This window comes from Nonomuraea sp. NPDC001636, from assembly GCF_040298265.1.
Classification (GTDB): Bacteria; Actinomycetota; Actinomycetes; order Streptosporangiales; family Streptosporangiaceae; genus Nonomuraea.
Genome location: NZ_JBEOZT010000003.1, coordinates 1 through 57,671 on the forward strand (window position 1 = coordinate 1; position 57,671 = coordinate 57,671).

The following is a 57,671-nucleotide window of genomic DNA, read 5'->3' on the forward strand; positions in this document are numbered from 1 at the left end:
GGGGGGGGGGGGGGGGGGGGGGGGGGGGGGGGGGGGGGGGGGGGGGGGGGGGGGGCGGCGGGCCGCCCCCCCCCCCCCCCCCCCCGGGGGGGGGGGGGCCCCCCCCCCCCCCCCCACCGCCAGGACGCATATGGCCCTTGAGCCGACCGCGGAGCAGCAGGCCGCGACCGAGGTTTTCGTCGCGGGCCGTGATCTGGCCCTGGTCGCCGGCGCCGGATCTGGCAGGTCCTCCACCCTGATCCCCATGGGCGCCTCAACCCGCAAGCGGGGCCTGTACATGGCCCTCAACAAGAAGATCGCGACGGACGCCTCCTCGGCATCACCCGTGACCTGCCCATCGGCTCTCACCGCGTCACACTCGCCCACCAGGCTCGCCTCGTTGATCGAGGCGCGGCACAGCGGCCCGGCGGTGTAGCCGGCGGCCGCCGTGAGCAGCAGATCACGGTCAGGGCGCAGACGTGCCGCGCCCCCGGCAGAGGGCTGCCGGGGGCGCGGGGGATCAGGATGACGCGAGCTTCACATCGAGCCCGGTGATCCGGTCGGTGACGACGGCGGCGGTGGCGGTCGTGGCGGCGTAGCCGCTCTTGGTGACCGTGACCTCCCGATCGCCGGTCTGGGCGGAGAACAGCCAGTAAGCGCCGGAGGCGTCGGTGGTGGCCGTGCGCCCGCCGGAGGCGACCGCCGCCCCCTGCACGGGCTTGCCGGTGGCGGCATCGGTGACCGTGCCGGTCACCAGGCCGCCCTCGACCTTCTGGCAGGTGCGGTCACCGACGTAGACGTCGTCGATCGCCCACCAGCCCGAGCGGTTGCCCCGGTAGTGGAAGCGGACCTGGGCCTTGGTCTTGCCCGCCGCCTGCGGCATCGCCACCACCTGCGCGGCCGGGCCGGAAGCGCCGGGGAAGCCCTTACGGGTCCACACCGTCGTCCAGGTACGCCCGCCGTCCAGGCTGAGGTCGGCCCAGGCGATGGCGTTCACGCCGGGCTTGAGGTCGCCCGCGAACTCCAGCACAGGGCTGGTGTGCTTGGTCAGGTTCAGCACCGGGCTGGTCAGGTAGGTGTCCTGGACATGCCCCTTGCCGGAGTGGTCGGAGTCGACGATGGCGAACCTGCCGCTCCCGCCGGTCCGGTTCTCCCGGGCGCCGGGGTTGTCGAAGACCCAGCCCGGCTGGTAGTCGAACCCGGGGAATCCGGGATCGACATTGGTGACCTGCCACCCGACGGGCTTGCCCGAGCTGAACGGCTCGGGCGTGCCCGCCCTGCTCGCCAGGTAGCCGGGGGCCACGCACGCGAGGGCGGCGGGCAGGGCGGCGTCCACGGTCTGGTCCTCCGCCCCCAGACTGACCTTCCTGCTGACCGGGTCGTAGCCGGGTGCGCCCGGGGTGATGCGCAGCGTGTAGTCGGTCGCGGGCAGCAGGGACAGGGAGTAGTGGCCGGTGATCGCGTCGGCGGTGGCGTCCCACGTGTGGCCCTTGCCGTCGTCGGCGGTCACCTTGGCGCCCAGCGGCCAGCCGTGGCCGGAGCCGTCGGTGAGCGTGCCGGACAGGGTCTTGCGCTGGGTCGGGGTGAGCGGGACGTCCTGCTTGATCGAGCCGTCCTTGGTCACCTTGATCGCCAAGGTGGCGTCCTGGTAGCCGTAGGCGCTCACCTTGAGCTGGTAGTCACCGGCCAGCAGCTTGAAGGTGTACGCGCCGTCCTCGCCGGAGGCGGACTGGCGGTTGAGCTGCCCGCTCAGTGACACGGTGGCGTCCTTGAGCGGCTTACCGGTGGCGGCGTCGGTGACGGTGCCCGAAAGCGTGCCCAGGCCCTGGGCGCCCGCCCGCACCAGCGCCAGCGCGTCCAGGCGCCCCTCGCCGTAGACGTTGTTGTTGGCCGCGTCGCCGCCGCACTGCGGGTCGGCGGTGTCGATGGCGGTCAGGTCCAGCAGCGTGCGGGTGCCCTCGATGTCGCGGGCCAGCGACGGGTTGGCCGACCAGAGCAGGGCCACCGCGCCCGACGCGTGCGGCGTGGCCATCGAGGTGCCCGACATCAAGAGGTAGCCTCCGCCCTTGACGGAGGAGCGGATGTCCACGCCGGGAGCCGAGATGTCGGGCTTGATCTGCCCGTCCTGGCCGTCTCCCCGGCTGGAGAAGCTGGCGATCTGGTTGTTGCTGTCGTAGGCGCCCACGGAGTAGTTGAGCGTACGGCTGCCCGGGGTGCCCGAGGTCCGGCACTCGGGCCCTTCGTTGCCGTTGGCCCACATGCCGAAGATGCCGGACGCCGCCCAGGCCGCCTGGACCTCCTCGAACATCGGCTCGTTGGAGGGCAGGTCGCTGCCCCAGGAGTTGTTGACGATGTGCGGGCGTTTGGCCGGGTCGGGGTTCTGCCCGGCCGCGTCGGTGGGCGCCAGCATCCACTGGCTGGCCCGCATCAGGTCCAGGTCGCTGCAGCCGCCGGCCTGGCAGCCGCTGGCGGCGATCCACTTGGCCTTGGGCGCGACGCCGATCTGGTCGCCCTTGCCGTCGTCGCCCACCATGGTGCCCATGGTGTGCGAGCCGTGGTTGTGGCCGTCGCACGGGCCGGGCTCGTCGCAGTTCCCGGCCGCGTCGTACCAGTTGTAGTCGTGGGTGAAGGTGCCGTCGCCGTTGTTGCCCCGGTAGGAGCCGATCAGCGCCGGGTGGGTGTACTCCACGCCGGTGTCGACGTTGGCCACGACGATGTCCTCGCCGCGCACGCCGTACTGCTGCCACACCTGGTCGGCCTTGATGTTGGCGATGCCCCACTCCACGGCGGCGGCGGCCGTCGCGGCGGCGGCCTTGGTCTCCACCGGCAGGGCCACCGGGTAGGTTCTGGGCGCCCGGACCTCGCTCACCCCGTCCATCTTCGCCAGCTTTTCGGCCAGCTTCAGGGGAACGTCGCGGACGTACACGGCGTTGGCCGCCCAGAACGTCTCGCTCTTGCGGCTCTCGGCCTTCAGCAGCTTGCGCAGCGGGGCCTGCGAGCGGTCGGCCGTGTCGCGCAGGGCGCGCACGACCTGCTCGCCGCGCGCGGTGCGGGTCCTGGCCCGCTCGGCGCTCTTGGTGTCGGCCTTGTCGGACAGCAGCACCCACAGGTCGGTGCGGTCCTTGACGGCGTAGGCCGCGAGCACTTCCCCGTCCAGCGGACGCGGATCAGCCGGCGCGGCGGCCACCGCCGGGGCGGGGGCCAGGAGGGAGGCGGCCATGAGCGCGCCCACCGCTGAAGTGATGATTTTCATGTCAGCGTCCTTCGCAGCTCAGGTGCGCGACGAGTGGCTGTGAAGTGGTGTCCCAGCCGGTGCCGTTGAGAATCTGGCCGCTCGCCCAGACGTCCTTGGGCCCGGAGCCGGTCAGCGCGGTGTAGATGTACGCCGAGCCGGGCGCCTGGACGCCCTCGGGCCGCACGTCCGTCCAGGACTTGCCGTCCCAGTGCTGCAGCGGGGGCTGCGACGAGCCGTCGGCCGGCGACGTCGCGGTGATCCACACGTCGTTGGGGCCCGCGGCGTAGACGGAGAAGGGCGAGGTCCAGGCCGCCGACGGCGTGGGCGCGGCACTCCAGGACCTGCCATCCCAGTGCAGCGCCACGGGGGCGAAGGTGCCCGGCTTCCGCTCATAGCCGACCGCCCAGACGTCGTCGGAGGCACGAGCGCTGACGGAGACGAGCTCGGCGAGCAGCCCGGGCACGCCGGGCATTTCCCTCCATGCCTTCCCGTCGTAGTGCAGGATCAGCGACTCGATCCGCGCGGGGTCGGTGTACTGCCTGCCGACCGCCCAGACGTCGTCACGGGACCGCGCGTGCACAGCGCGCAGGGTGGCATTCGCCCGGGTCATCGCCGGATGGTCGACGTTCTTCCAGACCCTGCCGTTCCACTGCTGGATGGCGGCGCCGGCGGAGTCCGCGCTCTGTGTGGTGTACTCACCGACGGTCCAGGCGACCGAGGGTGAGACCGAGTCGATGGACTGAAGATTGGGCCTGGTCGCGGTGGGATCGGGGGAGATCGCGGTGGGCACGAAGGTCCACCGCCCGCCGTTCAGGCGCGCGAAGACCGGGACGCCGCTGCCGTAGGTCTCGCCGTAGCGGAACTGGTAGCGCGCCCACCCGCTGGACGTCGAGTCGAAGGTCGTCTCCCAGGCGCCGCCTGGGGCCATGGCCGCGTGCGGGATCTGCTTGGGCAGGAGCTTGACCGACCTGCCGTCCGAGGTCAGGGTGGCGGAGGTGCGGTCGCCCTCGGTGGTGAACACCGCCTGCTTGGATGAGACGGACGACGCGTGGGCCACCGAGACGCCGCCGTCGGGGATGGCGGGCATGTCGAGCAACTTCCAGGTGGGGGTGCAGGCGGCGGCCGAGGCCGCCGTCGCCGCGCCGGTCGTGAGCGCGGTGGTCAATGCCGTCGCCGCCAGGGCGACCGCGGTTCTGCGTATGCTGCGCACGAATGCTCCTCAGAAGGCGCCGATGCCGTTGGGTACGCCCATGCCGGTGGGCCCGTCGTATCCGCGCCTGGCGGTGCACAGCGGCGAGCCGCCGCAGGACCCGTTGGCGCCGGTGGTGATGTCGAACAGGTACTGGCCGGAGCCGTAGAGCTTCTGGCCGGGCACGATCTCCTGGCCGTTGTCGCCCAGCGCGTACACGCCGCCGATCAGCGCGACGCTGATCGGGGTGCCGCTGACGCCGATCCAGCCGCCCCAGGAGGTGCTCTCGTAGAGCTGCACGGGCGAGCGGGCATCGCCCACCGCGGCCACGTCGGCGACCGTGCGCTTGGCGCCGCACTGCCCCTTCGGCTGCCAGGCCGGGCGCGCCTCGTACACCGAGCAGCCCGAGCCGGACCCCGAGGAGGCCATCTCGCTCCAGCCGCGCGCGTTGCCCGGGTCACGCCACAGGGTGGTCGCGCCCACCGCGATCACCGATCCGTAGGCGGCCGGGACCATCTGCCTGCCAACGCCGTTGCCGAACCCGCTGCCGCCGCCCGCGACGATCGGGACACCGGGGTGGTCGTAGTGCGCCGCGTCGGCCCGCTGGCCGGCGTACTCGTAGAAGCCGGTCATCACCGAGACCGCGTCGGCGCCCTGGACGACCGCCTGGTCGACCGCGGCGCCTATGCTGGCCGGCGTCTCGTCGTCGGCCTCGACCAGCAGCAGCTTGCAGTTGGGGCAGGTGGCCGAGCCCAGGTCGAGCCCGGCCGCGGTGTGCAGCGCGTAGCCGTTGTGGGTCGGTGGTCTGGTGGTGCCGCCGCGCTGGTCCACGTGACGGAAGCAGGGGAACATCTCATCGCACAGCGGCAGGTCGTTGCCCTTGCGATATTCGTTCAGGTCGCGCTCGGCGCTGGGATGGCCGTACGGGACCACGACCGCGAGGGTCTGGCCGCCGCCCAGCCAGGACGAGGGCAGCTTGTAGGCATCCTGCAGGTCGGCCGCCTTGAGCCCGTCGCTGACGTTCGCGTCGGGCTTGGAGGTGACCTTCAGCAGGCAGTCGGGGGTGGAGCAGTCGCCGGCGGCCTGAGCCGACGCCGGCACCAGCAAGGTCAGGCCGAGCGCGATCGCGGGGAGCAGCCGGGAGATGATCACGGTCACTGGTCCTTCGGTGCGAGCCGGTAGGCGCGGAGGTTGGTCTGCTCGACGGCGTTGCCGTCGCGGTCCACGGCCTTGATCCGCAGGGCGGCGTACTCGCCGCTGCCGGGGCTGGTGAGGGTCGTGGTGAAGCGGCCGTCGCGTCCCCGGTTCGCGGTCTGGGGCTCCGACCACGTCGTGCCGCCGTCGTAGGAGACGGAGACGGTGGCGTTCACCCTGCTGGGGTCGTCCTGGTACTGCTGGTGCCGCACCGTGAAGGCCACCTCGAACGGCTCGCCGGCGGGGGTGGCGTTGTCGATGTCCAGCGGCAGGTCGGGCCGTACGAACAGCAGGGGCAGGAACGAGCAGCGGCGGGTGGGGTCGGGCGCGCACATCGCCTGGTCGGGCAGATCGGCCGGCCGGTCGCGGTTCGTGGTGCGGAAGGTCCAGTCGGTGGTGCTGGTGGCGTCCTCCACACCAGGGTTGTCGCCGGTCACCTTCAGCCGGTATTCGGCGGGCTGCGGCAGCAGCGGCAGGTCCAGCAGCTGCGTGAGACGTGTGCCGTCGCCCCGGGTCGCCGAGGTGAAGGCGAGCGCGCCGTCGCGGTAGAACTCCACCTTCGCGAGTCCGTCGAGGGCCGAGCGGTAGTGGCCGGCGGTGGAGTCGGCGTACGGGTTGAGGTACAGCAGGCCCAGATCGTCCTGCCGGCAGGCCACGCACACCTGCTGCAGCGCGCTGGTGACGTTCGTGTCAGGGGTGTTCTGGATCCCGATCAGGGCCTCCTGCACGTACGGTGCAGTGCTGGAGGGCACCTGCGGTCCCTTGTTCCAGGTCTCGGTGAGGTGCTGGCCCGGCCGGATCAGCCGGCGCTCCCCCATCAGGCGCAGCCCCAGGTCCGGCCGCAAGATGGGCTCCCAGGAGACCTTGCCGGGGGCGTTGCTGTACCAGTAGTCGGTGCGCTTGCCGCCGGACAGGGGGGCGGTGACGCCGAAGGTGGTCTGCGTCCACGGCAGGTAGACCGTGCTCAGGAGCTCCGGGTGCTGGGAGGTGGCTCCCAGAGTGTTGTGGATCGTGGAGTCCACGGTCGTCAGGTCCGAGCGCCTGACCGTGCGGGTGAGTGAGGCCGGCACGCCGCCGGGCTCGTGGAAGGCCACCTTGTACGTGGGATCGGCGCCGGTGGGACCGCCGATCGAGGTCATGGCCAGGAAGTCCAGGCTGCCCTTGGTCACGCGCCTGGTCGGCGTGGCGTACAGGGTGTGGACCCCGAAGTCCCCTCCGGAGACCAGGCGCATGAGGAACAGCGCCGTGACCGAGTTGCCGAAGGGCGGATTGCCGACCTGGTCGCCCTGGACGGTGGTGCGGTTGTAGGTGATGAGGTCGTACTGCGTGTCGGCGGTCTCGGGCACGCCCTCGATCGTCGTCTCGTACGGCACGGCCTTGCGTGCGTCCAGCGTGAGCGACATGTCCTCGGTGACGGAGAACTCCGGCTCGATCACCAGGGCGCCGGTGGAGCCCATGTCCAGGACCGGTCCGGTCAGGACGCTGGCCTCGATGCTGTAGTGACCCGCCGGCACGCTGAAGACGGCCTGGGAGGTGCCCTCCACGCCGTCGCCCACCTGGAACAGCGTGAACGTCGGGTCGTCCAGGCTGTGGATGGAGCCGAGCATGACGCCGGGCTTGCCGGTGCGGTCGATGGAGTCGACGGTGACCGTGTGGTACTCGGGATAGTCGGCCGGCGCCGCCATCGGATCGGCGGGCAGGGCCGGGGCGCCTTCGGGCCGGGCCAGCGTGATGCGGCCGGTGCCCGGCTTCTGCCCGGCCTTCCACTTGCCGGCCAGCTCCTGGCCGAAGCCTTCGGCGTCCTTCTTGGCCAGGGTCCTGGACTGCGGGCCGAGCGTGGCCACGCCGCCCGACTCGACCTTGACCGGCAGGGCGTCGGCGTGCGCGTCGTCCAGCCCGGCGCGCACCAGGTAACTGACGTTGAACAGGCGGACGTCCAGCGTGCTGCCCAGGAACGGGGCGGCCTCGGCGGGGATGACGTACTCGTCGCCGTTCAGGGTGAGCTGGGCGAACACGCCATTACCCGGGTCGATGACGGTGGCGCTGCCGGTGACGTCCACCTGCACCTTGTCACCGGTCACCAGCGTGACCGTGGCGCCGGGCCCGGTCGCGGCTTTCGGCGGGGGTTCTGTCGTGGCCTCGGCGGTGCCGAGCCCGGTGACCAGCGTGAGCGCGAGGCAAGCCGCGCCCAGCCGGGAGGTTAACTTGTTCATGCCTTGACCCAGCCGTCCTTGTCGTCTTCGCTTCCGCCTTCTTCAGGCGCGATCTCCACGCCTTCGTCCTCGGCGAGCTCATCCTCGACGGGCTCGTCCTCGGCCTCGTGTACGTCGGGCATGCGAAGATCGTGACGAATGGGGCATTCGGCTAGCTATGCGGGAGATCCCTCATTCCGCCGTGGCGGCGTCCCCCATGAGGGCCAGCTCGATCCGCGAGCGCAGGCTCAGCTTGCGCAGGACGGCGCTGAGATGCCGCTCCACCGTCTTGGCCGACAGGAACAGCTCCTGCGCGATCTCCTTGTTGGTCAGCCCCGAGGCCGCCAGCCGCGCGACGTCCCGCTCGCGGGGTGACAGGGCGTCGCCGTAGCCGCGGGTGCCCCCCCGGTGCCTGGCGGGCAGCGACAGGCCGCGCTCGCGCGCCAGGCGGGCCGCGCGGTCCAGGTCCCAGCGGGCGCCGAGCGCCTCGTAGGTCTCGATGGCCCGCCTGAGCTGCTCATCGGTCCCGGCCTGCTCTCTGGCCTGGGCCGCCTCGTACGGGCACTGGATGGCCTCGTAGAGTTCGGCCGCGGCGGTGAAGTGACCGCCGGAGGGGTCGAGGACGCCGCGGGCGTGGCGCAGCGCGGCGGGAGCAAGCGGCGCGTGCAGGCCCGCCATCGCCCGTTCGGAGCGGTTCACCAGGGCCGCGGCCTCCGCGGCGCGCCCGGCCGTCACCATCGCCTCGGCCAGCGCGGGCACGGTCCGCACCTCCGAGGGCCTCAGCCCGCGCTCGAACCACGACTCGATCACCGGCAGGACCTCCGCCACCGCCCGGTCCGGCTCGCCGCGCGCGACGGCCTGGCGCAGCAGCGCGGTGATCAGCAGCGCCGTCTCGTCCATGGTGCCCGGGACCTCGGTCATCACCTGGCGGATGCCGAACTCGGCGCCGGCCGCGTCGGTGCGGGCCAGCGCCAGGCAGGCGGTCACGGTCGCCGCCGCGTACCTGTCCTTGGGCCGCTCGCTGAGCCGCTCGGCCAGCATGGCCGTCTCGGTGGTCAGCCCGTCCCAGGAACCCGCGCAGTAGTCGGCCACCGCCAGCGCGGAACGGCACCGGTCGATCATGTCCCCGCCGCTCACCTCGACCAGGGGGGCCGCGCCCTCAAGGGCCACCCTTAATATCGTCTGCGCCTGGACGTGGTCACCGACGAAGGCCAGCGCCGAGCCGATCGAGTAGTAGGCGTTGACCTTCGCCCGGTGCCAGGACCGGTGCCCGATGCTCCCGCGCACCTCCTCGATCAGCTCGGCCCAGCGCGGGTCGCCCATCAGCACCATGCTGCTGGTGATCTTGCCGAGCACGAAGATCTGCAGGGGCGCGTTCCTGACCGCGGGCAGGACGGCCAGCGTCCTGTCCATCCAGTGCCGGTCGGCGGTTCTGGCGTCCTGCCCCATGCTCAGGACGGTCATCATCCGCACCGCCAGCTCGGGCTGGGCCTCGATGTCCAGGTCCGCCACGGCCGAGGTCAGCGCCTCGAACCAGGGGCCGGGCCCCTGTCCCGTCGCGTCCTTCAGATAGATCAACAGCAGGGTCAGCTCGGCGCGCAGCACCGGCGAGGGGCCCTGGTCCAATGCCAGGGCCAGCAGGTCGATGACGTCGGGAATGTGCAGCAGCCCCTCGGCCGCCCAGCCGAGCTTGACCGTCAGCCGCCCGCGGTGCTCCGCCTCCAGCGGAGCGTGCCGCAGGACCGCCTCAAGGATCCTGACCACCTCGGCGTCGTCGCCCAGCCGCAGCGCCTGGTCGGCGGCTCGTTCGGCGGCCTCCACCCAGGCCGCCACGTGCCCGGCGCGCCGGCGGTGGTGGGCCAGTTGCCCCAGCGGCACCGACGGCATCGCCTCCACCGCGGCGGCGGCCCTGGCATGCAGGTCGCGCCGCCTGGCCGCCGGAATGTCCTCGTACACCGCCTGCGCCGCCAGTACGTGCCGGAACGCCGCCGTATCACCGCGCGCGGTCAGCAGGCCGTGCTCCACCGCCTCGTCCAGCCCGTCCAGCGCGCTCTCATACGGCAGGCGGGCGGTGGCCGCCAGCACCTCGACCGGCATCGGCTCCTGCAGCACCGAGGCCGCCCTGACCACCGCCTCGGCCTGCGGCGACAGCCGGCCCACCCGCTCCAGCACCGGGTCACGCACGCCCGCCGGCACGTCCAGCCTGGCGATGGTCCTGCGCGCCCACTCCCCGCCCCGGTGCATGAGCGTCCCGCGCTGGCGCAGCAGCGCCACCAACTCCTGCACCGCCAGCGGGACGCCGGAGGCCCGTTCGCACAGGTGCTCGGCGAAGTCGAGCGAGATCTCCTCGGTGCCCAGGATCGCCGCCGCCAGCGCCCTGGTCTGCGCCACGTCCATGGGCGCCAGCCGTACGCGGGCGTGGGCGACGGCGCGCGGCAGGCGGGCCGTCACCGCACGCAGGTCGGCGGTGGCCTCGTCGGCGCGGTAGGTCAGCACCACGGCCAGGTTCCGGGGCGGGTCGGACAGCAGGTAGCCGAGGAACTCCACGGTCTGCTCGTCGGCCCAGTGCAAGTCCTCCACGACCAGCACGGCCTGGCCCAGCGCGCGCAGGAGCTCACTCAGGCCGCGGAACACCCGGTGGCGCTCGCCCGCGCGGTCGTCCAGGGGCTCGGGGGACTCCGGCAGGCGTTCGGCCAGCTCGGGCAGGAGCGGGCGCAGCGCGCCCGCGACCGCTGACAGGCCGGTCAGGTCATCGGGCACCTCGCGCAGCGCCTCGACGATCGGGCCGAGGGGGAACGGCTCCCTGATCCTGGCGCAGCCGCCGGTCAGGATGCGGAGACCGGTCCGGGACAGCTCGGCCACCAGGCGGGTCTTGCCGATGCCCGCCTCGCCCTCGACCACGGCGACCGCTGGGGTGTTGGAGACGGTCTCGGTCAACTGGGCCAGCTCACCGGCGCGGCCGACGAGTGTCGGCGAGATCATCAGCCGCCCATGAATCACGTCTGTTCCCTGCTCGACCCAGTGACTAGATCTCACAAATACCACAAAATGCCCTTTCCGGCCCGTCCCTTTCTCGGACTTCCACTCGACGACGGACGGCCTTCCGGCGGCCGAGGACGCAGCGGGTGGCTGACCGAAGCGGCGCGGGTGTTCGCGGCCGCGACGCTCAGATGTGCTGACGGTCAATGGGCGAGGCGTGGATCGACACGGGTTCCTGTTCATCCAGCCCGACGGCAACCGCCTGCACCCCAGCACGTCTCCGACCAGTTCCTGTGGCCGGCCTACCTGGCCGGCCTGCCACCGATCCGGCTCCACGACCTCCGCCATGGGGCCGCCTCGCTGATGCCGGCCGCCGTGGTGGACATGAAGGTGGCGCAGGAAACGCTGGGACACGCACCTCCAGCGCGTTCACCGCCGACACCTACACCTCCGTCTATCCCCAGGTGGCCACGGCTGCGGCGGAGAAGACCGCCGCCCTGCTGTTCGGCAAGGAAGAGCAGGGCGAGAGCGGGAGAGTGGTCTCGTTGAGGAGCTGACAGTCGGATTAAGCGTCCGGCCCCGCGTTCGCCGCCTGCTCGCGGCAAGGCGGGGCCGCTGCTCTCGCGCCGCGGGACAGGGAATGGCGGATGATCATGGTGTGTGCGGTGTTGGTGGTACCGAGCACGTACGAAGTACGCAACCACTAGACGAAAGTTCTACAACGAGTCCGATGCCACATATTCGCAGGTCAGAGCGCGATCAATGCGCGCCCTGCAGGATTCGAACCTGCGACTGTCGAATTAGAAGGCGGATTGTCGTTTGGCGGTGGTTCGTACCGACTGTGCGCACATTGCGGGTCAAGCAGTGCCCGGCCCTGACGGCGAGAGACGGGGCGTACGAGCACGCACCGAGCACGGTGGACACCCGATTTGATCACCGTGGGTCGCCCACATCATCGATCTTGCACCCACAGCCCGCCGTCACGCCACATAGATCCTGGTCCCTGTGCTCGGCACGTGCTCCCGCGAAGGCGGCCACGCTGCCTCGCCGCCTTCGGAGATGGCGTCGGCAAGCTGACGGCCCGGCGAACGGTACGCCGCTCCTACCCTGGGCCGTTCGAATGACCACCTGCGCTCCATCCACCTCCCCCGCCGTCAGCGGCGCGATCAACGAATAACACCGCGATGGGTGACCACAGCTCAGACCACGTAACTCGATATTCGAGCGGCACACCATCTACGCCATGCCCTGCGCGAGTGCCGTCGACCTGAACGTACGCCGACGCGACCGGCTCATAGGCATCCTCCACAAGGACTCAAATGCCACTTGAGATGCACGGACGCACTTTTCGGCAGGCGCAGGGCTGCGGTGTGGGCCACCGCCGTGACTTGGCGGACCAAGGCGGGCCGATCGAAGGTCTCCCCCGGCTGGGGGTTGATCGAGCGGAGCGCGCTGTCCGGCATCGGTCCGCCGGCTGCGGATTTCGTCCGGCGGGACCATGCGCCGCACCTCACCGAGGCCATGCAGATGCGCAAGCTCGGTGTCGCGGTGGGGGCGGCTACGCCGGCGAGCTGCTTACCGACGGCCCCGCCGAGGATGACCCGGTGGTTGTGGTACGACGCCCGGCGGCTCAGGATCAGCGCCCGCCGCCACCAGGTCGAGCGTCAAGCAGGTGTCGATGAGGAACGGCTTGGACACCTCGAGTCCGGCATCGACTCTCGGCTATGAGCGGCCATTACCCATCGTCATGGTCGGGACGGCATCGAGGAGCTGCTTCGTGTACGGGTGCGCGGAACGCTCGATGACGTCCTCCGTCGTACCGTGCTCGACGAGCCGGCCGGACTTCATGACCGCGATCGAGTCGGCCACGTAGCGGACCACGGCGAGGTTGTGCGAGATGAACAGGATCCCGACACCGGTCCGGGTCTGGATCTCCTTGAGCAGGTTGAGCACGGCACCCTGGACCGAGACGTCGAGCGCCGACGTGATCTCGTCGGCGATCAGGACCTCTGGCTCGGCGGCGAGGGCGCGGGCGATGGCGACGCGCTGCCGCTGTCCGCCGGAGAGCTGCCGGGGGCGCTTGTGGACGTCGCCAGGATCGAGCCGGACCATTTCGAGCAGCTCGGTGACCCGGGCCGACCGCTCCCGTCGCCCGCTCCCCCGGGGCAGGCCCTCGGCGATCGACGCGCCGACGCTCATCCGCGGGTTGAGCGACGCGTACGGGTCCTGGAACACGTACTGCAACGGCGGGCGGTCGCGCGGGTCGAGCGCCGCCCCCTTCCAGAGGATCGTGCCCGAGGTGAGCGGGGCGAGGCTGACCGCCGCCCGGGCGAGGGTCGACTTGCCGGACCCAGACTCGCCGACGAGCCCGACGACCGAGCCGGCCGCCACGGTCAGGCTGACCTCGTCGACGGCCGTCACGGCTCCCTGATTGTGGCCGTACCGGACAACTATGTCGCGGAGCTCGAGCATGTCACGCCTCGCTTTCCAGGACCGGCAGCAGCGGATGCCAGCAGGCGACGGCGCCACCGCCGCCCGAGTCGGCCAGTTCGGGACGCGCCTGCCGGCATCGGTCGTCCGCCCGGCCGCACCGGGGCGCGAACGCGCAGCCCGGCGGCAGGTCAGAGGCGTGCGGCGGGCGGCCGGGTATGTTCGCGAGCGGCCTCGACCGGTCCGTCGACATGTCCGGGATGCTCGCGATCAACGCCCGGGTGTACGGATGCGCGGCCTCGGCGAGCCCGCTGACCGGCAGTTCCTCGACCACCCGGCCGGCGTACATGACCAGGACCCGGGAGGCGTTCTCAGCCACCACCGCGATGTCGTGGCTGATCAGCAGGACGGCGGCGTCGCTCTCCCGGGAGATGCGCCGCAGCAGGCCGAGCACCTCCTTCTGGACGGTCACGTCGAGGGCGGTGGTCGGCTCGTCGGCGACGATCAGCGCCGGCTGGGCCATGAGACCCATCGCGATCGACGCGCGCTGGCGCATGCCGCCGGAGAACGCCATCGGGTACTGCTTCGCCCGCGCCTGCGGGTCGGTGATCAGCACTGCGCTGAGGCGGTCGACGGCTCGTCGCCACGCGTCCCGGCGGCCGAGGCGTTCGTGGGTTTCCGCGACCTCGGCGAGCTGGCGTCCGACCTTGAGCGTCGGGTTCAGCGACGACATCGGGTCCTGGAACACCATCGCGAGCGAGGTGCCGAGCAGCCGCTCGCGGTCGCGGGGGCGCATCCGCCGCAGCTCGTTGCCCTTGATCTGGTGCACGTCGGCCTCAGCGACGTTCGGGTACGAGGTGAGCTGTGCGGCCGCCATGGCGGTGAGGCTTTTGCCCGATCCCGACTCGCCGACCAGGCCGACGATCTCGCCGCGGCGCAGGCGCATGCTGACGTCGACGACCGGGGAGAAGGGCGCGGTCTCGCCGGGTACGGTGACGGTCAGGCGCTCGATCCGGAGCACCTCGTCGCCTGGTGGCGGCGTCTCGGCCGGGGCCGTCTCCCGGCGCTGGGGCCTGAGGGACGGGAGCCGGAGGTGACCGTGCTGGCTGCCGCCGAGGACCTGGGTCAGCAGCTCGCCGGCGAGGACGAATGCGAGACCCGCGACGACGATCATGATGGACGGCGCGAGCGCGGCCGCCGGGTTGGTGTAGATGGCAGGCAGCCCGTCGGCGAGCATGCGTCCCCAGTCGTACTGCGGCGGTTGCACGCCGAAGCCGATGTAGGACAGCGCCGATATGCTGAGCAGCGCCGCCCCGACCTGGCTGGTCGCGTTGATGACGAGGGGTTCGGAGATGTTCGGGATGACGTGGCGAATCAGGATCCGCCACCGCGGGACCCGGAGCAGTCGCGCGGCGGAGACGTAGTCGGCGTTCGCGACGCCGCTGGCGGTGGTGTGGGTCAGCCGCGCGAACGAGGGCGCGAAGGCGATCGCCATCGACAGCACGGCGCCGCGCGCCCCCACTCCGAAGATCATGGCGAGGAACAGGGCGAGCAGCAGCCCGGGAAAGGCGACCATCAGGTTCAGGACGGCGACCACCGCTCGGCCGGCGCGCCGGCCGAGCACGACGGGGACGGTGCCGATGATCAGCCCGCAGGCCACGCCGATGCCGACGACGAGCAGAGCGAGGACGAGGGACAGCCGGGTCGCCACCAGCGTCCGCGTGAGGACGTCGCGTCCGAGGGCGTCCGTGCCGAACGGGTGCGCCGCCGACGGTCCCGCCTGGAGCGCGCCGCCCGCGATCTCCGTGGCCCGGTCGCCGAGCAGCAGCGGCGCCACGACGGCGGTCGCGACCAGGAGCAGCAGCAGGGCGACCGTGACCACGCCGAGCGGCGACAACAGGTGATGGCGGGTACGTGACCAGGACACGTCAGCTCTCCTTGATCGTCGAGCGCGGGTCGATGACGGCGATCGCGATGTCGACCGCGAGGTTGATCAGCAGGATGCCGGCGCCGAAGAAGAGCGCGACCGCCTGCACGACCGGGTAGTCCTTGGCGAGCACCGAATGCACGAGCTCGGCGCCGACGCCGGGCCAGGCGAACACGTTCTCCACGAGCACGGTGCCGGCCACCATCGACGCGAGGATCATGCCGGAGACGGTCAGCGTCGGGGTCAGCGTGTTCGGCAGCGCGTGCCGCAGGTAGATCAGCCGCGCCGGGAGGCGCTTCGCGCGCGCCGCCCGGATGTAGTCCTCGCCGAGCACCCGCTGGGTCTCGGCCCGGACGATCCGCGCCAGGTAGGCGGCCGGCCCCACGACGAGGGCGGTCACCGGCAGCACGAACGACGCGGGACCGGACAAGCCCGCGACCGGCAGCGCATTGAGGGAGACGGCGAAGACGAACACGAGTCCGACCGACACCAGGTAGTCCGGCACGGAGAGCGCGAGCCCGGTCACGCCGCCGAAGCCGAAGTGCAGACCGCGGCCCCGGCCGTCCCGGGTGGCGATACCGAGGAGCAGGCCCACCGGTATCGCCACCGCGAGGCAGACCACGAACGCGGTCAGGCCGAGCTGGAGGGTCGCGGGCACCAACTGTGCCATCTTCTCCCGCACCGGCGTCTGGGTGTCCAGGGACGTACCGAGGTCGAGGTGGAGCAGGTTCCAGAGATAGTCCAGGTACTGCCGCCACAGCGGGTCGTTGAGCCCGAGACGCTCCCGGGTGGCCGCGATGGTCTCCGGCGGCGCCATCAGGCCCAGGGCTCCGCGTACCGGGTCGCCCGGCAGCGCGTGGACCATGGCGAACGATGCGGTGACGACGACCGCCAGCGAGACGGCGAACCTTCCCAGCCGCCGGATCAGGAAGACCGGCCACGGGTGCCTGGCGCGCAGCGACGACTTCACAGAACCTCCCATCCTCCCCGCCGTACCTAGCGCAGAACCCGGAGCGAGGTGGGCTCCAGCACGCGGGCGACGACGTCGAACTTGGCCCCGTTGCCCCAGTAGAGGTAGGGCGAGACGGCGATCGGGGTGATGTCCGCGTCCTTGATCAGGGCGCTCTCGCCCGCGTTCCAGTCGGCGCAGCCGCCGGTGCCGGACTTCGCCTGCGCCGCCTTGATCGAGCTGTCGAAGACGTCGTTGTGCATCGAGCCGTAGTTGATGCCGCCATTCGACGGGGTGGCACCGGAGAAGAACGGCACGAGCGTGGCCGGGTTGGACACGCCGAGGCCGATGAGGGTCGCGGTCCACGGGCCCTTGCCGCCGAAGACGACATCGGACCGCGCGGCGAACGACTGTCCCTTGAGGTCCACCTTGACGCCGAGCGCCGTCCACTTCTGGCCGATGTACTCGGCTGCCGCCGCGGTCGTGGTGTCCTCGTTGTCGTAGACGAACGCGACCTCGAGCGGCTTGCCGTCCTTGGCCCGGGCTCCGCCGCCGGCGGCCGTCCAGCCGGCCCGGTCGAGCAGCGCCGCCGCGGCGGCCGCGTCGTACGCCGGCTTGTTCGGGGTGACGGTGTCACCGCTGCAGATCTTCGGGTCGGTCAGCAGCCCGTTGGCCTCCTGTCCGAGGCCGCTGGTGGCGACCTGGGCCAGTTCCTTCATGTTGAGAGCGCCGACGAGCGCGCGCCGGACGTTGACGTCGGCGGTCGGCAGACCGGCGGCCTGGTTGAAGGTGAGCTCGTCGTCGATGATGCTGCCGCCGTCCGAGAACACCTTGGCGGCCTTGAGCCGCTGGGTGTCGGCACCGGAGAGGTGCGAGATGTTGACGCCCTTGCTCAGCAGGAGGTTGGCCGTCGTGGTCACGCTCGTCACGAGCTTGAAGGTCACCTTCGCCGGCATGCCCTTCTCGGCGGTCGAGGCGCCGTTCGGCCCCCAGGCGTACCCGTCGCGGCGGGTGTACGTGTACTGGTTGCCGGCCTGCACGCTGGAGAGGACGAACGGACCGGAGCCGGCGGAGGCGGCCTTCAGGGAGTCGCGGTTCTTGATGGCGCTCGAACAGACCAGCGGCAGCTCGGCCAGGTTCTGGAAGAAGAAGGGCGCGCCCTCCTTGAGCTTGACCGCGACGGTGCCGGCGGCCTTGTCGGCCGTTGCCGTGGCGCCGGCAGGAACGGCGGCGCCGCGCATGGGCGAGCCGTTGCCCTCGGCGGCCACGTAGTTGATGTTGTCGGCCACCGTCTGCGCGTCCATCGGCGAGCCGTCCGAGCAGGTGACGCCCTCGCGGACGGTCAGCGTGTAGGAGGTTCCCTCGCCGGTCCACGACTTGACGACGCTGGGCGCCACCTCGCCGGAGTCCAGCAGCTTGACGGGCGTGTCGTAGGCGAAGACGGCCATCATCTTGTTGACGCCGTTGACCGAGCGCTGTGGGTCGAGCGCACCGGGGTCGCTGTCGATCGCGATGGTGAGCGAGCCGCCGTCGGCATAGTCGTCTCCGGACGAGCTACCGGTGCTCCCACCGTTGGAGCAGGCAGCCAGCGCGACCGTCGAGCACAATACGGAAATCGAGACACGAAAAGGGCGATTTCGGACCATTGGCGCGTGACTTCCTCTGCGGCCGGCGGGACGAGCCAGCTCGGCGCTGGGTGATGTAACCCACGATTGAAGCCACAGCGCGGCAGCGATTCTTGTACCAGCCCACAAAGGTGCCCGTGCTCGATCGTGGCCAGACCCAAGCCCCACGGTCGCCCCTCACTTTAACGTCGTCGGTCAGACCGTACCCGACTAGGTGAAACGTGGATCAAATGACGGAGGGCTCCGGGTTGGTGGACGTCGAAAGCCTCGGCAAGCGGTACCAGGAGCTCCGGTACCGCACGGCGCCCACCTGGGCGCACCTGATCGGTGAGTACTCGGTGGCAGGCCACTTCGAGGACGTCAGCGCGACGGCCGAGGCGGCCGAGCTCCGCGAGCTGCGCGAGGTGGCACATGCCGCCGCCGCGCTCGCCCGTACGCCGGACGGCACACCCGTCTCGCTCGACGGCGCGGTCCTCGCCTGGCAGGCCACGACCAGAGCCGACGTGCTCGAACACCGGTTCGCCGAGCTCGACGTCGACCCGCTCTTCGGGCCGGTGACCCAGTTCCCGGGCCGGGTCGCCAAGCTGGCGCTCCCGTCCGCCGAGGTGGCCGGCGCCCTGCCGATGAAGTACCGCGGCTTCGCGCGCAATCTGCGCGACAGGCTGGAGCGTCTCGCTGCGGGCCGCGCGGCCGGCCGTACCCCGGTCGCCTTCGCCGTGGCGGACACCGTGGACAGGGTGCGGAAGTGGCTGGACGTCCCGCTCGAGGACGACCCGCTGCTGGCCGTCGACCGCGCCGCGCGCACGGACCACCTGCGCGCGGTGGTCGGCGAGGTGGTGCGCCCCGCGCTGGCCGACTATGCCGACGCGTTGACATGGGAGGTCGCGCCGTCCGCGCGGCCCGACGAGCGGTGCGGGCTGTGCTGGCTCGACGACGGCGATCGCGTCTACGCCGCCCTGGTCCGCTCGCACACCACCACCGACCTCCACCCTGACCGCGTCCACGAGATCGGGCTCGCCCAGGTCGCGGCCCTGGACGAGGAGTACGCCGCCCTCGGCCGGGAGGTCTTCGGCACCTCGGACGTGCCCGCCGTCATGGCCAGGATGCGCGACGACCCGGCCCTGCACTTCGACGACGCCGCCGACCTCGTACGCGCCGCGGAGGTCGCCCTGGCCCGGGCGACCGACCGCGCCCCGGACCGGTTCGGGCGGCTGCCGCGCGCCACGTGCGCGGTCGAGGCGGCGACGAGCGGATCGCTCGGCCAGTACATGCTTGCGCCGAAGGACGGCTCGCGGGGCGGGACGTTCGTCATCAACGTCTCCGATCCGCGTGCCTGGGCCCGGTACGAGGTTGAGGCCCTCGCCTTCCACGAGGGCGTTCCCGGGCACCACCTGCAGATGGGCCTCGCCGCCGAGCTCACCGAGCTGTCGGAGTTCCGCCGCACCACCACGGTCACCGGCTTCCTCGAAGGCTGGGGGCTGTACGCCGAACGGCTCGCCGACGAGATGGGCCTCTACAGCAGCCCGCTGGACCGGCTGGGCATGCTGTCGTTCGACTCGCTGCGGGCCTGCCGCCTGGTCATCGACACCGGCCTGCACGCCAAGGGCTGGAGCCGGCAGCGGGCCAAGCGCTACCTGGCCGAGCATTCCCCGCTGAGCCCGGGGCACATCGACGCGGAGGTCGACCGGTACATCGTGACGCCGGGCCAGGCCCTGGCCTACTTGGTCGGCCGGCTCGAGATCGTGCGGATCCGGCGGGAGGCGGAGCGCCGGCAGGGTGCCGGCTTCGACCTGGCCCGGTTCCACGACGTGGTGCTCGGCGCGGGGCAGCTGCCGCTGCCCTTGCTGGAGGCGCACGTCGCCGCGGCACTACCAGGCGTCGTCGGGTAGTGCTCCGGGCGGGCGGCGGCGATGCCAGTCGCTGACCGCCTGCACGGCTTCGCCCACCATGAGCAGGGCCCGGTCGGCGCCGCGCCGGCCGACCAGCTGTGCGCCGACCGGCAGCCCGGCCGGCGAGGGCGACACCGGCAGGCCGAGGACGGGCAGGCCGGTGATCGACCAGCAGCCGGTGAGCTGGTTGATCCGCCGGCTGGCCAGGGTGAGATCGCCGTCCCCGGCAACGGGCGCGACGAAGGGCGTGGCCGGCACGGCGATGACGTCGGCCTCGGCGAGCACCTCGTCGACCCGGGCCCGCCAGACGAAGGCCACCGCGAGCGCGCTCTCGATCTCCTCGGTGGTGACCCGGCGGCCCGCCTCGATCCGCCCCTTGATCCCGGCGCAGACGCGGGCGTCGTGCCAGTACGGCCGGAGGTGGCGGATCGCCTCGGAGTTCTGCAGTGCGGCCATCGCCTGGTGCACCCGATCGACGTCGCGCAGTGCCACCCGCCGGATCTTCGCGCCGTGCGCGCCCAGCAGGTCGAGCAGGTCGCGGAAGCCGGCGGCGACCGCGGGCTCCAGGTCGTCGAGGAAGTACTGCTCGGGTACGGCCACGGTCAGGCTGGACAGGTCCCGCGGCGGCAGGGGCCGCGAGCCCGTGCCGGCCATGACCTCCAGGGCGATGCGGGCCTCGGCCGCACTACGCGCGAGCGGCCCGACGACGTCCATGCTGGGGCTCAGCGGCGTCACTCCCAGCGTCGGCACCAGCCCGTGGCTCGGGCGCAGCGTGGTCACCCCGCAGAACGCGGCCGGGTTGCGCAGCGAGCCGCCGGTGTCCGTGCCGATCGCGAGCCGGACCAGGCCCGCGGCGACCGCGGCGGCCGACCCGCCGCTCGAGCCGCCGGGGATCCGGTCCTGGTCCCACGGGTTGCGGCAGGCACCCCACGTGTCGTTCTGCGTGGTCGCCCCGAAGCTGATCTCCTCGAGGTTCGCCTTGGCGACGATCCGCGCGCCGGCTGCCCGTAGCCGGCGCACCACCTCCGCGTCGATCGCCGCCGCGGGCGGATGCGGGGCGCGGAGCCCGTCGGTGCGCACCGTCCCGGCGACGTCGATGTTGTCCTTGACCGCGACGGTCCAGCCCGCCATCGGGCCGTTCTTCCCGGCCGCGAGGTCGTCCTCGATCAGCTGGGTGAAAGCGTTCAGCCGGGCGGCGAGCGCCACCACGGCGGCGGGCGCGCCGCTCACCGTTCACCGCCGAAGGCGCCGCCCCGTGCAAGATCGGCCAGTTCCGCGGCGCTCATGCCGAGTTCCTCCCGCAGGATCTGCTCGCGGTGCTCGCCGAGGCCCGGCGCGCGGTCCGGCGCCGGGTTCTCCCACCAGGCGCGTCCCGCCGTGCGCACGTGCCGTACCGTACCGAAGCTGGGGTGGTCGGTGTCGACGACCAGGCCGCGCTGCGCGGCCTGCGGCTCCTCGAAGGCCTCGCGCAGCCCGTTGACCGGGCCGCACGGCACGCCCGCCGCCGACAGCAGGCCGACCCAGTGGTCGGTGCCGTGCCGGGACAGGGCGGAGTCCAGCACCGCGTCCAGCTCCGCCTGGTGCGCCTGACGGCCGGCGAGCGTCGCGAACCGGGGATCGGCGGCGACCTCGGCGACGCCCAGCACCTTGGTCAGGCGCTCGAAGAACACCGGCTTGACGCAGGCCAGCATCAACCAGCCGTCCGCGGTGGGGTAGGCGCCGAACGGCACTACCGAGGGGTGCGCCGACCGGGTCTTGCGGCGGGTCTCGTGCCCCCGGGTGAGGAACCAGGTCGCCGGGTAGGAGAGCATCGCCATCGCCGTGTCGAAGAGGCTGACGTCGCACTCGCCGCCGACGCCGTCGCGCCGGGCGACGTGGACCCCAGCCAGCAACGACATCGCCGCGACGACTCCGCCGCAGTAGTCGACCAGCGAAAGGCCGCTCTTGGTCGGCGGTCCGGCCGGGTCGCCGGTCAGGTCCATCCACGCGGCGAGACCCTGGACGACGTAGTCGTACGCCGGCTCAGCCCGCCGCGGCCCGGTCATCCCGTAACCGGACAGCGAGCAGACCACCAGCCGCGGATTGAGGTGGCTCAGGTCGGCGTACCGGAGGCCGAGCTTGTCCGGCACGTCCCCGCGCAGGTTATACATGAGCGCGTCGGCGCCCTCGACGAGGCGGTGCAGCACCGCCACGCCGGCCGGAACCGAGAGGTCGAGGCAGATGCTGCGCTTGTTCCGGTTGAAGCTCTGGAAGAAGAGGCTGTCGTCGTCCTCGGCGAACGGCGGGACATGCCGCCCGATGTCGCCGCCCGTACGCGCGTCCTCGATCTTGATCACGTCGGCGCCGAGCTCGGCGAGGTGCAACGATCCGAATGGGCCGGCGCCGTACTGCTCGACGGCGATGATCCTGATGTCACTGAGTCCCGTCACGTCTGCTCCTGTGCTCGATGACCGCGTGGGTGCGTGCCATCTCGTTCCTGGTCACCATCACTGCCTCGTCGACGCCCATGCCGGGCCGGGCCAGCAGCACGTCCGCGCCCGCGCCCATCGCGACGTGGGTGGCGATGCGGGCCGACAGGTCGGTCTCGGTGCACGACCCTCCGAGGTACGCCGCGACGCCCGCGGCCCGGCAGGCGAGAACGGACCGCACGGCGTCGTCGAGGCTGCCGACGTCGGGCATCTTGATCTGGATCATGTCGGCCGCCCGCGCGTCGAGGAAGGCCAGCACGTCCTCATGGGTGTTGCACCACTCGTCGGCGACGATCTGGACGCCGGTTTCGTGTTCGCGCAGGCGCAGGAGGACGTCGATCTGGGACTCCCGCGACGCCGCGCGCATCGGCTGCTCGACGCGCAGCGGGAACGGCGCGCACTTCGCGGCCAGCCGGGCGAGGAAGCCGGCCACCTCGGCCGTGGAGGGAAAGACGTCGCCGAGGGTGCCGTAGCAGTCGATGTGGATCACTGGCTGGTAGTCGTCGTCCGCGCGCCGCGCCAGCACCCGGTCGCGTACCCAGCCGACATACTCCAGCAGCAGGTGGCCGCCGGGCCCGACGAGCAGATCGGCGTTGTTGATCAGCCCGTGCGGCAGGCTCTCGACCCGGCGCAGCACCATCCGGTCGACCGCCCCCCGCCGGTCCTCGCCGGACTGGGCGAGCAGCGGGACTGGGCCGATCGGATCGGCGCCGCCGTACTCGGCGGCGACCACCTCGGCCATCGTGCGCCGGGTGGCGTTCGCGGCCGCGTCGAGCAGGGCCTGGCTGACCCCGTACGCGACCGCTCGTGGCAGCCCGAGCGGCGCGATCAGGGCGGAGGTCTCCCGGAACGAGTCCACGGTCGCGTCCAGCAGGACGTCGCGCAGCACCGGCAGCCAGCGGTCGCGGGCCGCCTCCGCCAGCAGGACGGGCTCGCGTCCGGAGCCGCCGGCGTACTGCACCGACACCCCGGCCCCGGTGGCCACGCGATCGTCGTCGAGGACGAGCAGAATCTGCAGCGACTCGCTGGGCTGGCGGATCGTGCGGTAGCCAGGGGTGAGCGCGGGGCCGTCGTAGAAGTAGCCGTCGCGTACCGCCCCGGCCTTGATCGCCGCCTGGTCGTCGTTGCTGTAGGTGCCGATGCCGGGCACCGCCAGAATCTCCGAGACGCGCATCAGCCGGCGTACCTTGTCACCCAGTCCACGACCCGGGCGTTGTAGTCGCGCCGGAACCGGGGCGGGCTGTTGAACAGCATGTTGTGCGACGCCTCCGGGTAGATCACGATCTCGGTCTGCACGCCGAGCTCGCGCAGCGCCGTGTGCCACTGCCTGGCCTGGTCGAGCGGGCAGCGGACGTCCGCACCGCCGTGCAGGAGCAGCGTGGGAGTGCGTACGTCGGCCACGTGGGTGATGGGCGACATCGCCGCGTAGTTCTCGGCGTCCGCCCAGAACGCGCCGCCCCACTCGCTGGTCGACAGGGCGCGCCGGTTGTCGGTCGTGCCGGCGGCGCTGCGCAGATCGCTGATGACGCCCCCGCCGACGGCCGCGGCGAACCGGTCGCTGCGGCTGGTGAGGTAGCAGGTCATGTAGCCGCCATAGCTGTAACCGGTCACCGCGATGCGGTCGTTGTCGACGAGCCCCTCGGCGACGAGCTCTTCGAGGGGCTCGAGGAAGTCCGCGGTGTCCGAGGTTCCCCACCGGCCGCTCACGGCGCGGGCGAACTCCTCGCCGTAGCCGTCGCTTCCCCGCGGGTTGAGCAGCAGTACGGTCCAGCCGCGCGCGACGAGCTCGTGGTGGTAGAGGTGCACGGCCTCCGCGGCGCCGTTCCAGGCGTTGTGCGGGCCGCCGTGGATGTCCAGCAGCAGCGGCTGCGGACCGGTGGCGTCGGGGTCGCGCATGACCCATCCGGTGACGGCCGTCCCGTCGGAGATGGTGAACGTACGCTCGGCGCGCGGGGCCGGACGCCGGTCGCCGAGCCGCTCGCGATGGTCGGTCAGCTGGGTCGACGTGCCGGTCGTGAGGTCCAGGACGTAGATCTCGCCGAACGTGTCCGGCCCGTTGCCGAGAAACGCGACCAGTGTGCCGGCCACGCTCAGGCTCGAGACGTTCCGGTCGGGCGCCGCGAGCAGCGCGGTGGGGGTGCCGCCGGTCTCGGGCATGGTGTACGGCACGACGTAGCCGCCCTCGCGCACGCAGAACAGGACCGTCCCGAGCTGCGGCACCACGCGCGGCGTCGAGCCGGGATAACCGGGCGCGCCGTACATGACCTGCCGGTCCATCTGCTCGGTGAGGTGCCGGGCCGTGCCGTCCGCCGGATCGACGAGGAGCAGGCCGGTGAAGCGCGCGGGCCCCTCCGGGTGGCCGCAGACCAGCAGCCGGGTGCCGTCGCCCGTCCAGGCGAGCGGCCCGGCGCTGCCGGATTCCGGGCCCGCCGGCCGCGGGACCCGTCCGGGGTCGCCTAAGTCGATGGTGTACGCGGCGGATTGCCGGGTGAGGTCGGCGTCCGCGGACATGGCGGCGGAGAAGGCGATCCGGGTGCCGTCCGCCGACCAGGCCGCCCCGGATGCGCTCCACTCGCCGGCGGTGATCTGCTCGCATCCGCCCGTGCCGACGTCGGCGACGTGGATGTGCTGCCGCGGGGCGCTCAGCACGCCGGCGCCGTCGGCGTAGTAGTCGAGGCGACGGCTCACGACCGGCGCGCCCCATGCCCACGTGCCCTCGGACTCCGGGGGATCGGCCGGCGCGGTGAACAGCAGCCGCGAGCCGTCCGGGCTGAACGCCGGGGCGCCCGCTCCGCCGGGCCGGCGGGTGAGCTGCCGCGCCTCGGACGTCCCGACGTCGAGCAGCCAGATCTGGGGCCGGCCGTCGGTGGTGCGCAGGAAGGCGAGCAGCCGGCCGTCCGGCGACCAGGCCGGGGCGCAGTCGCCGACGCCGTCGGTCAGGCGGCGCGGGTTCCCGCCGCCGGTGGGCACCAGCCACAGGGTCTGCTCGACGCGGTCCGCGTCGAGGTCGTCGGTCTGGACGACGTAGGCGACCGCGCTGCCGTCCGGGCTGATCGCCGGTTGCTTGGGTACGTCGATCCGCCGGATGTCGTCGACAGTCAGATAGCGGTTCACACCGGTCCTCTCGTCGGTTGCCTGGATGCCGGACACCGCTGATCGTCACAAGTCGGGGGGCGGCGGCGCTGGTGTCGCGGCACGAAATTGCGGGCGCCGGGTAGCGCCGCGCGACGAGGCTGCCGGTCAGGAGCGCATGAAGAGCCGGAACTGGAGCATCAGGGACAGCCGCTCGTCGTGGTTGTCCAGGCTTATCCCGGAGACCTCCGCGACCCGCTTCAGGCGGTAGCGGAACGTGTTGGGGTGGACGTGCAGCGACGCCGACGCGGCGATGTTGTCGCCGAAGTGGTCCAGCCACGCGCGCAGTGTCGGCACCAGGTACCCGTGGCGCTCGTCCTGCTCGACGAGGCGGGCGAGCGGCCCGCTGAGGCCCATCCCCCGCGCCGACACCAGGTCGGCCATCTCCATCATGAGCAGCTCGTACGCGTGCTCGACCGTCGAGCAGACACGGTCGCCCTGCTGCGCGCTGCGGGCCAGGCGCAGCGCGCGGTCGGCCTCCTCCCGGGCCCGCGGGAGGGCGTAGGCGTCGGGCGCGACGGCGCTGACCCCGATCACCGCGGCGGACCGCCGCCCTACCCGGGCGAGGAAGTCCTTCGCCATCCGCTGACCGCGGTCCGAGTGCGGGTCGGCGGCCGGGGGCAACGGAACGATCCCGTACACGATGTCGCCGACCAGCGCGGCGGAGGCGCCCGGCTGGACGGTGCCGAGGTGCATGTCGAACGCGTCGCCGATGCGCAGCAGCTCGGCCGCGCGGTCGCCGCGCAGGCGTGCGGGCTCCTCCTCGCCGTCCGGGAGCGCGACCGCGAGCACCAGCATCGGGCGGTGGGGCAGGCCCAGCCGGGCCGCGACCTCCTCCGCCTCCGGGCCGCCGGCCAGGACCTGGGCGGTGAGGTCCGAACGCATCCGGCGCTCCACGTTGGCGTTCGCGCGGTGGCTCAGCAGGTGCACGGCGACGGTGCCCTGCAGCTCGCGGAAGGCCTGCATCCGCTCGTCCGAGAGCGGACCGGGGACCGCGGCCCACACTGAGCCCAGGATCTCGTCGTCGGCCCGGATGCCTAGCACGACGCGGGGCATCGTGAAACCGCCGTACCCGCTCTCGGGCGGATCGACGAAGAGCGGCTCCTGGGTGCGGTACAACTGGCGGAAGATGCCGCGCTCGGTGAGATCCTGCGTGGCCCAGGGCGTGACCTGGCGGTTGAGGATCGCGCCGATGCGCGAGGGGTCCGCCTCCTCCTGCCGGATCGAGAAGGCGAGTACCCGGGAGTCCCGGTCCTCGACCGTGACCGGCGCGTCGAGGATCTCGGCGATGGCGTTCGCCAGGGCGAACAGGTCGCCGGTCGGGACGCCACTGAGCGGCGCCGCGAGCGCGGGGCCGGACGAGCCGTTCACCAGCGGCGCGAGGGTCGCGGCGAGCTGGATCCAGGAGTTCTCGTTGCCGAGCGCGAGCACCGGCACGACGGTCCGCGGGCCGGTCAGCGAGGCGACGACGCTCTCGTGGACGATGAGCGCGCCGCCCTGGCGTGCCACCCGCTCGCTGAGGGCGGTGAGCTGCTCACCAGCCTGGACCCCGACGGCAAGAACCAGGGGGCGCCGCGACCAGGCGACCTGGTCGGCCGGGTCGAAGATCACCAGGCCGTCGACGATCCGGTCGAGGTCCTGGCCGTCGAACGCCGGGCGGAGCAGGGTGTGGCCGGCGTCCTCCAGGATCCGGGCCAGCGTGATCGACGGTCCGTCCACCACGACGGATGCTTCGGGCTGTTCCGGGCGCCCCACAACCGTGATTTTAGCCACGGCCGGTTCGCCCGATCTTGTTCCACGGCACTATCGGCCTGCTCGATCTGGTGCGGCAGCACCATCTGTCCGGGGCTTCGGGGTCGCTGCGGGATGGGCACCGGCCGCCCCACCAGTGCGGCGGCGTCGACTCCCGGTCTGCACGCTCCACACCCCGCACCCGGAAATCATCGCATATCGGCATAAATCACGACAGACGATATGCCGATTCTTCAGCGGCCTCCTATAGAGGTAGCCACTCGGTGTGAACTGTTGCTGCGGCGAGGGCTTCGGGGTCGGGGGTGACACCCAGGCCCGGGCCTTCTGGGACTGACATGTAGCCGTCGCTGAGTTCGAGGGGCGGGGTGATGTCCTGGTGGTAGAAGCGCGACGAGGCGGAGATGTCGCCTGGCAGCCGCATGCCGGGCAGGGCGGCCAGGGCGGCGTTCGCGGCGCGGCCCAGGCCGGTCTCGACCATGCCGCCACACCAGACCGGGACGTCGTGGGCTTGGCAGAGGTCGTGCACGCGCCGGGCCTCGAGGTAGCCGCCCACCCGGCCGGCCTTGATGTTGACGACACGGCACGCGCCCAGTCTGATCGCGTCGGCCGCGGCCCGGGCGGAGGTGATCGACTCGTCCAGGCAGATGGGGGTTCGCAGGTGGCGGGCCAGTTCGGCGTGGCCCAGCACGTTCTCCTCGGCCATCGGCTGCTCGATGAGCAGCAGGTCGAAATCGTCCAGCTTCCGGAGTTGGTCGACGTCGGCGAGCGTGTACGCCGCGTTCGCGTCGACCTGCAACGGGATGTCGCCGAACGCGTCCCGGATCGCGCGCACCGCCGCGACGTCCCAGCCTGGCTCGATCTTGAGTTTGATCCGCCGGTATCCGTCGGCCAGGTAGGCGCCGACCGCGGTGACCAGCTCGTCGAGGGTGTCCATGATGCCGACCGAGACGCCCGCCGGCACCGACGTGTGGACGGCGCCGAGCGCGCGGCTCAGCGGCATCCCCAGCCCCCGTAGCTCGGCGTCCCAGACCGCCATCTCGAGCGCCGCTTTGCTCATCCGGTGCCCGCGGAAGCGATCCAGCGCGGCGCTGACGAGGTTGACGTCAATGGCGGGCAGGTCGCGCAGCGCGGGCACGAGGAAGTCGCGCAGCGTGATCATCGCCGCGCCGACGTACTCCGAGGCGTACAGCGGGTGCTGCGCGGCGACGCACTCGCCCCAGCCCTCGGCGTCGGCGGTGACGGCACGGAGGATGAGCACGTCTTTGGTCGTCTGGGTGCCGAAGGAGGTGCGGAACGGCGACACCAGGGGCAGCCGGAGCCGCCGCATCTCGATGCCTTCCAGCGCGGATACCTTACCCATCAGGGTCACCTCAGTCCTCGGTCCGGGTCAGGGGGATGTTGGCGTACGCCGGGCCGGCGTCGCCGACCGTCAGCACCTCGCCGGTCGCGGACAGGTAGCGTCCCGGGCCGGCTGCGGTGAGCTGCAGGGTGATCGGGTCGTCGAGGGAACCTCCACTGGGCAGGTCGATCACGGCGTGATCCCCGTCCTGCCGCAGGCGGTACGGCGCCATCGGCACCTCCCCGACCCGGGATTCGTAGTCGCCGGCCAGGCCGGGTTCGAGCGTCGACGGGCCGAGCTCGGGCACGACGGTCCGGTACCGCACATCGCCGGTGACGGCGTCGAGCTGGTAACGGACGTGCCCGGCCGCGTCGCGCAGGAACACGGACCGGCCGTCGACGCCGTGAAGCTCGCCGTCGCGGGCGACGATGTCCCGGATGTCGCCAAGCCGCCCGACGTACCGGCCGGCCGCGTCCTGCGGGTGAGGCGAAGCCGCCGCCGGGGGTTGGGTGGCCTGCGAGCCGTGGCCGTCCGCGAGCCGCCGGACGATGTCGGCCGCCAGCTCGTTCTGCAGGTCGTGGTCCACGGAGTTGGTGAGCACCGCACCGCCGATACCGAGGTCCGGCAGCCAGAACACCTGGCAGAGGAAGCCGAAGCCGGACCCGCCGTGGTGCAGCACCCGGACCCCGGGCGCCCAGCGGTCGACGTAGAGCCCCAGCCCGTACCCCTGGGTCTGCTGCTCGGTCAGTCTCGGGAAGTCCAGGTGTTGCCGGGCCAACTCGGGCCGTAGGACGCCGTCGCCCTCGCGCAACTGGAATCGCAGGTAGCGCAGTACGTCCGCCACGCTGGTGTAGAGACCGCCCGACGGCACCATCGGCACTCGCCGGGGCACGTCGCGACCCGCGCGGGCGAACGTGCGGGAGTGCCCGAGCGCCCGGTCCTCCTCGCCGTCGAAGGCGCCGAAGTCGAACGTCGACCGGGTGAGACCGAGCGGCTCGAACAGCCGCCCGCGCATGAACTCGGCGAACGTCTCCCCCGCCGCAGTGGCCACCACCTGGCCGGCGAGGTCGATCCCGAGGTTGGAGTACTCGTGGTGGTGGCCGACGGGGAACCGCAGCCAGGTCTCGGAGATGCTGGCGAGGTGCTCCTCGAACGTGGCGTCGCCGACCTCGTAGTTGGACCCGACCGGCGCCTCGTGGGTGAAGCCGGCGGTGTGGGTCAGCAGGTGGCGCAGGGTGATCCGGCGTTCGGGCCGCTCCTCGAAGTCGCTGTGTACGGTGAAGTCCGGCAGGTGGCGCAGGATCGGCTGGTCGAGGTCGACCAGGCCCTCCTGCACGGCCAGCAGCACGCCGGTCGCGGTGACCAGCTTCGACGTCGACTGGACGCTGAACATGGTGCGGACGCCGATGCCGCTGCCGAATCCCTCGGCCCAAAGGACGCCGTCGGCATCACACAACCCTACGGCGACCCCCGGAATCCCCCGCGACCTCGCTTCGCGGGGAACGGCTTCGGAGAGATACGCGATGAGCTCATCGACCCGCGACATGACCTGCCCCTTCTTCGGTACGACCCCGCGCCGTCGACGATCCGGCCAGGACCGCCTCGTATCCGGCCGGATCGGTGACCCCCTCGGTGTCGAAGAGGACGAGCGTGGATCTGGGCCGCAGCAGCGAACCCGCCCGCGAGTCGAGCCGCAGCCGCCGGAGACCGGCCAGGCCGGCCGCGCCGCTCTCGCTGGTCGCGACGCCGAGCGCGGCGAGGTCGCGGACGGCCGCGGCCACTTCGAGATCGGAGACCCGGGTGGCGGCACGGACGCCCCGCTGCAGCGCCGGCCATGCCACCAGCGAGACCTCGCCGCAGTTGAGCCCCGCCATCGTGGACTCGTGCGGTCCCGGCACCGTCACCCGTTCCCGGGCCGCCAGGGACTGCCATAGGCAGTCGGCCGCCGCCGGCTCGGCGGTGACGACGCTGCACGACCCACTCGCGAGGCTGCGGACCGCGGCCGAGGCGAACGCGCCCACGCCCACCGGGACGAGCGCCAGGTCGATCGACGCGTCCGAGCCGAGCGCCGCGGCGAGCTGGCGCCGGGTCTCGGCGAAGATCGTCGAGTAGCCGGCGGCCACGGCCTCGGGGATCCGGGTGTACCCGGGCCACGACGTGTCCGAGACGAGCAGCTCGTGCCGGCCGTCGGGCCGGTCCCGATCCGCGCTCTCGGCCGACCGGCGAACGGCGTCGTCGTACGATCCGGCGACCACCTCGACCTCGGCGCCCTCACCGCGGATCGCATCGACGCGTGCCTCGGCCATGTCCGCGGGCACGAAGATCCGGCTGTTCAGGCCCAGCCGGCGCGCCAGGTAAGCGACGGCGCGGCCGTGGTTGCCGTCCGTGGCGGTCGACAGGACGATCGAGGCGCGCAGGGCGCCGGCCGCCTCGGTGAGCGCGTCGAACGTCGGGAAGGGCACGCGGCCGATGTGGCCGGCGATCGCCACGCTGACGGCCCAGCTCGCACCGACGACCTTGAACGACGGCAGGCCGAGGCGCTCGACCTCGTGCTTGACGAGCACGTGCGCGACGCCGACCTGGTCGGCGATCGCCGGCGCCGGCACCAGCGCGGACTCGGCGAATCCCGGGATCGATCGGTGAAAGTGCTCGATCGCGTCCGGAGGGCGTTCCGCCCAGCCGTCGAGGGCCGACCACGCCGGATTCCACAGGACGTTACTCTCGAAGTGCGCCATCTCAGTCCCCAGTTCCCCTTTTCTCATCGATGGCCGAGCCAGCCACAATCCGGCGCGCACGCTCGACGACCGGGGCGTCGACCATGACGCCCCCGACGGCGACCGCACCCTGCCCGGCCGCCGCGATCACCTCGCGCGCCCAGGACACCTCCTCCGGCGACGGCGCGAAGGCGGCCCGGATCGCGCCGGCCTGGACCGGATGGACTGCGAGCTTGCCCGCGTAGCCCTCGCGGCGCGCTCGCCCGGCGTCGGCGAACGTGGCGTCGTAGTCCCGCAGCGCCATGGTCACCCCGTCCACCGGCGCGGGCTTCCCAGCCGCGCGGGACTCCAGAGCCAGCCGGCTCCGGACCTGCCTGACGACGTCGGACTCCTGCTCGCAGCCGAGATCGAGGGCGAGGTCGACAGTGCCCAGCATGAGCCGCTCCACCCGCTCGACGGCGAGCATCTCGGCGACTCGCCCGACGCCGGCGGCGGACTCGACGAGGGCCGCCGACGGCACCGGGAGCAGGTCGCACACGCGTTGCAGGTCCGCCGCCGACTCGGCCTTGGGCACGACCACGCCCCGCAGGCCCGCACAGCCGACCAGTGCGCGCAGATCGTCCGCATGCCACGGTGATCCTGCCGGGTTCACCCTCACCCAGGCGGATCCGCCGGCGGCGAGCCAGCCCGCGACGTGGTCCCGGGCCGCCGGCTTGGCAGTCAGCGCCACGGCGTCCTCCAGATCGCAGATGATCTGGTCGGCGGCGCTCGCGGCCTTCGCGAAGCGCTCAGGGCGGTCGCCCGGGACGAAGAGCCAGGCCGGGCCTCGTACGGTGCTCATGCGACCAGCGCCGCGAAGGTCCAGTCGAGGACGGCTCCGCGACCGGCCACCGACGTCTGGGTGTTGAGCACGGCGATCGCGGTGCCGTCCCGGTAGGGCGTGACGCCCCGCACCGTGACGCGGCTGCGCACCGTGTCGCCTTCGAAGACGGGCGCGACGTGGTCGCACGCGAACCACTCGGTCACGATCACCAGCCCCGGGACCATCCGGCAGGTCTGGCTGAGCGCGAGCCCGATCGTGTGCCCGCCGTAGACGAGCCGGCGGCCGCCGGCGGCCTCCGCGTCGTGGTGCACCGCCGCGATGTTGACGGTGAGCCGCGCCAGTTCCGGCGCGCTCGAGACGACGTCGCCGGCCGCCAGCTCGAAGGTGTCGCCGGCCGCAGGCAGACCGCCGGGCGAGGGCGCCAGCGGCTTGAGCGACCACTGCGCGAGCCAGTCGGGGGCCGTCGCCACGTCCGGCACGGACGGCGCGGTGAAAAGGCCGTCGACCTGGGGGCCCGTCTCCGGGGCCGGTCCGGACCCGTCACGGCAGGGCAGCAGCGCGCACCGGTCGAAAGCGAGGATGACACGTCCGGTCTGGTCCCGGGTCACGATGCTCAGCACCGCCTTGCCGCGCTCGGGCCGGTCGGGCCGGGACCGGACCCGGCGGAGAGCGACGACCTCGGTCGAGGTGACGAGGGTGTCGCCGAGGTACGGCGTCGCCCGCGGCCGCAGCCCCCGGTAGAAGAGGTTCGCCACCACCTGGCGGGTCACGACGCTCGACTGGCCGACGGCCACGTCCCAGACCACGCCGGGATGCGCGAGGCCGGGACGTCCGGTGACCCGCTCGGCGAGCGTCTCGTCGAGGCAGAGCCGGAGCCGGTCGCCGAGGATCGCCCGGTGCTGGGCATGGAGCCCCGCATCCAGCGTGACGGCCGGCGCGGTGAAGGTGTCGCCGACCGCGAGGTCGTCGAACCAGGGACCGTCCACGACGCTCATGCGTTCTCCTCCGGTGCCGGCACGCCGGCGGTCAGGTAGCGGGTGAGCAGGCGCACCCCGCGGCCGTTGGCGCCTGCGGCCCACCGGGCGTCGGCGGCCGGGCGCATCACCGTGAGCCCGAGGTCGAGGTGCGCCCACGGCACACCGGAGGCGAACGGCTCGAGGTACAGCGCCGCGGTGATGGCGCCGTACGGCTGGGGCGCGTCCGGGTCGAAGTTCCGGGTGTCCGCCACGTCGGAGGCGAGGGGGGCCCGGTAGGGCTCCCACATCGGCATCGCCCACCCGGGCTCACCGGCCGCGCCGCCGGCGGCCAGCACCCGCGCCAGCAGGGCGTCGTCGGTGCCGAAACCGGCCCACATGTCGGGGCCGAGGCCGGTGACCGAGGTCAGCGTCGCCAGGTCGACGATCGCGGCAGGGCCGGCCTCCACGGCGTACGCCATGGCGTCCGCGACCACGAGCCGTCCCTCGCAGTCGGCGTCGGTCACCTCGACGGTCCGGCCACCGCGATGGCGCAGGACGTCCCCGATCCGGACCGCGTACGGGCCCGGCATGTTCTCGGCGCACGGCAGATAGGCCCGTACCGGCGCGTCGGAGCCCAGGCGGGCCAGCGCGACGAGGGCGCCGAGAACGGCGGCGGCGCCGGCCATGTCCGCCTTCATGGTGAGCATGCCCCGGGAGGGTTTGAGCGACAGGCCGCCCGCGTCGAAGGTGATGCCCTTGCCGACGAGCGCCGTGTGCGGGCCGTCGCCTCCGCGTCGCAGCTCGATCAGGCACGGCGGATGCACGCTTCCCCGGCCCACGCCCGCGATGCCGCCGAATTGCTCGCGCTCCAGCGTCGCGGCGTCGTGTACGCGTACCTCGAACCCGAGCGCCTCGCCGAGTTCCTGGCACACGGTCGCCAGGCGCGCCGGGACGAGCTGGCCGGGCGGCGTGTTGATCAGGTCCCGAGCGAGGTTGGCGGCCGCGCCGAGCGCGACCCCTTCCCTTACGGCATGCTCCGGCCCCCCGTGCCTACGCGGGCCGGGGTCGAGCCGGGCGAGCAGGTCGGCGACGGTCCAGTCGGGGCGGTATCGGTACGTGCCGAGGGTCCAGCCCTCCGCTGCGGCGACCGCGCAATCCGGGTCGGCCTCCCAGCACCCGATCGCGTCGAGCACCGCCGGCGCGGATCCGCAGTGCCGGGCCGCCGCCATCGCGGCCGCCCGCACGTGGTCGAACGCCAGACCCGGCCGGGGATCACCGACGGTCACGTAGACGAGGTCGGGGCCGTCGAGGATGGGGATCCGGGCCACGTCGCCGGCCTCGGCCGGGCCGAGGCGAGCCCCGATCGCGTGTACGTCAACATCAACGCCGGCCTCCGCGAGGAAGCCGGCGACCGGGGCCGGCACCGCCCCATCGGTCCCGACCGGCACGACGACCACGTCCGCCACCCGTTCCGTCACCTGGTCCTCCTGAACACGCGGGCCGCCCGCTGCGACCCGTCTCGTTTGAGCAAGCTAACCGGCGGCGCCGGCTGCCGTCGGTGTCGAACACCCAACCTCGGGACCGCCTTTCATGTCGGGCCACAAGAGTCGCCACCGCACCCGATGAAACGTTGGCGGCGCCGTCCAAAGCGCCGGAGGAAAACCCATGAACGCACTGTCCGTCGGCTCCCGCTCCCGGGTCGCCGGCGTCGTCGCGGCGTCGGTCCGGATGATCCGCTGCGAGTCACCCTCCACCGACCTCGCCGCGGTCGCCCGCAGCGCCGACTGCGTCGCGCGGGTCGGCGAAGAGATCCTGGGCCGCCCCGCCGAGCCGATCGTCACCGCCGGCCGCACCCACCTGCGCTGGCGGTGGGGAAAGGAACCACCTCGCGTGCTCGTGCTGGGGCACCACGACACCGTCTGGCCGCTGGGCACGATCGACACGATCCCCTGCACGGCCGGCGACCGGATCCGCGGGCCCGGGTGCCTGGACATGAAGGTGGGCCTCGCCCTCGCCTTCCACGCCATCGCCGCGCTCGACGACCCATCCGGGGTCACCCTGCTGGTCACCGGCGACGAGGAGCTCGGCTCTCCGACCTCCCGCGAGCTGATCGAGGATGAGGCCAGGGGCTGCGCTGCGGCCCTGGTACTGGAGGCCGGCGACGACTCCGGCGCCCTGAAGACCGAGCGCAAGGGCCGTGCCCACTACGAGCTGACCTTCGCCGGACGCGCGGCCCACGCCGGCCTGGAACCGCACCTGGGCGCGAACGCGCTGATCACACTGGGCGCCGCCGTCGGCGCCGTCGCCGCGCTGGCCGACGAGGCGGCGGGGACCAGCGTGACGCCGACGATGGCTTCCGCCGGTACGGCCGTCAACACGGTGCCGGACCGGGCCACGCTGACGATCGACGTTCGCGCCCGGACCGCCGAGGAGCTGCGGCGGGTCGACGCCGCGATCCGCGGCCTGGCGCCGGCGAACGGTGACGTCACCGTCGAGATGGGGGGTGGCATCGACCGTCCACCGCTCGATGCCACGATGACGGCCGGGCTGTTCGAGCGGGCCCGCGCCGTGGCGGATCGGCTGGGCATCGGCCCGCTCGCCGGCGTCGCGGTCGGCGGCGGATCGGACGGCAACCTCACGGCCGCTGCCGGGGTGCCGACCCTGGACGGCCTGGGCGCGGTGGGCGGCGGGGCGCATGCCCGCCACGAGTGGGTCGACGTGGCTCGGCTCGGCGACCGTCTCGCCCTGCTGAGCGGGCTGCTCGCCGACCTGCTCGGCGAGGCCAGGCGATGACGCCGGAGCAGGGAGTGTCAGTCCGCGAGGCGGCCGGGCTCGCCGACCTCGAGGCGATCGCCGCCCTGTTCAACCGGGTCTGGGACGGCGCGCCCGACTCCAGCCAGATCACCGTCGCGTTGCTGCGCGCCTTCAGCATGACCGGCAACTACGTCGCCGTCGCGTTCGTCGGGGAGCATCTGGCCGGCGCCGCGGTCGGGTTCCTCGCACCGCACAACGGATCCCTGCACAGCCACATCACCGGGGTCGAGGCGAAGTACCGCGCCCGGCAGATCGGCTACCTGCTCAAGTGCCACCAGCGCGACTGGGCGCTGGGCCGCGGCATCGGCTCGATCACCTGGACGTTCGACCCCCTGGTCCGTCGCAACGCGTACTTCAACCTGGTCAAGCTCGGCGCCCGGGCGACGGACTACCTGCCCGACTGCTACGGCCCGATGCACGACGGGCTCAACCGCGGCGAGGCCAGCGACCGGCTGTTCGTCGAGTGGGACCTGCTCTCCCCCGAGGGCGACCACCGGCCGCTGATCACGGTCCGCGACGACGCGCTCCAGGTGGTGCCGTGGACCGGCGGGCCCGCCTTCGTGCCGGTCCCCGAGGACATCGAACGGGTCCGGGTCGAGAACCCCCTCCTCGCGCGGGCCTGGCGTGCCCACGTACGGGACGTGCTGGCCGGGGCCCTGGCCGGCGGCGCCGAGATCGCCGCCTTCGACCGGCGGCACGGCTACCTGATCACCAACCCAGCCAAGACAGGAGAACGATGAAAGACCACCCGGACGTCGTGACGATCTGCTCCGACCTCATCGCGATCGACACCAGCAACTACGGCAAGGCGGGCAGCAAGGGCGAGCTGGCCGCGGCCGAGTACGTCGCCGGTCTCCTGCGCGGGGCGGGGTACGACCCCGAAATCATCGAGTCCGCGCCGACCCGGGCCAACGTCGTTCTCCGGGTCCCGGGCGCCGACCGGTTGCTGCCCGGCCTGCTCGTCCACGGGCATCTCGACGTCGTCCCCGCCGAGCCGGAGCGGTGGACGGTGGCGCCGTTCGAGGGCCGGGTGGCGGACGGGTACGTGTGGGGCCGCGGCGCGACCGACATGAAGGATACGGTCGCGATGATGCTCGCCACCCTGCTGCGGTGGGCGGCCGACGCGACCGGACCACGACGCGACGTGGTCTTCGCCTTCGTCGCGGACGAGGAGGAGGACGGTGCCCTCGGCGCCGAGTGGCTGGTGCGCAACCGGCCCGAGCTCTTCGCCGGGGTCACCACCGCCGTCGGCGAGTCGGGCGGGCGGCCCGTGCCGGTACGGGCGCCCGACGGGACGGTACGGCGGTTCTACCCGATCGCTGTCGCCGAGCGTGGCTCCCTCCACATGCGCGTCCGCGCGACCGGTACGGAGGGCCACGGGTCACGTCCAAACCCGGACAACCCCGTCGCCCGCCTGGTGACCGGCCTGGCCCGGATCTCGGCGCACCGGTGGCCGCTGACGCTGACGCCACCGGTGCGCCAACTGCTCGACACCGCCGTGCGGACCCTCGGCCTGGACGCCGACCTCTCCTCCGACGAGGGCGTCGAGGCCGTCCTCGACCGGATCGGGCCGCTGCGCGAGTACGTCGAGCCGTCGCTGCGCTGCTCGACGAACGTCACCGTGCTCGACGCGGGCTACAAGTTCAACGTGGTACCAGGCGAGGCGCACGCCGAGATCGACGTACGCTCGCTGCCCGGCACCGAGGACGAACAGCTCGCCATCATCGACGAGTTGCTGGGACCGTCCGTCACCCGGTCATTCCTGTCCTACCGCCCCGCGATCGGGGCCGGCTGGGACAACGCCTGGTACGACGCGATGGCCGCGTCGGTCCTGCGCCACGACCCGGACGGCGTGATCGTCCCGTTCTGCATGGGCGGTGGCACCGACGCCAAGCCGTTCGCCGAGCTGGGGCTGGCGGGCTTCGGCTTCGCCCCGCTCGGCGAGGACCCCGACGGCCGCACACCAGCCGGCATGCACGGCGTCGACGAACGCGTGCCGATCGCGTCCCTGCACAGCGGCCTCGACGTGCTGGACGACTTCCTGCGCACGGTATGACCCGCTACGGCGCCGCGAACGCCCTGGCGTGGAACCGGTTGCATCCCCGCCTGACAGTGAGGATGGAGATGAGCGCTTCCCGCCAGGGTCTGACCCCATCGCCTGACTGACCTTGGGTCCTCAACGGGAAAGTCGCCGGCGGTGTCACCCGCCCACCTGGCCGAGGTCTACGGCGCTGAGGTGTCCAATTAGACCATCTCCACCATCACCGACAAGGTGCCGGACGGGATGGCCGAATGGCAGAACCGGCCGCTCGACCCCGTCTACCCGGTGATCTTCATTGACGCCGTCCATGTGAAGCTGCGCGAGGGCCGGGTCGCCAACCGGCCCGTCCACGTGCCATGGCCGTCACCGTGGACGGTGAGCGCGACATCCTCGGATTGTGGGCCGGCGACGGCGGTGAAGGGGCCAAGTTCTGGCTGCACGTGCTGACCGAAATCAAGAACCGCGGCGTCGGCGATGCGCTGATGGTGGTCTGCGACGGCCTCAAGGGCCTGCCGCAGGCCATCGTGCAGACGTGCGTCGTTCATTTGCTGCGCGCCTCGTCCCGGTACGCCGCACGCCGGCACTGGGATGCCATCGCCAAGGCGCTCAAGCCCGTCTACACCGCCCCGACCGAAGCGGCCGCGCTGGAGCGTTTCCTGGAGTTCGCCGAGGTCTGGGGCGGCAGGTATCCGGCGATCGTGAAGCTGTGGGAGGACGCGTGGGCCGAGTTCGTCCCCTTCCTCAACTTCGACACCGAGATCCGCCGGGTGATCTGCTCGACCAACGCCATCGAGTCGGTCAACGCCCGCATCCGGCGGGCGGTCAGAGCTCCGCGGCCACTTCCCCAACGAGCAAGCCGCGCTCAAGTGCGTCTACATGGCCATCATGAGCCTGGACCCGACCGGCAAGGGCCGCAAGCGCTGGATCACCCGCTGGAAAGCCGCTCTGAACGCCTTCGCCATCACCTTCATGTCAGTCTTGAGATCATGAGTCTGATCAAGGTGTTGGTCTCGGCCTTAACGGTCACCGTGCTGTTGTCTCCCATCCCGTCGTGCGGCATCCACGTGGCGGAGTGCAGGGAGCGGGTGGCGCAGCAGGCGCCCCAACTCGAAAGGGAAGTGATCCGGCTGCTTCCCGCAGGCTCGGTCAAGACGATCGACCTCGAAGATGACTGTAAAGCCGACCCGGACAGCGACGGCCTGGTGGTCGTGACAGTGTCAGGTGCCGATAACATGCGAAAAGCGCTGGCTGCATTTCACCGAGAGAACTGGCATTTCACCAGCCCCTTCGAGGAAATCGATCCGTCCGACATTCAGGTGTTCGCTACCAAGAAGTTCGCGCATGGCGAGGTCGATGTGCTGGTGAACGGTCCTCGTGACGATGCTGGTTCGGGTGCGCCCACCTGGGATTTCGAGATCAGCTACTCCTCCTGAGCCCGACTTGGCCGGAATCGATGACACTGGGCCAACTTCAATGGCGCAGGACACGTGGCGCCGGCGGCCGGTGTCAGCGCTGGCAAAGGTGAAGCGTTCCAGGTCGGCGCGGAGGGCGTGTGCGGTGCCAAAACTCGTCCATGGCGTCTGACCGGGCCTTCTATCCTCAGCACTCGTGTTCCTACGCCTGCTGGATCTGCTGATGGTCCGGTTGTTCGACTGGTTGACGCTTCTCGCGCGGGGCGACACCTTCAAGAACGGAGAGATCTTGGTGCTGCGTCATGAGGTCGCAGTCCTGCGTCGTCAAGTCTCCCGCCCGCAACCGGACTGGGCCGACCGGGCGCTGCCGGCCGCACTGGCGCGACTGCTCCCCATACGGCTTCGCCTCCATCGGATCGTGACGCCGGGCACCTTGCCGGCCTGGCACCGCCGCCTGGTCGGCCAACGCTGGACCTACCCAAACACAGCCAGACGGCCACCGATACCGGACGAGCTGCGTGATCTGGTGATACGGCTGGCCGGAGAAAAACCCCGATGGGGGCACCGGCGGATCCAAGGCGAACTGCTCGGCCTCGGCCATCGAATCGGGGAGGGCACCATCCGCCGGATCCTCGCCGCGGCCGGCCTCGATCCAGCGCCACGCCAGGCGTCACCGACCTGGCGACAGTTCCTTACTTCGCAGGCCTCCGGCATCTTGGCCTGCGACCTCCTGCACGTCGACACCGTGTTCCTCAAACGCCTGTACGTCTTCTTCGTCATGGAGATCGAGACACGCCGCGTCCACCTGCTGGGCCTCCACCTCGAACCCGACCGGCGCTCGGACCACCCAGCAAGCCCGGGACCTGCTGATGGACCTGGGTGAGCGCGCCGGCCCTTCAGATTTCTCATCCGGGACCGTGACGGCCCGTTCTCCCGCTCGTTCGATGAGGTGTTCACCGCCGCCGGCGTGCGGGTCATCAAGACGCCCGTCCGTTCGCCGAACGGTTCGTGGGAACACTACGCCGAGAGTGCCTCGACTACCTGCTCATCCATGGCGAGCGGCACCTGCGCAAGGTCCTGACCGCTCTACGAACGCCCAGCTCAGCAACAGTATTCGCGTTTCGGCACCGCACACGGTGACGGCCTGCTGATCGGGCTGCCGTACGAGGCGGAGATCGCCGCGCTGCTGCAGCGGGTCTCCGGCGTCGTGTACGAGGCCGACGAGCTGGACGCCGCCGCCCGGACGGGGTGGAGCGTCGTGCTGACCGGGCGGGCCGGGCTGGTGGCGGACCCGCAGGAGCTGGAGCAGGCCCTGGCCAGGCTCCAGGCGTGGCCCGGCGAGCGGATCGACGTGGTGGCACGGCTGCGGCCGGAGCTGGTCACCGGGTTCGCGGCGGGCGCCGACTGACGTCAGAGGTCGTTGCCGGCGTACGACAGGTTGAAGCTCTTGTTGACCAGAGGGAAGTCGGGGACGATCGCGCTGTCGAGCGCCACCGGGAGCGCGGGCCAGTTGAAGAAGGACGGGTCCACGATCTTCAGGCGGCTGATCGTCTGATCGGGCGCGAGCTCGACGCGGTGGGCGATCGTGCCACGCCAGCCTTCGACGAGCCCCACGCCCGAGGAGCACCCTTCGAGGGACGGTGACGCATCCGGGGCCGCGGGCGTCTCGACCAGATGCGTGATCAGGGCGATGGACGTGGCGATCTCCTCGGCCCGGATCTGGAAGCGGGCCATCACGTCCCCGCCGGTCCGGTGGGCGGGGGTGAAGTCGCCGAGGTCGGTGAAGGGGTGCCGGCGGCGGGCGTCGAGGTCCAGGCCGCTGGCGCGGGCTACGTAGCCCAGCGTGCCGAGGTCGCGGGCGGCCTCGGCCGACAGGATGGCGGTGCCGGTGAAGCGGTCGGCGACGACGCTGTGGCCGAGGGCGAGCTCGCTGAGTTCGGCCACGTCGGCGCCGATGGCGTGCAGCATGTCGGGGTCGGGGAAGCCCCGCAGGCGGGCGCCGCCGAGGCGGACGGCGCCGCGCAGCAGCCGGTGCCCGGTGACCTCGGCGTTGAGGCGCAGGAGTTGTTCGCGGATGCGACCGGCGTGGGCGTGCAGGATGGGGAAGGCGACGTCGTTGCAGAGCGCGCCCAGGTCGGTGACGTGGTTGTAGAGGCGTTCCAGCTCCAGCAGCACGGCTCGGGCCTGCTGCGCCCGCGCGTCGGCCGGAGCTCCGGTGGCCTCTTCCACGGCCAGGCAGTAGGCGAGCGCGTGGCCGACGGAGGTGTCGCCGCTGACGCGTTCGGCCAGTTGCAGCCCGTCGGCGAGGTGGCGGCCCTCGAAGAGCTTTTCGATGCCCTTGTGGACGAACCAGAGTCTGGCCTTGAGCCTGATGATCGTCTCGCCGACCACGGAGAAGCGGAAGTGCCCCGGTTCGATGAGACCGGCGTGGACGGGGCCGACGGGGATCTCGTACACGCCCTGGCCCTCGACGGTGACGAACGGGTACGGCCCCTCGGAGTCGCCGAAGGCGGGCGGCGGCCCGGCGTCGTCGCGCATCGGGTACCAGCCGCGCGGCCAGTGGTGGTGGCGCACCAGGCGGCGAGGGAGCGGGTGGTCGAGCGGGGTGATGCCGTACAGGTCGCGGATCTCGCGTTCGAACCGGCCCGCGGGGAAGGACAGGTGGGCCAGGCTCGGCACGGCCGGCTGCTCGGAGGGGAGCCGCAGCCGCAGCTCGGTACGGCGATCGGGGTCGCCGGCGACGAACAGGTACGCCACCCCGAACCCGTCCGCCTCCTGGCGCGCGGAGACCAGCGCCAGCCGGTGGCCGCCGGCCAGCAGGCGGGCGGCGTGGCCGGGCAGTTCGGCGGTGCCGACGTCGGCGATGGTTCGGGTGCTCATGGTGTTGCTCCGGCGATCGTGGCGGCGGCTTGCAGCAGGGGGCGCAGCGGCCCGAGCGTGATGCCCAGGACGGCGCAGGCGGCCAGGCCCGCCACCAGCGGGACGGCCAGGGTGGGCGGCAGCGCGACGGCCTCGCCGGGTCCGCCGCCCACGAGCATCGGCCGGACCTGGCGTCCGACGGCGGCGACGATGACGAGCATCAGCGCCAGGGCCGCCGCGACGGGCCAGCCCAGGCCGGCGGCGAAGCCCGCCCGCGCAATGCCCAGCTCGCTGGCGAACAGGCTGAACGGCGGGAGGCCGAGCAGGGCCAGCAGCCCCAGGGAGAACGCCCCGGCCGGCATCGGCGCCCTGGAGATGAGGCCGCGTACGGCACGGATCCGGGTGCTGCCGAGCGCCTGGTGGAGCTGTCCCGCGGACAGGAACACCACCGACTTGCCCAGCCCGTGCCCGAGGATGTGCAGCAGGACGGCGACCAGGGCGAGGGTGTTGCCGATCGCGGCGCCGAGGGCGATCAGCCCCATGTGCTCGATGCTGGAGTAGGCCAGCAGCCGCTTGTAGTCGCGCTGGCCGATGAGCAGCAGCGCGGCCCCGGCCAGGGAGGCCAGCGCCACGATGACCAGCAGCGTACGGGTGAAGCCGGTGCCGAGCGCCGCGTCGGCGATGACCTTGACGCGCAGGACGGCGTAGAAGGCCACCGACAGCAGCCCCCCGGACATCAGCGCGCACACCGGGGCCGGGGCCTGGCTGTAGGCGTCGGGCAGCCAGGCGTTCATGGGCGCCAGCCCGGCCTTGGTGCCGAAGCCGAGCACGAGCAGCATGACCGCGATGCGCATCACGCCGGGGTCGAGCCGGCCCGCGTGTTCGGACAGCGCCGTCCAGTCCAGGGAGGACACTCCGGCGTGGTCGCCGGCGTCGTGGGTCAGGACCAGGCCCAGCAGCGCCAGCGCGATGCCGACCGAGCAGATGACCATGTACTTCCACGCGGCCTCGGTGGCCTGACGGGTGCGCCGGTGCCCGACCAGGAAGGCGGTCAGGATGGTGGTCGCCTCGATGGCCACCCAGAGCAGGCCCAGGCTGGAGGCCAGGACGGCCAGCGCCATCGCGGCGACGAACGACTGGGTCAGCACGCCGTAGCGGCGCATCTCGCGCGGGCCGGTCTGCCCGGAGGCGAGCTCGGCCGCCAGGTAGGCGGGGCCGGCCAGCATGGCCAGCAGCGCGACCGTGCCGATGACGATCAGCATGAAGGCGCTCAGCGCGTCGCTGTGCAGCAGCCCCGCCAGCGCCTCCCGCCTCCCCGCCGCGGCCAGCGCGACGGCGCAGGCCAGCAGCCCGGCCGCGGCCGACGCGCCCAGCCAGGCGGTGACCCGGTTCCAGCCGATCAGGGCGTACGCGAGCGCGGCGGCCGCGGGCACCGCGACCGGGGCGATCACCAGCAGGCTGTCCATCAGTCGTGCAACTCCCGTAGCTCGTCCAGGTCGGTGCCGCCGAAGGCGGCCCGCATCCGGGTGGTCAGCACCTGCAGCACCAGCACGGCCAGCAGGACGTCCAGCGAGATCCCGAACTCGACGACGAGCGGGACGCCGCTGGTGGTCAGGAAGGCGGCGGCGGTGATGGCGTTGTCCATCAGCAGGAAGCCCACCAGCTGTGACAGCGCCCGCCGCCGGGTCACCAGCACGAAGAACCCGATCAGCAGCACGGTCAGCGCGATGGGCACCGCGTGCGCGGCGGGGGTGGGCGACAGCCGTACCAGCGGCTGGGAGACCGCGTAGGCCAGCATCGCCAGCATCGCCGCCACCAGCAGTGAGGTCGCCACGTTGACCAGCGGCTGTGTCTCGCGGCCCGCGCCGCTCGCCACCAGTGCGCGGCGCATCAGGTACGGCAGCAGCGCGGCGCGCAACGCACCCACCCCGAGACCGATCAGGACCAGTTCGAGGCTCCCCTGCCGGACGCCGAGGACGACGATCAGCACGGTCAGCGCCACGCCTTGCAGGGCGAACAGCCGCACGATCGGCGACAGCTCGTGCCGCCACAGCACCAGCACGCCCGTGAGCAGGAACGCCCCGCAGGCCAGGTCCAGGAGCTGGACGTACGTCGCATCGGTCATGTTCACGTCCATGTCTCAGGTCAGGAAGAAGGAAGCGGTGACGGCCAGCAGCGCCAGCAGGAACGAACCGGCCAGTAGTTCCGGAACGCGGAACAGCCGGAGCTTGGCCATGAACACCTCGCCGGCGGCGAGCAGCGCCCCCAGCAGCCCCACCTTGACGACGAGCGCGACCATCGCCAGCGGCAGCGCGAGCACCCCGGCCCCCGCGCCCGCGATCCCCAGAGGGACGAACAGGCCGGCCAGCAGTCCCAGCAGCACCGACAGCCGCATCGCCGACGCCCACTCGATCAGCGCCAGGTCGGGCCCGGCGTACTCCAGCACCGTCGCCTCGTGGATCATCGTCAGCTCCAGGTGCGTGGAGGGATTGTCCACGGGGATCCGGCCGGTCTCGGCGAGCGTGACGATCGCCAGCGCGACCGAGGCGAGCACGCTCACCGGGGAGAGCACCGACAGCGGATGCCCGGCCGCCGCCGTCACGATCGCCCCCAGGCTCGTGGAGCGGACGCCGATCGACAGGGCGAAGGTCGAGACCAGGATCGTCGGCTCCACCAGCGCCAGCACGGTCATCTCCCGGCTGGCGCCCATCCCGCCGAACGCCGTCCCGGTGTCCAGGGCGCCCAGGGCCAGCGCCACCGACCCCAGCGCCAGCAGCGCGGGCACCGCGAACAGGTCCGCGACGCCGTCCAGCGGCGAGTCCGTGGTCACCAGCGGCACCACCGCGGCCACGACCAGCGCCGTGCCGGCCAGCAGCGGCGGCGCCGCGCGGAACACCCAGCCGGTGCCGCGTGGCGCGATGGGCTCCTTGCGCATCAGCTTGCGCAGGTCCCGCCACGGCTGGGCGATCCCGGCGCCGGCGCGTCCCTCCAGCCGGGCGTGGACCTGCCGCATCACCCCCACCAGCAGCGGCGAGCCGACCGCGACCAGGATCACCTGGAGCGCCGCTCCGATCACGCCCGTCATCGCAGCACCACCAGAACGATCAGCGCCGCGGTCAGCGCCCAGAACCCGTAGCCGAGATAGCGGTGGACGCTGCCGGTGGCCAGGCCACGGGCGCCACGCCCGGCGGCCGTCACGGCGGAGATCAACGGCTCGTACAGCCGGTGTTCGATCCGGTCGGGGATCCGCGCGTGGAAGCTCACGCGTTCCACCAGGTAGGCCGACTCCTTCATCGGGGTGACGTCCACGTCGCTCTCCGGCTCCAGGACGTCGCCGAAGACCCGCTGCAGCGGCTCGGCGAACGACGTGGCGGTGTACTCCATCCGCGCCGACATGGGCCCGGCGCCGCAGTCCCAGAGCCGGGCGGCGCGCCGTGGCCGCCGCGTCGCGCCCACCCGTACCAGGCAGAGGACGGCCACGACGGCGGCCACCAGGGCGACGGCGATCAGCAGCGGCGAGATCATCCCCGCGACCCCGGTCAGCCGCAGCGTCACCTGCCCGCCGGCCACGTCCCGTCCGGGGAACGCCACTCCGACCGCCCGGACGAGCGCGGGCAGGACCAGCGTGGGAGCCAGCGCCAGGGCCACGCAGCACGCCGCCGCGAGCGTCGTCGCGGCCAGCATGGCCGGCGGGCTCTCTCCGGCACGTTCGGCCTCCGCGCTGCGCGGCCGGCCCAGGAAGCCCACGCCGAACGCCTTGACGAAGGTGGCGATGGCGAGACCCGCCGACAGCGCGATCGCCCCCACGGCCAGCGGCATCGTCACCGCGCCCGCCACCCCGGCGGCGGGCTGCGCGTGGATGAGGCTCTGCAGCAGCAGCCACTCGCTGACGAAGGCGTTGCCGGGCGGCAGCGCCGAAGCGCACAACGCGCCGAGCGCGAACACGACGGTGGTGTACGGCAGCCGCGCGCGCAGCCCGCCGAGCGCGTCCAGATCGCGGGTGCCGGTCGCGTGCAGCACCGAGCCCGCCGACAGGAACAGCACCGTCTTGAACGCGGCGTGGTTGACCACGTGGAGCAGGGCCGCGGCCAGCGCCAGCGCCGCCGGCACGGGAGCGTCGCAGGCCGCGAAGAAGCCCGCCGCGCCCACCCCGACCAGCACCAGGCCCAGGTTCTCCGTCGTGGAGTAGCCCAGCAGCCGCTTCAGGTCGGAGGCGACCGCCGCCTGAAGGATCCCGAACAGCGCCGACGCCGCGCCCGCTCCCAGCACCAGCAGCCACCACCAGGCGGGGCCGCCGTGCAGCAGATCCAGCCCGACCCGGACGACGCCGTACGCGCCCATGTTCACCATGGCCGCGCTCATCAGGGCCGAGACGTGACTCGGCGCCTCCGGGTGCGCCCGCGGCAGCCACACGTGCAGCGGCACGATGCCCGCCTTGGAGGCGAACCCGGCCAGCGTCGCCAGGAACACGACCGTCCTGGCGGCCGGCGACAGCGTGGCCTCGCGCAACTGCTCGAAGCTCTCCCCGCCGGCCCCGGCGGCGAACGCGACCAGGCCGACGAGGATCGTCACCAGGCCGAGGTGGGTCATGACCACGTACCAGAGCCCGGCCCGGCCCACGGCCGCCCGCCGCCGGTGCTCGGCCAGCACCAGCGGCAGCGACGACACCGCCATCAGCTCCCAGGCCAGCAGGAACGTGCTCACACTTGCCGCGGCGGGCACCAGCAGCATGGCCGCCACGAACAGCGGCAGCACCAACTGGAACACGCGTCCGTCCAGGCCGTGGGCGCAGTAGGCGATCCCGTAGATCGCCGCGCACACCGCCACGAACCCGGTGACCGCGATGAACACCCCGCTCAGGGGATCGACCGCCAGCCGTACCCCGGCCAGCGGCAGCAGGTCCGGCAGCCAGGCCGACCAGCTCCGACCGGCCCCGCCCACCGCCGTCGTGCCTGCCTCTGTGGTCGGGGTTGTGATCGCGGTTGTGATCGCCGTCGTGCCCGCCGCCGCGGCGGCGGCGCCCGCGGCCGCCGTGCACCAGCCCGCCAGGTGCCGCCGCGCCCGGGGCGGTGCCAGCAGGGCGGTCACCGCGGCCAGCGCGCAGCCGGAGAGCGCCGCCACGTACAGTGTGCCGACCGGGTTCATCGGCCCGTCAGCCCGCGCAACGCCGCCACGATCGCCGCGGGCTCCGGCGGGCACCCCGGCACCTCCACGTCCACCGGCAGCACGTCGGCCACCGCCCCGGCCACCCCGTAGGCTCCGGCGAACACCCCGCAGTCGCGCGCGCAGTCGCCCAGCGCGATCACCAGGCGGGGCTCGGGGACCGCGTCATGGGTGCGGCGCAGCGCCACCTCCATGTTGCGGGTCACCGGCCCGGTCACCAGCAGCGCATCGGCGTGCCGCGGCGAGGCCACCAGCCGCGCGCCGTACCGTTCGGCGTCGTACACCGGGCCGAACGCCGAGGCGATCTCCACCTCGCAGCCGTTGCACGACCCCGCGTCCACATGCCTGATCTGCACCGATCCGGCGAGTTCCGCCGCCTTCGCGGGCGGGTCCCCCTCCTCGCGGGCGGGCGCGGGCTCGGCCACCCGGCCCGTCTTCGCGATCTTCCCCCACAACCCCATCGTTGCCCCCTGCAACGCTCGCCGGCCACGATCACCCGGGCCGGGGCTGCCGTGCCGCGGCAGGCAGCCGCCCTGTCGGGAGAACACCTGGCCGGACCACGCATGGATCACGCGCCTGCGCGATCGCCCCCTACGGCCCGACCGGCGGATCCCGGCGCCAGGCTATTCCTCAAGCGCGGCGGGTGGGGCTGACTTTGGCCAAAGGGCGGCCGGTGGAGTCGGGCATGGCCGTTCGTGCCCGGTCTGCGGCATTCGGCCTGGTGACGCACCCCGCGCCGAGGAGTCAGGCAAGGGCGGCGAGAACCTTGTCCTGGGTGATCGGCAGGTCGCGGACGCGGTGGCCGATGGCGTGGTGGACGGCGTTGCCGATCGCGGCGCTCAGGCCGGTCGTGGGAGCCTCGCCGAAGCCGCGGGCGCCGAGCGCCGGGCTGGCCGGGTCGGGCCGGTCGATGAACGTGAGGTCCAGGTCGGGCACGTCGGCGGCCACGGGCACCAGGTAGCCGGACAGGTTCGGGGTGAGGATGCGGCCCAGGTGGGGGTCGGTCAGGGTGTGCTCGGACAGGGCGACGCCGATGCCCCAGATCACGCCGCCGACGGCCTGGCTGCGCGCGGTGCGCTCGTTGAGTACCCGGCCGGGGTCGTAGACGCCGACGACGCGGCGCACCCGGACCTGGCCCAGCAGCCGGTGGACGGCGACCTCGGTGAACACCGCGCCGGTCGAGACCGCCTGGACCATCTGCTCGCCCGCCGGGCTGGTCACGCGGAGAGGCCGGCCGTGGCGGCGCAGCACGTCCCGGAAGCTGGTGCGGCGCGCGGGGCGGTCGAGGTCGAACAGATGTCCGTCGGCGGCGCGGACGCGGGCGGGCGGCAGGCCGTGCAGCGGGCTGCTCTCGTCCGCCACGGCCAGGGCGATCACCTGGTCGCGGGCGGCGGTCGCGGCGCGGACGACGCCCGCGCCGGTACAGGGCACGGTCGCCGACGCCGACGAGGCCGGCGCCTGGGGGTAGGCGGAGTCGCCGAGGTCGAAGCGGACCTCGGCCATCGGCAGGCCCAGCACGTCGGCGCCGAGCTGCCGCATCACCGTGGAGGTGCCGGTGCCGATGTCGTGGGTGCCGGAGCGGATCCGTGCCGCGCCGTCCACGCCGATGATCACTTCGGCTCCCGCCATCTCCCGGCCGCCCGCGGTGTGGGCCGCGGTGGCCATGCCCCAGCCGAGCAGCCAGTCGCCGTCACGCATGGAGCCGGGACGCGGGGCGCGGCGCCACCAGCCGAAGCGCTCGGCGCCCCGCTCGTAGCAGGTGCGCAGGTGGTTGCTGCCGTGCCGGACGCCGCTCTGCTGGTTGGTCGCCGACCAGTTGCGGATCCTGAGCGTGACCGGGTCCAGGCCGAGCGCGTAGCTCAGCTCGTCCAGGGCCGACTCCAGGGCGTGGCTGGTGACGGTGTCCGGCGCCCGGATGTAGGCGGCGTTGGCCAGGTCCAGGGCGACGGCCCGCTGGGTGGTGCGCACGTTCGGGCAGGCGTACAGGATCCGGGTGATCCGGGCGCTGGTGACGAACCGGCCCTCGATGCCGGCCACCTGCTGGGTGAGGGTGTGGTCGATCGCGGTCAGCCGCCCGTCGCGGGTGGCGCCGACGCGCACCACCTGGTGGGACGCGGCGCGGTGGCCGTTGCCGGTGTAGGACTCGGCCCTGGTCAGCACCAGCCTGACCGGGTGTCCGACGTGCCGGGCGAGCGCCGCGGCCAGGGCGATGCGCGGCACCGCGGACGTGCCCTTGGCGCCGAACCCGCCGCCCACGTACGGGGAGATGACGCGTACCTTCTCGCGGGGCAGCCGGAACACCGTCATCAGCCCTTCCTGGGTGCCGGCGATGTTCTGGGTGGACTCGTGAACGGTGAGCCGGTCGCCGTCCCAGGCGGCGACGGTCGCCGGCGGCTCCATCGGGTTGTGGTGCTGCATCGGGGTGGTGTACGTCGCCTCGACCGTGACGGGCGCGGACGTGAGCGCGGCCTCGACGTCCCCGCGCACGTACACGTTGTCGCCCCCGTCAGGTCCCTGGGGCGGCAGGTACGCGGCGTCGAGACCGTCGGCGAGCACCGTCCGCGGGGTGTCGGCCCGGTAGCTCACCGCCACCAGCCTGGCCGCGTGCCGGGCCTGCTCCAGGGTCCGCGCCACCACGGCCGCGACGGGCTGGCCGGCGTACCGGATCAGGTCGTCCTGCAACGGCAGGAAATCCTGCGGGCGAGGCCGGGGCAGCCGGCCCAGGTTCTCGTGGGTGAAGACGCCGAGCACCCCGGTGGCGGCGGCCGCCTCGGAGACCTCGATCGCGGTGACGCGGCCGCGGGCGATCGTCGAGCCGACCAGGACGGCGTGCGTCACGCCGGGAACCTGGACGTCTGCGGCGTACCGGGCCGCGCCGGTGACCTTGGCGACACCGTCCACTCTCGCGACCGGCCGGCCGACGGCGTTCATCCCGCCCCCCGCGCGACCGGGCGCCCGACGGCGTTCATCCCGCTCCCCGCGCGAACTGCTCCAGCACCTCCGCCAGGGCCCGCTGGACCAGCTCGACCTTGAACGCGTTGTCCGCGCGCGGCCTCGCCTCGCGCACCAGGGCCAGCCCGGCGGCGCGGATCGAGGCCGGACCCAGCGGGCGCCCGATCAGCGCCTGTTCGGCGGCGGGCGAACGCCAGGGCAGGGGCGCGACGCCGCCGAAGGCCAGGCTCGCCTGCGCCACCTCGCCGTCGGCGGCCAGCCGGACCAGGGCCGCGACCGAGACGACGGCGAACCCGAAAGCGGCCCGGTCCCGTACCTTCAGATACCGCGAGCCGGCGGCCGGCGGCGTGCCGGGCACATCGATCCGGGTGATCAGCTCGCCGGGACGCAGGACGGTCTCCCGGTCCGGGGTGTCGCCCGGCGGCAGGTAGAACCCCGCCATCGGGACCCGGCGCGGGCCTTCGGCGTGCAGCGTGTGCACCGTGGCCTCCAGCGCGGTCAGCGCCACGGCCAGATCCGACGGGTGCACCGCGATGCAGTGTTCGCTGCCGCCGAGGATGGCGTGCCACCGGTTGCGGCCCTCGATCGCCGGGCAGCCGCTGCCTGGGGATCGCTTGTTGCACGGCATGGACGCGTCGCGGAAGTACCAGCACCGGGTACGTTGCAGCAGGTTCCCGCCGAGCGAGGCCATGTTGCGCACCTGCGGCGAGGCCCCGCCGAGCAGCGCCTGGGCCAGCACCGGCAGCCGTCGGCGGACGGCCGGGTGCGCGGCCACGTCGCTCATCCGGCTCAGCGCGCCCAGCTCGATCCCCGCCGGGGTCTCCCGCACGCCGTCCAAGGGCAGCGCGTTGATGTCGACCAAGTGGTCGGCACGCTCGACACCGTCCCGCATCAGGTTGAGCACGTCGGTGCCGCCGGCGATGAACCGCGTCCCCGGCCGCGCGGCCAGGCGCAGCGCGGTCTCGGCGCGGCCGGGGCGGCTGTAGGCGAAGTCGTCCATCAGGACAGCTCTCCGGCGGCCTGCCGGACCGCGGCCACGATGTTCGGGTAACAGCTGCAACGGCACAGGTTGCCGCTCATCCACTCCCGGACCTCGGCATCGTCGCCGGCATGCCCCTCGGCGATGCAGGCGACGGCCGACATGATCTGGCCGGGGGTGCAGAAGCCGCACTGCAGGCCGTCCTGGTCGATGAAGGCCCGCTGGACCGGATGCAGCTCCTCACCGCGTGCCAGGCCCTCCACCGTGGTGATGTCCCGGTCCTGCTGCATGATGGCCAGTGTCAGGCAGGACTTGATCCGCCGCCCGTCCACCAGCACTGTGCAGGCCCCGCACTCGCCGCGGTCGCAGCCCTTCTTGGTGCCGGTGAGCCCGATGCTCTCGCGCAACGCGTCCAGCAGGCTCACCCGTGGTTCGAGGAGCCGTTCATAGGTCACGCCGTTGACCGTGAGCGGGACCCGGCCAGGTCCCTTGACCGGCTTCCCGGCCTGATCCGAGCGGGTGCGCGACGGGGCCGCGGGGAGGGCGGCGATGGCCGCGCCGGCTTTGATGACGGCACGCCGGGTCGGCTCCGGCTCCGGCTCCGGCGATGGGATGGCTGTGCTGGACATTTCGGTCATGGCCTGTCTGTGATGTCCGGCGGCAGTACGTAGCCTAAGCTGCCCGTTCGCCGGGAAGCCGGACCGCCGCGCGGGTGTCGAGAACGCGACGGCGGCTCCGTCCTGGGTTCGTCACAACGATCCGCTGACCGGCGACGGAGGAGCAGCCGTGCATCCGAACGAGATCATCGAGGTGCTGAACCGGCCGACCAGCCAGGAACTGCCGGCTCGCGACCTGCCTGGCCTGTGTCGCCGAGGACGGCACACCTCGCAATATCCCGATCGGCTTCACCCGGAACGGCTCGGAGATCGTCATGTGCACGTCGAAGAACGCTCCGAAGCTTCGGTCCTTGAGCGAGAACCGGATGGTCGCCCTGACGATCGACACCGAGGTGCACCCGCGACAGCCGATGGCGTGAACGGCGCCTGGACCGCCTGGACCGCCTGGACCGCCTGGCACATGCTGACCGTCACGGTCCCCAGCCCCGCTGTGGCGCGTACCAATGCTCAGGCTCAGGATCCGCTGCCAACAGACCGGCCGTTCAACTACGAGCGGATGACGATCTCGGCGTGCAGACAGGCACGACTTCAGAGTGGCCGGTCCTACCACGCGTTCGGGTGGGCTGCGGTCAAGCCCTACACCGCCTGCTACAGCAGGTGGAAAGGTTGGGCGACCTACAAGACGGACCTCCTCACCAACCTGCCGAAGGAACCCATAAAAAACGGCGTCATGATGGAGACGGTAGTCGTCATGAACACCTACCTGGGGAACGCGGACGGAAATGACGTCATCGGTATAGGAAACGTCGATGGTCAAGCGCTCAGACCCAGGGATATCCGGCAGATGCGAGACGGTGTGGAAGTCACACCAAGCGAGGATCGTCGGCGAACGCCGTCTGGACAGACTGAGTAAATGGCGAGCGGATGGCTCCGACGAGTTCATCTTCAAGTCAAGCGGTGGCGACTTCGTGAACTGCACCATCAAGCCGACCATCTTCCTGTACCACCCCGCCTGGTGGAACTCGGACAACCCAAAATTTCCGTTGTGGGCCAAGGCAGAGATCGAGCGAGTGCCCACGGGCAGGGACCTCCTCGTGCCGACAGTCCGCTGCGACAGCCGGCCCATGGGGCCCTACAAAGAAACGAACCCGGTCGTCTACCACGGCGCCTGTATCTCGAAGTACGACGACTTCGGCGTACAGGTCAAGAAGGAAGTCCCCGGTAATTACGACGCTCCTTTGCGACTTGCCGACGGCAGGCCGAACCCCGCTTCCCGACCGCTCACCAGAATCACCGACGATGACGTGGCCGCAGACGCTTTCAATGCCTCGGTGCGTCCGATGACAACGTCACACAATTCAACGGCGGGCAGAGATCTGTGGCTCTTCTATGCGCGTTACCGCGTGCACCGGACGAGTAAGTTCTGGGTCAGCGTCAAGGACCAGCCGCCCAGGTAAACGCCCCTGGTGGCACGGATACGTGCCCGATGTACACCGGATGAATTGCGGGGAGCAGGCGGCCGCTTCAACTTCCTGCTCCCCCTGATCGCGGAGATATCACATGCCAAAACCCACCGACCTCTACGACCTGTTGGCCACCCGAGGGCTCGACGGTGCAGCCGAATATCCGGGTTTCCACATCGTGTGGGCCGAAGGGATGGGTGGCAACGAACTGGCCCGGCGGCTCGGCGCCGATTCGGCCAGTGCGTACCGGTGCGGCCTGGACGATATGGCGGGCCTCGGCGGCGGGCGTGCCGACATGTGGGCCGGCGCTGCCGACGGATGGGTGCAGGCCTTCATGTTCGACTGGTTTCCGAATGATTTCTCCTGGATCCAGGAGGCGTCACGAGGAACACGCCTGCTGAACATTCAATGCGCCAGCGGTCATCGTCTGGACTGGGCCGTCGACGGCGTCACGGTGGTCGGGCTCAACCTCGTCTGGCCGAGTGAGCGGTTCGGGGCCGACCCCACCGCGCTCGACCAGCTCATGCGAGACCTGCACTTCCAACTGGACGAACCAGCGGACATCTTCAACGAAGGTCCCACCACGGTCGAGGTAAGCGTGACATCGGCCCTCCGGCTGGCAGGTCGCCTCACCGGGCGGGAGATCGACGCGCGGTGGCTGGACCGCACCCACAGCCTGTACCTGTTCTGACCTCAGCACCGACGCATCCCCGGTTCCTGAAGTGTTTCAAAACTAGGCCCAAGGCCGTGCCCCTGTGAGTGCCGGAAACTGAATCGCCCCGGGTTCGGTGGAGACTTTGGTGTGCCCTGGGTTCGATGGAGGCGCCTTCTGCTCCGAGATCGGAATGGGAAGTTCCCTCTGCTCATGGACAAGACTCTCTCCGAGGCCGGAATCAAGGCGAACCAGTATCCGGATGCCGTGAATGAACTCGATCACGGAGCGGTGAGTTCGGTCGTGCCATCATGAGCTTCGCGGCCGCTGCCTCGCATGGAAACCCTGATCGGATGCGAGCGGTAGCCGGCAGGTCTGTCGTCCCGCACCTTGGGGAGGTGTGACGGATGGCAAAGACACGAGTGCAGGTCAGCAGGCGATGCGGCTGTGTGGATGCGGAAACGGGACGTCAGCGAGGCGTGATGTGTCCGCGTCTGCCAGCGGATGACGATCACGGCAGCTGGTACTTCGCGGTACAGATACGCGGCCTGGACGGGCAACGGCAGCGCATCCGCCAAGGCGGTTACACCGACCTCGAGGAAGCGTAAGCGGCAGGCCGGGCCCTGGCCGCTGCCGACCTCGACGGCGCAGGGGCCGGATGCACGCTCGGGCAGTGGCTGGCAGCTGGCTGACCACCAAGAACGCCCTCCGTCCATCGACCCGGCAGGGCTACGCGACGCACATCCGCCTCTACCTCGATCCTCGACTGGGAAAGATCAGGCTGCACAAACTGACTTCCCGCGACGTCAACGGGCTACTCACGACGCTCGCGTCCCGTCCCTCGCCGACTGGCCCTCGACTGTCCCCAGCCACCACGGTGCGGATCCACGCCACTTTGCGGGCCGCGCTGAACGCGGCGGTCCGTGCCCGGCTGATCCCGGTCAACCCGGCCAACGGCGCCGAACTCCCCCGTCCGCGGCGACCGCATCCAGTCGTCTGGACCGCCGGGCGGACGGCCCGCTGGCATCAAGCGGGAGAGCGTCCGGCGGTGGCGGTCTGGACCGAACATCAGCTCGCAGCATTCCTGACCAGCGTCGCACAGGACCGCCTGTACGCCGCCTGGTGGCTGGCCGCGCTGCGCGGCCTGCGGCGGGGCGAGCTGGCCGGTCTACGCTGGACGGACGCCGACCTCCAAGGCGCGGAGCTGACGGTGGCGCAGCAGCGAGTGCACGCCGACGGCCAGGTCATGGTCGGCCCGCCGAAGAGCGCCGCCAGCTGCCGGGTAGTGGCCCTGGATAGAGAGACCGTGCAGGTGCTGATGCGGCACCGCGAGCGACAGGAGGAGCTGAGCGCGACGGCGACTGCAGGCTGGCAAGATTCGGGGTACCTGCTCACCACCGCTACAGGTGCGCCGCTGCGGCCGGACTATCTCACCGGCCGGTTCCGTCGGTTGGTGGCTCCCTCCGGGCTGCCACCGATCCGGCTGCACGATCTGCACCATGCCGCCGCCACGCTGGCGCTGGCCGCGCACGCCGACCTGAAGGTGGTACAGGCCATGCTGGGGCACGCCAGCATCGTGCTGACCGCCGACACCTACGTCTCGGTGCTACCGGAAGTGGCCCACGAAGCAGCCCGCGAGACAGCCGAGCTGGCGCTGAACGCGGCGTCCGCACTGGGGCGACAGCTCGGGAGCTGACTCAGGGTTGCCCCACATTTGCCTCATGCCGCCAACAGACGCGACAGCGCCTGGAGTTTCCGCAGGTGGAGAAGCGCGCCCTGCAGGATTCGAACCTGCGACCGTCGGATTAGAAGTCCGGTGCTCTATCCAGCTGAGCTAAGGGCGCTCCTGCCTTATTGTGCATGATCCGGCGACTTGTCACGCACACGTTCTGGTCGTGTCAGGCCGACAGGGCGATCACCAGCCACATGAAGAGGGTTCCCGTGACCGTGGCGGCCAGGGTCCAGCCGGTGGCGCGTCTGGTCGTGTGGGCCTCCGGGAGGATGTCGGAGATGGCCAGATAGAGGAGGAATCCGGCGAAAAGGCCCAGGTAGGCGGTCAGGACGTGGGCCGGGATGGCGATGAGGAAGGTCAGCGTGGCGCCGATCACGGGGGCGAGGGCGTCCAGGGCCAGGAGGGTGAAGGCGCGGCGGCGGGCGTTTCCGTACAGCGACGTGATCGTGTACGTGTTGAAGCCGTCGGTGAAGTCGTGGGCGATGACGCCGATGGCCACGGCGACGGCGAGCGAGGCGTCCGTCTGGTAGGAGGCTCCGATGGCGGCGCCGTCCAGGAGGCTGTGGACGACGAGGGCGGATCCGGCCGTGACGCCTACGCCGGCTCGGGCGTGGCGGTGGGCGGCGTAGTCGCCTTCGTGCGCGTCGTGCATGCCCATGGAGCGTTCGACGATGTGGATGCCGAGGAACGCCAGGGCGAACATGAGCATCGGGAGCGGGACGCCGAGCACGTGGACGGCGTCCCGGGTGAGGGCTTCGGGGAGGAGGTCGAAGGCCACCACGCCGAGCATCACGCCCGCGGCGGCGCCGAGCACGAGGTGGCGGTTGTTCTTGACGCGGTCGGCGACCAGCCCGCCCAGCAGCGTCATGAGGAAGGCCGCCAAGGAGAGCAGGATGGGCACGGTTCCTCAGGCTAGGGGGTGGCTGAGGGGCGGGGGCGGTACGACACTCGGCCGCGGAATTCGAGGGGCCCGGCGGCCTCGAGGTCAGGCTCGCGGGAGGTCACGCCTTCAGAGACAGGCTCGCGAGACAGCAAAGGCTTGAGGACAGGCTCGTGGAACTGCATAGGTTCGCGAAAGGGTACGGGTCGGGGACAGGCTCGCGAGACAGCACAGGTTCGAGGACAGGCTCGTGGAACAGCACAGGTTCGCGAAAGGGCACGGGTTCGGGGCCAGGCTCGCGAAACGGCACAGGTTGGGGATTCCGTGCGGCACGGCGTCCGTCGGTGGTGAAGGCGTCGGGGGGCGGGACAAGGGCGAAGGTGATGGTTCCGGGACCGGCGGGGCAGGGCGGTCCGAAATGCAGGAGAAGGGCGTTCCGGAAGCGGGGGAAGAGGGGCAGGGCGGGAGGGAGGGGACGGGGTAAAGGGCAGGCGGCCGTGGGGCAAATGGGGCTAAGCTGTTGTGGCATGGTCGCGACGCTCCTGCATGAGATTCCCCTGCAGGGCGGGGACGTGACAGACGGGGTGGTGCGCGTCGGTGACACGGTGCGCAGGCCGGTCGGTCCGGCCACGCCCGCCGTGCACGCCCTGCTCAGACACCTTGAGGCAGCCGGGTTCGGGGGTGCGCCGCGGGTCCTGGGAACGGACGGCTTAGGGCGCGAGATCCTCACGTACGTCCCTGGGCGGAGCGGGTTGTGCCGGGCCGGTTCGACGGACGCGTTCCTGGTCGACCTGGCGCGGCTGGTCAGGGAGTTCCACGACGCGACCGCCGGGTTCCCGCTCGACGCCGGCAGATGGGAAGGCGGGTCGAACGACGACCGCGCGCCGGAGGTCATCGGACATTGCGACCTGACGCCGGACAACGTGATCTTCCGTCACGACCCCGACACCGCCGCAGCCACCCCCGTCGCGCTGATCGACTTCGACCTCGCCCGCCCCACCACCCGGCTGTTCGACATCGTCACCACCCTCCGCCACTGGGCCCCGATCGCCGACCCGGTCGACCGTCACCCCCTCCAGCGCGACGCCGACGTCGGCGCCAGGATCCGCCTGTTCTGCGACGCCTACGGCCTCGTGCCGCGCGAACGCCGGCGGCTGCTCGAACTGTCCAGGCTCCGCTTCCACCGCTCCTACGACGTCATGCGCACCCGGGCGCGGGCCGGCGGGAACTGGGCCAAGATGTGGACGGGCGGCGCCGGGGAACGCATCCGCCGGGCGGCAGCGTGGCTGGATGTGCACGAAGATGAGCTTCATGCCCATTTGGTATGACCCGCTA

At 71.9% G+C, this 57,671-nt stretch carries 45 protein-coding genes, 1 tRNA gene and 1 pseudogene (1 of these 47 running past the window's edge); 15 read left to right on the forward strand and 32 right to left on the reverse strand.

Features of this window, described 5'->3' with window-relative positions; genetic code table 11:
- The first annotated feature begins 130 nt into the window (after positions 1-130).
- Complete coding sequence (locus ABT158_RS07040) at positions 131-415, forward strand: DEAD/DEAH box helicase family protein (RefSeq protein ID WP_352351798.1); 285 nt, start codon at positions 131-133, stop codon at positions 413-415.
- A gap of 84 nt (positions 416-499) precedes the next feature.
- Here the strand turns inward: ABT158_RS07040 and ABT158_RS07045 are convergent, their stop codons facing one another.
- The 10 genes from ABT158_RS07045 to ABT158_RS07090 all read right to left on the reverse strand — a co-directional run bounded on the left by ABT158_RS07045 (position 500) and on the right by ABT158_RS07090 (position 17,681).
- Positions 500-3,232, reverse strand: a complete 2,733-nt coding sequence (locus ABT158_RS07045; RefSeq protein ID WP_352351800.1) for a S8 family serine peptidase — start codon at positions 3,230-3,232, stop codon at positions 500-502.
- A 1-nt stretch (position 3,233) separates the two neighbouring features.
- The gene (locus tag ABT158_RS07050; protein WP_352351802.1) at positions 3,234-4,424 is read right to left on the reverse strand and encodes a hypothetical protein; all 1,191 of its coding nucleotides are present in this window, start codon (positions 4,422-4,424) and stop codon (positions 3,234-3,236) included.
- Between the two features lie 9 nt (positions 4,425-4,433).
- Positions 4,434-5,561, reverse strand: a complete 1,128-nt coding sequence (locus tag ABT158_RS07055; protein WP_352351804.1) for a S8/S53 family peptidase — start codon at positions 5,559-5,561, stop codon at positions 4,434-4,436.
- Positions 5,558-7,810 (reverse strand): hypothetical protein, encoded by a 2,253-nt coding sequence (locus ABT158_RS07060; protein WP_352351806.1) that lies wholly within the window; start codon positions 7,808-7,810, stop codon positions 5,558-5,560. The genes ABT158_RS07055 and ABT158_RS07060 overlap by 4 nt, the downstream gene beginning before the upstream one ends.
- Positions 7,807-7,932 (reverse strand): hypothetical protein, encoded by a 126-nt coding sequence (locus ABT158_RS07065; protein WP_352351807.1) that lies wholly within the window; start codon positions 7,930-7,932, stop codon positions 7,807-7,809. Before ABT158_RS07065 ends, ABT158_RS07060 begins: the two co-directional genes overlap by 4 nt.
- A 49-nt stretch (positions 7,933-7,981) precedes the next feature.
- A complete protein-coding gene (locus ABT158_RS07070) occupies positions 7,982-10,789 on the reverse strand; it encodes an ATP-binding protein (protein ID WP_352351809.1) in 2,808 nt (935 codons plus the stop codon).
- A 1,701-nt stretch (positions 10,790-12,490) separates the two neighbouring features.
- Positions 12,491-13,240, reverse strand: a complete 750-nt coding sequence (locus tag ABT158_RS07075; protein ID WP_352351811.1) for an ABC transporter ATP-binding protein — start codon at positions 13,238-13,240, stop codon at positions 12,491-12,493.
- Between the two features lies 1 nt (position 13,241).
- Positions 13,242-15,125, reverse strand: coding sequence for a dipeptide/oligopeptide/nickel ABC transporter permease/ATP-binding protein (locus tag ABT158_RS07080; protein ID WP_352351813.1), 1,884 nt, complete (start codon positions 15,123-15,125; stop codon positions 13,242-13,244).
- Position 15,126: 1 nt separating this feature from the next.
- Positions 15,127-16,107 (reverse strand): ABC transporter permease, encoded by a 981-nt coding sequence (locus ABT158_RS07085; RefSeq protein ID WP_352351815.1) that lies wholly within the window; start codon positions 16,105-16,107, stop codon positions 15,127-15,129.
- A gap of 14 nt (positions 16,108-16,121) precedes the next feature.
- Positions 16,122-17,681, reverse strand: a complete 1,560-nt coding sequence (locus ABT158_RS07090) for an ABC transporter substrate-binding protein (RefSeq protein ID WP_352351817.1) — start codon at positions 17,679-17,681, stop codon at positions 16,122-16,124.
- Between the two features lie 248 nt (positions 17,682-17,929).
- Between ABT158_RS07090 and ABT158_RS07095 the strand changes: the two genes are divergently transcribed.
- Positions 17,930-19,588, forward strand: coding sequence for a DUF885 domain-containing protein (locus ABT158_RS07095; RefSeq protein WP_352352344.1), 1,659 nt, complete (start codon positions 17,930-17,932; stop codon positions 19,586-19,588).
- Here ABT158_RS07095 and ABT158_RS07100 read toward each other — a convergent pair.
- The 11 genes from ABT158_RS07100 to ABT158_RS07150 form a co-directional block, all read right to left on the reverse strand.
- Entirely contained in the window at positions 19,568-20,818 is a 1,251-nt protein-coding gene (locus ABT158_RS07100; protein WP_352351819.1) for an amidase, read from the reverse strand. The genes ABT158_RS07095 and ABT158_RS07100 overlap by 21 nt on opposite strands.
- A complete protein-coding gene (locus ABT158_RS07105) occupies positions 20,815-22,017 on the reverse strand; it encodes a CaiB/BaiF CoA transferase family protein (RefSeq protein ID WP_352351821.1) in 1,203 nt (400 codons plus the stop codon). Before ABT158_RS07105 ends, ABT158_RS07100 begins: the two co-directional genes overlap by 4 nt.
- The gene (locus ABT158_RS07110; RefSeq protein ID WP_352351823.1) at positions 22,001-23,230 is read right to left on the reverse strand and encodes a methylaspartate ammonia-lyase; all 1,230 of its coding nucleotides are present in this window, start codon (positions 23,228-23,230) and stop codon (positions 22,001-22,003) included. The genes ABT158_RS07105 and ABT158_RS07110 overlap by 17 nt, the downstream gene beginning before the upstream one ends.
- Positions 23,230-25,170, reverse strand: coding sequence for a S9 family peptidase (locus ABT158_RS07115; RefSeq protein ID WP_352351825.1), 1,941 nt, complete (start codon positions 25,168-25,170; stop codon positions 23,230-23,232). The genes ABT158_RS07110 and ABT158_RS07115 overlap by 1 nt, the downstream gene beginning before the upstream one ends.
- Before the next feature lie 126 nt (positions 25,171-25,296).
- Positions 25,297-26,910, reverse strand: coding sequence for a PucR family transcriptional regulator (locus tag ABT158_RS07120; RefSeq protein ID WP_352351827.1), 1,614 nt, complete (start codon positions 26,908-26,910; stop codon positions 25,297-25,299).
- A gap of 274 nt (positions 26,911-27,184) precedes the next feature.
- Positions 27,185-28,300 carry an o-succinylbenzoate synthase gene (gene menC / locus ABT158_RS07125; RefSeq protein WP_031169933.1) on the reverse strand — a complete coding sequence of 372 codons (1,116 nt, stop codon included), beginning with the start codon at positions 28,298-28,300 and terminating at the stop codon, positions 27,185-27,187.
- Between the two features lie 10 nt (positions 28,301-28,310).
- Positions 28,311-29,825: a serine hydrolase domain-containing protein gene (locus ABT158_RS07130; RefSeq protein ID WP_352351829.1), complete on the reverse strand. Its 1,515-nt coding sequence runs from the start codon at positions 29,823-29,825 to the stop codon at positions 28,311-28,313.
- Positions 29,809-31,014, reverse strand: coding sequence for a pyridoxal-phosphate dependent enzyme (locus tag ABT158_RS07135; protein ID WP_352351831.1), 1,206 nt, complete (start codon positions 31,012-31,014; stop codon positions 29,809-29,811). The genes ABT158_RS07130 and ABT158_RS07135 overlap by 17 nt, the downstream gene beginning before the upstream one ends.
- Position 31,015: 1 nt before the next feature.
- Positions 31,016-31,834, reverse strand: coding sequence for an HpcH/HpaI aldolase/citrate lyase family protein (locus ABT158_RS07140; RefSeq protein WP_352351833.1), 819 nt, complete (start codon positions 31,832-31,834; stop codon positions 31,016-31,018).
- Complete coding sequence (locus ABT158_RS07145; RefSeq protein ID WP_352351835.1) at positions 31,831-32,811, reverse strand: MaoC family dehydratase; 981 nt, start codon at positions 32,809-32,811, stop codon at positions 31,831-31,833. Before ABT158_RS07145 ends, ABT158_RS07140 begins: the two co-directional genes overlap by 4 nt.
- Positions 32,808-34,250 carry a leucyl aminopeptidase family protein gene (locus tag ABT158_RS07150; protein WP_352351837.1) on the reverse strand — a complete coding sequence of 481 codons (1,443 nt, stop codon included), beginning with the start codon at positions 34,248-34,250 and terminating at the stop codon, positions 32,808-32,810. The genes ABT158_RS07145 and ABT158_RS07150 overlap by 4 nt, the downstream gene beginning before the upstream one ends.
- A gap of 187 nt (positions 34,251-34,437) precedes the next feature.
- Between ABT158_RS07150 and ABT158_RS07155 the strand changes: the two genes are divergently transcribed.
- The 7 genes and pseudogenes from ABT158_RS07155 to ABT158_RS07185 all read left to right on the forward strand — a co-directional run bounded on the left by ABT158_RS07155 (position 34,438) and on the right by ABT158_RS07185 (position 40,447).
- Positions 34,438-35,565 carry a M20/M25/M40 family metallo-hydrolase gene (locus ABT158_RS07155; protein WP_352351839.1) on the forward strand — a complete coding sequence of 376 codons (1,128 nt, stop codon included), beginning with the start codon at positions 34,438-34,440 and terminating at the stop codon, positions 35,563-35,565.
- Positions 35,566-35,579: 14 nt separating this feature from the next.
- A complete protein-coding gene (locus tag ABT158_RS07160) occupies positions 35,580-36,326 on the forward strand; it encodes a GNAT family N-acetyltransferase (protein ID WP_352351841.1) in 747 nt (248 codons plus the stop codon).
- Positions 36,323-37,642, forward strand: a complete 1,320-nt coding sequence (locus ABT158_RS07165; protein ID WP_352351843.1) for a M20/M25/M40 family metallo-hydrolase — start codon at positions 36,323-36,325, stop codon at positions 37,640-37,642. The genes ABT158_RS07160 and ABT158_RS07165 overlap by 4 nt, the downstream gene beginning before the upstream one ends.
- A 150-nt stretch (positions 37,643-37,792) precedes the next feature.
- Positions 37,793-38,617: pseudogene (locus tag ABT158_RS07170) on the forward strand (IS256 family transposase); the annotation flags it as partial.
- Entirely contained in the window at positions 38,614-39,060 is a 447-nt protein-coding gene (locus tag ABT158_RS07175; protein ID WP_352351845.1) for a hypothetical protein, read from the forward strand. The pseudogene ABT158_RS07170 and the gene ABT158_RS07175, both read left to right, overlap by 4 nt.
- A 175-nt stretch (positions 39,061-39,235) precedes the next feature.
- Positions 39,236-39,922 (forward strand): hypothetical protein, encoded by a 687-nt coding sequence (locus tag ABT158_RS07180; RefSeq protein WP_352351847.1) that lies wholly within the window; start codon positions 39,236-39,238, stop codon positions 39,920-39,922.
- Positions 39,923-40,213: 291 nt separating this feature from the next.
- Positions 40,214-40,447: a pyridoxamine 5'-phosphate oxidase family protein gene (locus ABT158_RS07185; RefSeq protein ID WP_502911499.1), complete on the forward strand. Its 234-nt coding sequence runs from the start codon at positions 40,214-40,216 to the stop codon at positions 40,445-40,447.
- 2 nt (positions 40,448-40,449) lie between these two features.
- Here ABT158_RS07185 and ABT158_RS07190 read toward each other — a convergent pair whose 3' ends face one another.
- The 9 genes from ABT158_RS07190 to ABT158_RS07230 all read right to left on the reverse strand — a co-directional run bounded on the left by ABT158_RS07190 (position 40,450) and on the right by ABT158_RS07230 (position 51,621).
- Positions 40,450-41,919, reverse strand: a complete 1,470-nt coding sequence (locus ABT158_RS07190) for a hydrogenase large subunit (protein WP_352351849.1) — start codon at positions 41,917-41,919, stop codon at positions 40,450-40,452.
- Positions 41,916-43,364, reverse strand: a complete 1,449-nt coding sequence (locus tag ABT158_RS07195) for a proton-conducting transporter transmembrane domain-containing protein (protein WP_352351851.1) — start codon at positions 43,362-43,364, stop codon at positions 41,916-41,918. The genes ABT158_RS07190 and ABT158_RS07195 overlap by 4 nt, the downstream gene beginning before the upstream one ends.
- Positions 43,364-44,023 carry a hypothetical protein gene (locus ABT158_RS07200; protein WP_352351853.1) on the reverse strand — a complete coding sequence of 220 codons (660 nt, stop codon included), beginning with the start codon at positions 44,021-44,023 and terminating at the stop codon, positions 43,364-43,366. Before ABT158_RS07200 ends, ABT158_RS07195 begins: the two co-directional genes overlap by 1 nt.
- A gap of 15 nt (positions 44,024-44,038) precedes the next feature.
- A complete protein-coding gene (locus tag ABT158_RS07205; RefSeq protein WP_352351855.1) occupies positions 44,039-44,983 on the reverse strand; it encodes a respiratory chain complex I subunit 1 family protein in 945 nt (314 codons plus the stop codon).
- Positions 44,980-47,043 carry a proton-conducting transporter transmembrane domain-containing protein gene (locus tag ABT158_RS07210; protein ID WP_352351857.1) on the reverse strand — a complete coding sequence of 688 codons (2,064 nt, stop codon included), beginning with the start codon at positions 47,041-47,043 and terminating at the stop codon, positions 44,980-44,982. The genes ABT158_RS07205 and ABT158_RS07210 overlap by 4 nt, the downstream gene beginning before the upstream one ends.
- Complete coding sequence (locus ABT158_RS07215; RefSeq protein ID WP_189646919.1) at positions 47,040-47,522, reverse strand: NADH-quinone oxidoreductase subunit B family protein; 483 nt, start codon at positions 47,520-47,522, stop codon at positions 47,040-47,042. Before ABT158_RS07215 ends, ABT158_RS07210 begins: the two co-directional genes overlap by 4 nt.
- Positions 47,523-47,805: 283 nt before the next feature.
- Complete coding sequence (locus tag ABT158_RS07220; protein WP_352351859.1) at positions 47,806-49,992, reverse strand: xanthine dehydrogenase family protein molybdopterin-binding subunit; 2,187 nt, start codon at positions 49,990-49,992, stop codon at positions 47,806-47,808.
- Positions 49,993-50,026: 34 nt separating this feature from the next.
- A complete protein-coding gene (locus ABT158_RS07225) occupies positions 50,027-51,013 on the reverse strand; it encodes an FAD binding domain-containing protein (protein ID WP_352351861.1) in 987 nt (328 codons plus the stop codon).
- On the reverse strand, positions 51,013-51,621 hold the full coding sequence (locus ABT158_RS07230) for a (2Fe-2S)-binding protein (RefSeq protein WP_352351863.1): 609 nt from the start codon (positions 51,619-51,621) through the stop codon (positions 51,013-51,015). Before ABT158_RS07230 ends, ABT158_RS07225 begins: the two co-directional genes overlap by 1 nt.
- 157 nt (positions 51,622-51,778) lie before the next feature.
- On the opposite strand from ABT158_RS07230, the gene ABT158_RS51280 reads away from it, so the two are divergent.
- The 4 genes from ABT158_RS51280 (at position 51,779) to ABT158_RS07250 (ending at position 55,420) form a co-directional block, all read left to right on the forward strand.
- Positions 51,779-52,522: a hypothetical protein gene (locus ABT158_RS51280; RefSeq protein ID WP_502911490.1), complete on the forward strand. Its 744-nt coding sequence runs from the start codon at positions 51,779-51,781 to the stop codon at positions 52,520-52,522.
- A gap of 55 nt (positions 52,523-52,577) precedes the next feature.
- The gene (locus tag ABT158_RS07240) at positions 52,578-53,066 is read left to right on the forward strand and encodes a hypothetical protein (RefSeq protein WP_352351865.1); all 489 of its coding nucleotides are present in this window, start codon (positions 52,578-52,580) and stop codon (positions 53,064-53,066) included.
- Positions 53,067-53,169: 103 nt separating this feature from the next.
- On the forward strand, positions 53,170-53,763 hold the full coding sequence (locus ABT158_RS07245) for a DUF6461 domain-containing protein (protein ID WP_352351867.1): 594 nt from the start codon (positions 53,170-53,172) through the stop codon (positions 53,761-53,763).
- Positions 53,764-54,397: 634 nt separating this feature from the next.
- The gene (locus ABT158_RS07250) at positions 54,398-55,420 is read left to right on the forward strand and encodes a tyrosine-type recombinase/integrase (protein WP_352351869.1); all 1,023 of its coding nucleotides are present in this window, start codon (positions 54,398-54,400) and stop codon (positions 55,418-55,420) included.
- 74 nt (positions 55,421-55,494) lie between these two features.
- Here ABT158_RS07250 and ABT158_RS07255 read toward each other — a convergent pair.
- Positions 55,495-55,568 (reverse strand) — tRNA-Arg (locus ABT158_RS07255).
- Between the two features lie 54 nt (positions 55,569-55,622).
- Positions 55,623-56,357 carry a ZIP family metal transporter gene (locus tag ABT158_RS07260; RefSeq protein ID WP_352351871.1) on the reverse strand — a complete coding sequence of 245 codons (735 nt, stop codon included), beginning with the start codon at positions 56,355-56,357 and terminating at the stop codon, positions 55,623-55,625.
- A gap of 506 nt (positions 56,358-56,863) precedes the next feature.
- Between ABT158_RS07260 and ABT158_RS07265 the strand changes: the two genes are divergently transcribed.
- Both ABT158_RS07265 and ABT158_RS07270 read left to right on the forward strand, forming a co-directional pair.
- Complete coding sequence (locus ABT158_RS07265; protein ID WP_352351873.1) at positions 56,864-57,664, forward strand: phosphotransferase; 801 nt, start codon at positions 56,864-56,866, stop codon at positions 57,662-57,664.
- On the forward strand, positions 57,648-57,671 hold the beginning of the coding sequence (locus ABT158_RS07270) for a cobalamin biosynthesis protein (protein WP_352351875.1). The gene runs 912 nt beyond the window's last position; only the first 24 of its 936 coding nucleotides appear in the window; its start codon is at positions 57,648-57,650; its stop codon lies beyond the right edge, outside the window. The genes ABT158_RS07265 and ABT158_RS07270 overlap by 17 nt, the downstream gene beginning before the upstream one ends.

Bases quoted from the DNA above. Each gene is read 5' to 3' on its own strand.
- ABT158_RS07040 (WP_352351798.1), top strand. From the start codon at position 131: ATGGCCCTTGAGCCGACCGCGGAGCAGCAGGCCGCGACCGAGGTTTTC.
- ABT158_RS07045 (WP_352351800.1), bottom strand. From the start codon at position 3,232: ATGAAAATCATCACTTCAGCGGTGGGCGCGCTCATGGCCGCCTCCCTC.
- ABT158_RS07060 (WP_352351806.1), bottom strand. From the start codon at position 7,810: ATGAACAAGTTAACCTCCCGGCTGGGCGCGGCTTGCCTCGCGCTCACG.
- ABT158_RS07065 (WP_352351807.1), bottom strand. From the start codon at position 7,932: ATGCCCGACGTACACGAGGCCGAGGACGAGCCCGTCGAGGATGAGCTC.
- ABT158_RS07075 (WP_352351811.1), bottom strand. From the start codon at position 13,240: ATGCTCGAGCTCCGCGACATAGTTGTCCGGTACGGCCACAATCAGGGA.
- ABT158_RS07085 (WP_352351815.1), bottom strand. From the start codon at position 16,107: ATGGGAGGTTCTGTGAAGTCGTCGCTGCGCGCCAGGCACCCGTGGCCG.
- ABT158_RS07095 (WP_352352344.1), top strand. From the start codon at position 17,930: ATGACGGAGGGCTCCGGGTTGGTGGACGTCGAAAGCCTCGGCAAGCGG.
- ABT158_RS07110 (WP_352351823.1), bottom strand. From the start codon at position 23,230: ATGCGCGTCTCGGAGATTCTGGCGGTGCCCGGCATCGGCACCTACAGC.
- menC (WP_031169933.1), bottom strand. From the start codon at position 28,300: ATGGGTAAGGTATCCGCGCTGGAAGGCATCGAGATGCGGCGGCTCCGG.
- ABT158_RS07130 (WP_352351829.1), bottom strand. From the start codon at position 29,825: ATGTCGCGGGTCGATGAGCTCATCGCGTATCTCTCCGAAGCCGTTCCC.
- ABT158_RS07135 (WP_352351831.1), bottom strand. From the start codon at position 31,014: ATGGCGCACTTCGAGAGTAACGTCCTGTGGAATCCGGCGTGGTCGGCC.
- ABT158_RS07140 (WP_352351833.1), bottom strand. From the start codon at position 31,834: ATGAGCACCGTACGAGGCCCGGCCTGGCTCTTCGTCCCGGGCGACCGC.
- ABT158_RS07145 (WP_352351835.1), bottom strand. From the start codon at position 32,811: ATGAGCGTCGTGGACGGTCCCTGGTTCGACGACCTCGCGGTCGGCGAC.
- ABT158_RS07155 (WP_352351839.1), top strand. From the start codon at position 34,438: ATGAACGCACTGTCCGTCGGCTCCCGCTCCCGGGTCGCCGGCGTCGTC.
- ABT158_RS07165 (WP_352351843.1), top strand. From the start codon at position 36,323: ATGAAAGACCACCCGGACGTCGTGACGATCTGCTCCGACCTCATCGCG.
- ABT158_RS07175 (WP_352351845.1), top strand. From the start codon at position 38,614: ATGAGTCTGATCAAGGTGTTGGTCTCGGCCTTAACGGTCACCGTGCTG.
- ABT158_RS07190 (WP_352351849.1), bottom strand. From the start codon at position 41,919: ATGAGCACCCGAACCATCGCCGACGTCGGCACCGCCGAACTGCCCGGC.
- ABT158_RS07195 (WP_352351851.1), bottom strand. From the start codon at position 43,364: ATGGACAGCCTGCTGGTGATCGCCCCGGTCGCGGTGCCCGCGGCCGCC.
- ABT158_RS07200 (WP_352351853.1), bottom strand. From the start codon at position 44,023: ATGACCGATGCGACGTACGTCCAGCTCCTGGACCTGGCCTGCGGGGCG.
- ABT158_RS07205 (WP_352351855.1), bottom strand. From the start codon at position 44,983: ATGACGGGCGTGATCGGAGCGGCGCTCCAGGTGATCCTGGTCGCGGTC.
- ABT158_RS07210 (WP_352351857.1), bottom strand. From the start codon at position 47,043: ATGAACCCGGTCGGCACACTGTACGTGGCGGCGCTCTCCGGCTGCGCG.
- ABT158_RS07215 (WP_189646919.1), bottom strand. From the start codon at position 47,522: ATGGGGTTGTGGGGGAAGATCGCGAAGACGGGCCGGGTGGCCGAGCCC.
- ABT158_RS07220 (WP_352351859.1), bottom strand. From the start codon at position 49,992: ATGAACGCCGTCGGCCGGCCGGTCGCGAGAGTGGACGGTGTCGCCAAG.
- ABT158_RS07225 (WP_352351861.1), bottom strand. From the start codon at position 51,013: ATGGACGACTTCGCCTACAGCCGCCCCGGCCGCGCCGAGACCGCGCTG.
- ABT158_RS07230 (WP_352351863.1), bottom strand. From the start codon at position 51,621: ATGTCCAGCACAGCCATCCCATCGCCGGAGCCGGAGCCGGAGCCGACC.
- ABT158_RS07245 (WP_352351867.1), top strand. From the start codon at position 53,170: ATGCCAAAACCCACCGACCTCTACGACCTGTTGGCCACCCGAGGGCTC.
- ABT158_RS07265 (WP_352351873.1), top strand. From the start codon at position 56,864: ATGGTCGCGACGCTCCTGCATGAGATTCCCCTGCAGGGCGGGGACGTG.